52 protein-coding genes and 1 pseudogene (1 of these 53 running past the window's edge) are annotated in these 57,671 nt (G+C 41.6%); 28 read left to right on the forward strand and 25 right to left on the reverse strand.

All coding sequences use genetic code 11. The features are described 5' to 3' along the window. From AC5JL8_RS24945 to AC5JL8_RS24960, 4 genes and pseudogenes are all read left to right on the forward strand, one after another. The coding region (locus tag AC5JL8_RS24945; protein ID WP_495882365.1) for a hypothetical protein at positions 1-410 on the forward strand (410 nt) is incomplete at its 5' end. 490 nt (positions 411-900) lie between these two features. Continuing rightward, a complete protein-coding gene (locus AC5JL8_RS24950; protein ID WP_495882366.1) occupies positions 901-1,113 on the forward strand; it encodes a BrnA antitoxin family protein in 213 nt (70 codons plus the stop codon). A gap of 86 nt (positions 1,114-1,199) precedes the next feature. Then, positions 1,200-1,742 carry a Uma2 family endonuclease gene (locus tag AC5JL8_RS24955; RefSeq protein WP_495882367.1) on the forward strand — a complete coding sequence of 181 codons (543 nt, stop codon included), beginning with the start codon at positions 1,200-1,202 and terminating at the stop codon, positions 1,740-1,742. A gap of 61 nt (positions 1,743-1,803) precedes the next feature. Beyond that, a pseudogene (locus AC5JL8_RS24960) lies at positions 1,804-2,236 on the forward strand (Uma2 family endonuclease). 187 nt (positions 2,237-2,423) lie between these two features. Here the strand turns inward: AC5JL8_RS24960 and AC5JL8_RS24965 are convergent. Then, positions 2,424-3,149: an HAD family hydrolase gene (locus AC5JL8_RS24965; RefSeq protein ID WP_495882368.1), complete on the reverse strand. Its 726-nt coding sequence runs from the start codon at positions 3,147-3,149 to the stop codon at positions 2,424-2,426. Between the two features lie 258 nt (positions 3,150-3,407). On the opposite strand from AC5JL8_RS24965, the gene AC5JL8_RS24970 reads away from it, so the two are divergent. From AC5JL8_RS24970 to AC5JL8_RS24980, 3 genes are all read left to right on the forward strand, one after another. Then, positions 3,408-4,328: a ribonuclease D gene (locus AC5JL8_RS24970; RefSeq protein ID WP_495882369.1), complete on the forward strand. Its 921-nt coding sequence runs from the start codon at positions 3,408-3,410 to the stop codon at positions 4,326-4,328. Positions 4,329-4,878: 550 nt separating this feature from the next. Then, positions 4,879-5,721: a tetratricopeptide repeat protein gene (locus AC5JL8_RS24975; RefSeq protein WP_495882370.1), complete on the forward strand. Its 843-nt coding sequence runs from the start codon at positions 4,879-4,881 to the stop codon at positions 5,719-5,721. 192 nt (positions 5,722-5,913) lie between these two features. After that, positions 5,914-6,438, forward strand: a complete 525-nt coding sequence (locus AC5JL8_RS24980) for a hypothetical protein (RefSeq protein ID WP_495882371.1) — start codon at positions 5,914-5,916, stop codon at positions 6,436-6,438. Here the strand turns inward: AC5JL8_RS24980 and AC5JL8_RS24985 are convergent. Further along, a complete protein-coding gene (locus tag AC5JL8_RS24985) occupies positions 6,407-6,526 on the reverse strand; it encodes a hypothetical protein (RefSeq protein WP_495882372.1) in 120 nt (39 codons plus the stop codon). The two genes, AC5JL8_RS24980 and AC5JL8_RS24985, sit on opposite strands and share 32 nt — an antisense overlap. A gap of 211 nt (positions 6,527-6,737) precedes the next feature. Between AC5JL8_RS24985 and rbp the strand changes: the two genes are divergently transcribed. Next, a complete protein-coding gene (gene rbp, locus AC5JL8_RS24990; protein WP_495882373.1) occupies positions 6,738-7,043 on the forward strand; it encodes an RNA-binding regulator in 306 nt (101 codons plus the stop codon). 543 nt (positions 7,044-7,586) lie between these two features. Here rbp and AC5JL8_RS24995 read toward each other — a convergent pair. The 3 genes from AC5JL8_RS24995 to AC5JL8_RS25005 all read right to left on the reverse strand — a co-directional run bounded on the left by AC5JL8_RS24995 (position 7,587) and on the right by AC5JL8_RS25005 (position 11,873). Then, positions 7,587-9,815, reverse strand: coding sequence for a CHASE2 domain-containing protein (locus AC5JL8_RS24995; protein WP_495882374.1), 2,229 nt, complete (start codon positions 9,813-9,815; stop codon positions 7,587-7,589). Positions 9,816-10,082: 267 nt separating this feature from the next. Further along, positions 10,083-10,361 carry a hypothetical protein gene (locus tag AC5JL8_RS25000; protein ID WP_495882375.1) on the reverse strand — a complete coding sequence of 93 codons (279 nt, stop codon included), beginning with the start codon at positions 10,359-10,361 and terminating at the stop codon, positions 10,083-10,085. 462 nt (positions 10,362-10,823) lie between these two features. Next, positions 10,824-11,873, reverse strand: a complete 1,050-nt coding sequence (locus AC5JL8_RS25005) for a 1-acyl-sn-glycerol-3-phosphate acyltransferase (protein WP_495882376.1) — start codon at positions 11,871-11,873, stop codon at positions 10,824-10,826. Between the two features lie 727 nt (positions 11,874-12,600). Here AC5JL8_RS25005 and AC5JL8_RS25010 point away from each other — a divergent pair. From AC5JL8_RS25010 to AC5JL8_RS25020, 3 genes are read left to right on the forward strand one after another with little or no spacing between them, the layout of a single operon-like run. Further along, complete coding sequence (locus tag AC5JL8_RS25010) at positions 12,601-14,373, forward strand: ScyA-related TPP-binding enzyme (RefSeq protein ID WP_495882377.1); 1,773 nt, start codon at positions 12,601-12,603, stop codon at positions 14,371-14,373. 13 nt (positions 14,374-14,386) lie between these two features. Next, on the forward strand, positions 14,387-15,526 hold the full coding sequence (locus tag AC5JL8_RS25015) for a 3-oxoacyl-ACP synthase III family protein (RefSeq protein WP_495882378.1): 1,140 nt from the start codon (positions 14,387-14,389) through the stop codon (positions 15,524-15,526). A gap of 55 nt (positions 15,527-15,581) precedes the next feature. Continuing rightward, positions 15,582-16,553 carry an SGNH/GDSL hydrolase family protein gene (locus tag AC5JL8_RS25020; RefSeq protein ID WP_495882379.1) on the forward strand — a complete coding sequence of 324 codons (972 nt, stop codon included), beginning with the start codon at positions 15,582-15,584 and terminating at the stop codon, positions 16,551-16,553. Positions 16,554-16,592: 39 nt separating this feature from the next. On the opposite strand, the gene AC5JL8_RS25025 is transcribed toward AC5JL8_RS25020, so the two are convergent. After that, on the reverse strand, positions 16,593-20,135 hold the full coding sequence (locus AC5JL8_RS25025; RefSeq protein WP_495882380.1) for a WD40 repeat domain-containing protein: 3,543 nt from the start codon (positions 20,133-20,135) through the stop codon (positions 16,593-16,595). A 546-nt stretch (positions 20,136-20,681) separates the two neighbouring features. Here AC5JL8_RS25025 and AC5JL8_RS25030 point away from each other — a divergent pair. Then, entirely contained in the window at positions 20,682-20,861 is a 180-nt protein-coding gene (locus tag AC5JL8_RS25030) for a CopG family transcriptional regulator (protein ID WP_495882381.1), read from the forward strand. 396 nt (positions 20,862-21,257) lie between these two features. On the opposite strand, the gene AC5JL8_RS25035 is transcribed toward AC5JL8_RS25030, so the two are convergent. Together AC5JL8_RS25035 and rppA are read right to left on the reverse strand one after the other, a co-directional pair. Further along, positions 21,258-21,410, reverse strand: coding sequence for a ribbon-helix-helix domain-containing protein (locus tag AC5JL8_RS25035; RefSeq protein ID WP_495882382.1), 153 nt, complete (start codon positions 21,408-21,410; stop codon positions 21,258-21,260). Between the two features lie 234 nt (positions 21,411-21,644). Continuing rightward, positions 21,645-22,346 carry a two-component system response regulator RppA gene (gene rppA / locus AC5JL8_RS25040; protein WP_495882383.1) on the reverse strand — a complete coding sequence of 234 codons (702 nt, stop codon included), beginning with the start codon at positions 22,344-22,346 and terminating at the stop codon, positions 21,645-21,647. Between the two features lie 103 nt (positions 22,347-22,449). Here rppA and hisG point away from each other — a divergent pair, with 103 nt between their 5' ends. Beyond that, positions 22,450-23,094 (forward strand): ATP phosphoribosyltransferase, encoded by a 645-nt coding sequence (gene hisG, locus AC5JL8_RS25045; protein WP_495882384.1) that lies wholly within the window; start codon positions 22,450-22,452, stop codon positions 23,092-23,094. Positions 23,095-23,418: 324 nt separating this feature from the next. Here the strand turns inward: hisG and AC5JL8_RS25050 are convergent, their stop codons facing one another. After that, positions 23,419-23,913, reverse strand: coding sequence for a DUF6174 domain-containing protein (locus tag AC5JL8_RS25050; protein WP_495882385.1), 495 nt, complete (start codon positions 23,911-23,913; stop codon positions 23,419-23,421). Positions 23,914-24,466: 553 nt separating this feature from the next. On the opposite strand from AC5JL8_RS25050, the gene AC5JL8_RS25055 reads away from it, so the two are divergent. The 3 genes from AC5JL8_RS25055 to AC5JL8_RS25065 are packed head-to-tail and all read left to right on the forward strand — an operon-like array spanning position 24,467 to position 29,747. After that, positions 24,467-27,037 (forward strand): GAF domain-containing protein, encoded by a 2,571-nt coding sequence (locus tag AC5JL8_RS25055; RefSeq protein WP_495882386.1) that lies wholly within the window; start codon positions 24,467-24,469, stop codon positions 27,035-27,037. Continuing rightward, positions 27,034-27,480, forward strand: coding sequence for a response regulator (locus tag AC5JL8_RS25060; RefSeq protein WP_495882387.1), 447 nt, complete (start codon positions 27,034-27,036; stop codon positions 27,478-27,480). Before AC5JL8_RS25055 ends, AC5JL8_RS25060 begins: the two co-directional genes overlap by 4 nt. 5 nt (positions 27,481-27,485) lie before the next feature. Then, positions 27,486-29,747, forward strand: coding sequence for a hybrid sensor histidine kinase/response regulator (locus AC5JL8_RS25065; RefSeq protein WP_495882416.1), 2,262 nt, complete (start codon positions 27,486-27,488; stop codon positions 29,745-29,747). 127 nt (positions 29,748-29,874) lie between these two features. Here the strand turns inward: AC5JL8_RS25065 and AC5JL8_RS25070 are convergent, their stop codons facing one another. Beyond that, complete coding sequence (locus AC5JL8_RS25070) at positions 29,875-30,174, reverse strand: GNAT family N-acetyltransferase (protein ID WP_495882388.1); 300 nt, start codon at positions 30,172-30,174, stop codon at positions 29,875-29,877. 36 nt (positions 30,175-30,210) lie between these two features. Between AC5JL8_RS25070 and AC5JL8_RS25075 the strand changes: the two genes are divergently transcribed. Beyond that, complete coding sequence (locus AC5JL8_RS25075) at positions 30,211-32,091, forward strand: ABC transporter ATP-binding protein (RefSeq protein ID WP_495882389.1); 1,881 nt, start codon at positions 30,211-30,213, stop codon at positions 32,089-32,091. Positions 32,092-32,195: 104 nt separating this feature from the next. Here AC5JL8_RS25075 and AC5JL8_RS25080 read toward each other — a convergent pair whose 3' ends face one another. Then, entirely contained in the window at positions 32,196-33,173 is a 978-nt protein-coding gene (locus tag AC5JL8_RS25080) for a ferredoxin family protein (RefSeq protein WP_495882390.1), read from the reverse strand. Between the two features lie 119 nt (positions 33,174-33,292). Continuing rightward, positions 33,293-33,790 carry a hypothetical protein gene (locus tag AC5JL8_RS25085; protein WP_495882391.1) on the reverse strand — a complete coding sequence of 166 codons (498 nt, stop codon included), beginning with the start codon at positions 33,788-33,790 and terminating at the stop codon, positions 33,293-33,295. Positions 33,791-34,410: 620 nt separating this feature from the next. On the opposite strand from AC5JL8_RS25085, the gene AC5JL8_RS25090 reads away from it, so the two are divergent. Continuing rightward, positions 34,411-35,190, forward strand: a complete 780-nt coding sequence (locus AC5JL8_RS25090; protein WP_495882392.1) for a Mut7-C RNAse domain-containing protein — start codon at positions 34,411-34,413, stop codon at positions 35,188-35,190. On the opposite strand, the gene AC5JL8_RS25095 is transcribed toward AC5JL8_RS25090, so the two are convergent. Next, positions 35,165-35,404: a hypothetical protein gene (locus tag AC5JL8_RS25095; RefSeq protein ID WP_495882393.1), complete on the reverse strand. Its 240-nt coding sequence runs from the start codon at positions 35,402-35,404 to the stop codon at positions 35,165-35,167. The genes AC5JL8_RS25090 and AC5JL8_RS25095 overlap by 26 nt on opposite strands. Positions 35,405-35,514: 110 nt before the next feature. On the opposite strand from AC5JL8_RS25095, the gene AC5JL8_RS25100 reads away from it, so the two are divergent. The 4 genes from AC5JL8_RS25100 to AC5JL8_RS25115 all read left to right on the forward strand — a co-directional run bounded on the left by AC5JL8_RS25100 (position 35,515) and on the right by AC5JL8_RS25115 (position 40,407). After that, entirely contained in the window at positions 35,515-36,474 is a 960-nt protein-coding gene (locus tag AC5JL8_RS25100; RefSeq protein ID WP_495882394.1) for an ROK family protein, read from the forward strand. 151 nt (positions 36,475-36,625) lie between these two features. Then, on the forward strand, positions 36,626-37,993 hold the full coding sequence (locus AC5JL8_RS25105; protein WP_495882395.1) for a protein kinase domain-containing protein: 1,368 nt from the start codon (positions 36,626-36,628) through the stop codon (positions 37,991-37,993). 77 nt (positions 37,994-38,070) lie between these two features. Beyond that, on the forward strand, positions 38,071-39,537 hold the full coding sequence (locus AC5JL8_RS25110; protein WP_495882396.1) for an ABC transporter substrate-binding protein: 1,467 nt from the start codon (positions 38,071-38,073) through the stop codon (positions 39,535-39,537). Positions 39,538-39,657: 120 nt separating this feature from the next. Further along, a complete protein-coding gene (locus tag AC5JL8_RS25115; protein WP_495882397.1) occupies positions 39,658-40,407 on the forward strand; it encodes a Crp/Fnr family transcriptional regulator in 750 nt (249 codons plus the stop codon). A 122-nt stretch (positions 40,408-40,529) separates the two neighbouring features. Here the strand turns inward: AC5JL8_RS25115 and proB are convergent, their stop codons facing one another. From proB to AC5JL8_RS25155, 8 genes are all read right to left on the reverse strand, one after another. Beyond that, a complete protein-coding gene (proB, locus tag AC5JL8_RS25120; RefSeq protein WP_495882398.1) occupies positions 40,530-41,639 on the reverse strand; it encodes a glutamate 5-kinase in 1,110 nt (369 codons plus the stop codon). Between the two features lie 317 nt (positions 41,640-41,956). Further along, positions 41,957-42,496: a YqeG family HAD IIIA-type phosphatase gene (locus AC5JL8_RS25125; RefSeq protein WP_495882399.1), complete on the reverse strand. Its 540-nt coding sequence runs from the start codon at positions 42,494-42,496 to the stop codon at positions 41,957-41,959. 319 nt (positions 42,497-42,815) lie between these two features. After that, a complete protein-coding gene (locus tag AC5JL8_RS25130) occupies positions 42,816-42,941 on the reverse strand; it encodes a hypothetical protein (RefSeq protein WP_495882400.1) in 126 nt (41 codons plus the stop codon). A 114-nt stretch (positions 42,942-43,055) separates the two neighbouring features. Then, positions 43,056-43,628 (reverse strand): DUF3727 domain-containing protein, encoded by a 573-nt coding sequence (locus AC5JL8_RS25135; protein ID WP_495882401.1) that lies wholly within the window; start codon positions 43,626-43,628, stop codon positions 43,056-43,058. A gap of 141 nt (positions 43,629-43,769) precedes the next feature. After that, positions 43,770-44,246 (reverse strand): Holliday junction resolvase RuvX, encoded by a 477-nt coding sequence (gene ruvX, locus AC5JL8_RS25140; RefSeq protein ID WP_495882402.1) that lies wholly within the window; start codon positions 44,244-44,246, stop codon positions 43,770-43,772. Between the two features lies 1 nt (position 44,247). Beyond that, positions 44,248-45,504 (reverse strand): GNAT family N-acetyltransferase, encoded by a 1,257-nt coding sequence (locus tag AC5JL8_RS25145; RefSeq protein WP_495882403.1) that lies wholly within the window; start codon positions 45,502-45,504, stop codon positions 44,248-44,250. Positions 45,505-45,712: 208 nt separating this feature from the next. Then, entirely contained in the window at positions 45,713-45,913 is a 201-nt protein-coding gene (locus AC5JL8_RS25150; RefSeq protein ID WP_495882417.1) for a hypothetical protein, read from the reverse strand. 152 nt (positions 45,914-46,065) lie between these two features. After that, complete coding sequence (locus AC5JL8_RS25155; protein WP_495882404.1) at positions 46,066-49,911, reverse strand: WD40 domain-containing protein; 3,846 nt, start codon at positions 49,909-49,911, stop codon at positions 46,066-46,068. A gap of 429 nt (positions 49,912-50,340) precedes the next feature. Between AC5JL8_RS25155 and nuoB the strand changes: the two genes are divergently transcribed. Further along, the gene (nuoB, locus tag AC5JL8_RS25160; protein WP_495882405.1) at positions 50,341-51,045 is read left to right on the forward strand and encodes an NADH-quinone oxidoreductase subunit NuoB; all 705 of its coding nucleotides are present in this window, start codon (positions 50,341-50,343) and stop codon (positions 51,043-51,045) included. 83 nt (positions 51,046-51,128) lie between these two features. Here nuoB and AC5JL8_RS25165 read toward each other — a convergent pair whose 3' ends face one another. Further along, on the reverse strand, positions 51,129-51,398 hold the full coding sequence (locus AC5JL8_RS25165) for a hypothetical protein (RefSeq protein WP_495882406.1): 270 nt from the start codon (positions 51,396-51,398) through the stop codon (positions 51,129-51,131). 56 nt (positions 51,399-51,454) lie between these two features. Here AC5JL8_RS25165 and AC5JL8_RS25170 point away from each other — a divergent pair, with 56 nt between their 5' ends. The 4 genes from AC5JL8_RS25170 (at position 51,455) to AC5JL8_RS25185 (ending at position 55,017) form a co-directional block, all read left to right on the forward strand. Continuing rightward, positions 51,455-52,411, forward strand: coding sequence for a hypothetical protein (locus AC5JL8_RS25170; RefSeq protein ID WP_495882407.1), 957 nt, complete (start codon positions 51,455-51,457; stop codon positions 52,409-52,411). 39 nt (positions 52,412-52,450) lie between these two features. Further along, entirely contained in the window at positions 52,451-52,876 is a 426-nt protein-coding gene (locus AC5JL8_RS25175) for a VOC family protein (RefSeq protein WP_495882408.1), read from the forward strand. Between the two features lie 84 nt (positions 52,877-52,960). Further along, a complete protein-coding gene (locus tag AC5JL8_RS25180) occupies positions 52,961-53,581 on the forward strand; it encodes a Coq4 family protein (RefSeq protein ID WP_495882409.1) in 621 nt (206 codons plus the stop codon). 53 nt (positions 53,582-53,634) lie between these two features. After that, positions 53,635-55,017: a cytochrome P450 gene (locus AC5JL8_RS25185; RefSeq protein ID WP_495882410.1), complete on the forward strand. Its 1,383-nt coding sequence runs from the start codon at positions 53,635-53,637 to the stop codon at positions 55,015-55,017. 6 nt (positions 55,018-55,023) lie between these two features. Here AC5JL8_RS25185 and AC5JL8_RS25190 read toward each other — a convergent pair whose 3' ends face one another. The 3 genes from AC5JL8_RS25190 to AC5JL8_RS25200 all read right to left on the reverse strand — a co-directional run bounded on the left by AC5JL8_RS25190 (position 55,024) and on the right by AC5JL8_RS25200 (position 57,336). Then, complete coding sequence (locus AC5JL8_RS25190; RefSeq protein WP_495882411.1) at positions 55,024-55,509, reverse strand: TIGR00725 family protein; 486 nt, start codon at positions 55,507-55,509, stop codon at positions 55,024-55,026. Between the two features lie 162 nt (positions 55,510-55,671). Beyond that, positions 55,672-56,247: a hypothetical protein gene (locus tag AC5JL8_RS25195; protein WP_495882412.1), complete on the reverse strand. Its 576-nt coding sequence runs from the start codon at positions 56,245-56,247 to the stop codon at positions 55,672-55,674. 207 nt (positions 56,248-56,454) lie between these two features. Next, positions 56,455-57,336, reverse strand: coding sequence for a 4-hydroxybenzoate solanesyltransferase (locus AC5JL8_RS25200; RefSeq protein ID WP_495882413.1), 882 nt, complete (start codon positions 57,334-57,336; stop codon positions 56,455-56,457). A gap of 290 nt (positions 57,337-57,626) precedes the next feature. Here AC5JL8_RS25200 and AC5JL8_RS25205 point away from each other — a divergent pair, with 290 nt between their 5' ends. Beyond that, positions 57,627-57,671: the beginning of a Ppx/GppA phosphatase family protein gene (locus AC5JL8_RS25205; RefSeq protein WP_495882414.1), read on the forward strand. It continues 1,608 nt past the right edge of the window; only the first 45 of its 1,653 coding nucleotides appear in the window; the start codon lies at positions 57,627-57,629; the stop codon falls past the right edge of the window.

Here is a 57,671-nt window from a genome sequence, read left to right on the forward strand (position 1 = left end):
ATGGACATTGCACAGTAGACAACCTCAACTCATCCCTCTATTATGCAACGCCGTATGACTCAAATGTCCCATGCATCATTATGGAATGGCACGCATATGGAACGAGTACTCAATTCCGGCTGATTAGTGAAAACGTATTACAACTGCTTATCGATAAAAATGTTGGTAAAGTTGTCGCTGATACAACCCATCTACCAATTATTGCGGCTGACGATCAGCAATGGGTAATTGAAGACTGGTTACCCCGTACTATTGAGGCTGGCTTTCGTGCCTGCGGCATGGTTAACTCGCGGTTCTATTTCAATCGGGTAGCTGTTGAGAATGTAGTCAACAGAGTTACCTCAGATAAGTTTCGTGTGGAATACTTTGATAGCCAAGCTGCCGCCAAAGAATGGCTAAAAAGCCTGTAGTTTCAATGAGCCAAGCGATCACCCGATTTTAGTCTTTCAGCCAAAAAAACAACAAATGCGGTATGGAAATTTACTTGCTGCTTCTGCTCTAGTTCAGAATGCTTTCATTAATTCTGCTGTTTCTGTTATTGTTTTTTGGTTTGTTATTGTTTTTGCATTGACCTTGCTTATGGTTCTAAAGCGCGTTCACAAGCTTTTGTCATACGAAATAGAGCAGCAGAAAAATTCTATACTACCATAAGTTTATTTTATAAATACTAGCAATTTATCTTTGTTTTTATGATTATCTATTAGCTATGAATAATATTATGTTAAAGATCTAGGTTTTTGATTGAATGTTTAAATTGAATAAGGGTTTGGTGGGGCATCGCAGCCCAACACATCTGTCTAAGAAACATAATCAAGATTATCTCAGCACGAAGAGCAAACCGATATGAGCAACAACGACTCGAACAATACCTCACGTACTGATTAGGCTGCATTAGAGGTGATGACAGACAAGGATATTGATTACTCGGATATTCCACCTCTAAACGATGAGTTTTTTGAAAACGCTAGCTTGAGGGTTCCAGCATCACAAGCTCGTAATTTGATTCAGTTAGATCCAGAAGTAATGGCGTGGTTTCGGACACAGCAAGGGGAGTATAAAGATTTGATTAACTCAGTTTTACGTCACTATATTGAGAACCAGCAAGCAGGCTAAGTGATACCAATTCAAAATTCAAAATAAAGAGATTAGATCAGACAATATAAAATTGAATCAAGGTTGAAAATATATTTAATTTTGCAATGAAAACGCTAGCTAAATGGTCTGTGGATGACTATCATCGTATGATTCAAGCAGGAATTCTGCGCGATCGCCGTGTGGAGTTGCTAGCGGGTGAAATTGTTGAGATGAGTCCAGAAACACCAATTCATTACAGTACTGCAAAACGAGGGGCAAAATACCTAGAGGAGTTATTGCTCGGTAGAGCTGATGTCCGTTTCAACGGGCCAATCACTTTGTCTAACTCTGAACCCGAACCAGACATTGCTATTGTGCGATTACCAGAGTCTGCTTACAACAATCGTCATCCTCGGCCGGAAGATATCTTTTGGATTGTCGAAGTTGCTAAGACAAGTTTGAAAAAAGACCTAGAATTGAAAGCAGCGATTTATGCCAATGCTAATATTCAAGAATATTGGGTTTTAAATTTATCTAGCAAACAAATAATTGTATTTCGATATCCCCAAAATGGTCAGTACACTTCAGAAGAAACTATTGGGGAAGGAGCAGTTATACCATTAGCATTTTCAGATGTTCAGGTATCAGTCGAGAGACTTTTGGTGTGATTCTTGGCTGAAAGCAAACCACTGCTAAACTAAGAACAAGCAGTTTTTAGCAATAAATATCATGACTGTTGCCAAACCTTCATCAATTACACTAGAGGAGTTTCTCAAGCTACCAGAAACCAAGCCTGCTAGTGAGTATATTGACGGTGAAATTATTCAAAAGCCAATGCCTAAAACTCGCCACTCACGAACACATTGATTTTGATGAAAATGGCGAATCTGTTGATGATGTATTGGTTGCTCCAGATTGGACAATTGAAATTCTTTCTCCCGATCAGAGTTCTAACCGTGTTACTGGCAATATCTTGCATTGTCTGAAGCATAATTGTCAGTTAGGATGGCTAATTGACCCAAGCGATCGCTCGATTCTCGTGTTTCAGCCAAAACAGCAACCAGAGCTGCGGCGAGGGAAAGATGATTTACTAGTGTTAGATGAAATTGAACTGAAATTAACAGTAGAAGAAGTATTTGGTTGGCTCAAGATGCTCGGATGAAGTTAGACTGCTTTGCATAAATATCCGGCTTAATTAGTAATTTAAGCAGGTAATGTGTAACGTTGCTCGATCACTGCTTTAATTGCATCCCGACTTTCACTAGCAGATTTGCGATCGCAATTCCAACAAAGCTGACAGTAGTTCGGCAAAAAATACCGGACGATTCTGTAAAGCAACTCCTAGCGAGTTAACCACAACATTTTGATTCGGTATCAGACGCATCAGCTGCGATGATTTTGTCAATTAATTCGACAACACCATCGCCTCGATTTCCGTTGGTGACAAAATCTACCTGTTCTTTCAATATCGGTAAGGCATTAGCTACTCCTACAGACAACTCGCATATGCTGAGAAAGGCGTGGTCATTTTCGGCATCGCCAACCCCAACAACGTTGTGTGGCGATAACTTCATTTCATCCAATACTGCTAGCAGTCCTACTGCTTTGTTAATACCTGAAGGTAGCACCATCACTGCATCTTTGTTAAAGATGACTTGCAATTCTAGCCCTAAGTCGCGGATGGTTTCCAAAACTGTGGTTTCGTGGGGATGCCAAGTAGCCACAATCACTCGTCCTACAGAGAGAGGATCGACATGGCGATCGCGCAATGTTTGAATAAACTCTTGTGGTGGTTGTGAACCTAATAATTTTTCTTCACCCGAAGTTGGTGAGTACAGCAACGCACCATTTTCTGCAACCACATAATCAAATAAATCGATTCGCTCAAAAACACGCTGCAAATCATCTAACTGCCTACCTGTAACCATAATCAGCTTTCTACCAGAAGCCCGCAGGCGTTCTAGTGCTGTCAAGGTATTCTCATTTACGTGGCCATCTGTGGCTAGGGTTCCATCGTAATCGGTAGCTAATGCAAAGTAACGCATGGGGCAGTAAAATACTTGCGCTCGTTTCATTTATAGAATGACTGCGACTCGCAAATTGTTTATCCAGCTTGAGATATAAAAATTTATGCCTGCAAGAATTATCTGCGATTGCGCTCCGCGCAGTGCCGGAGGTAATCGCTCACAATGATAAAAGTCTGATAATTTTGAAGGCTGAGAGTTGAGTAAAGTAAAAAATACTCAGTACTTCGCACTCGGTAAATGCTCTGCCGATCTGAACTTCGGTGACTCAGCACTCTTTATCCTTTCTGCTGTAATCAAGATTAGCCAATGCCATACTTGACTGATGCCAATAAAATTCATGCGATTATCGCTGAATATACAAACGCTCAAACTCTGTGGATCGATACAGAAGTCGCCGATTACAAAGGTCGTAATCCTAAATTGTCACTGATTCAGGTATTGGATAATCCCAACGATATGAGTGGCGATCGCGTCTATCTTTTGGATGTGTTAGAAAAACCTGATGTAATATTAGAATTTATTGAACAGATAATGCTCAACCCTAGCATTGAAAAGGTATTTCATAATGCTAGTTACGATTTAAAATTTTTAGGTAACAAGCAAGCTAAAAATATTACTTGCACCTTAGAAATGGCAAAGAAAATTCCCTACTACCTCTTGCCATTACCTAATTATCAACTCAAGACTTTAGCTACCGCACTTTGCGCCTTCAATAATATTGATAAACAAGAACAAACTAGTGATTGGGGAAAGCGACCTTTAAGCGAAGAACAAATTGAGTACGCTTACTTAGACTGTATATATCTTGCTCAAGTACATTTAAATTTATTAGAATTACAGGCAAAAACTAGTCCCGATCCAGCAGAAGAAGATTTAGCAGCGCTCGGTGCAAGATATATCGAAGTTGAGCAGCAGTGTCAGCTATTAAATTCCGAATTAGAGCATCTGCAAGAGCGAATTAAAAAAGCTATGCAGACTCAAGATGTCTCTGAAACATCCTATTGCAAGCTGACTGGTTACGAGCGAAAAACAGTTAAAGTCGCATTTTCTGAACTAGCAAGACTAGTAGAAACCCAAAATATTCAGTTAGATTTTCCGATTACACTGACTCAGAAACTCCAAAAAGATTTAGGTGACAACTTGGAACAATTGTCTGTAGATATTGATGAAGTTAAAGCTTGGCGTTTGACTCCTAAAACCCAAGAAAGTGATATTGCTCATGAATAAATTTTTTAGATATAAGCCCTTTACCCTATGGATAGCTGCTACGCATCTAATGCAGTGCGTTTAAAAAGTTAGCTTCATAATTGACAAATAATTACTGTATATAGAAATGCCGTTAAGCATATATTAACGTTCAGCAAAAATTTAATATTGATGAAGATTTTGCTAAAAAAAATTAAAATGCTAATCTCAAAAGTTTTAAAAAGTATAATAAAAAGCGGTAACAACAGACCCTTGCTGCCTAAAAAGCCACTTTTAGAAAGCGAGAATTCAACAGATAAATCAGGAGTAAAGGAAAGTTTTATACTTTATTATCTATTGTAAAAAGCTACTTTTAGTTATGCTGAGGAAGCCTTTCGGTCTCAAAATTAACTGATGTAGATGTTATCCAGTTGTAGCAAATGTCTGTAGCATTTACGCACTTCTCACCTGAACCTATAGAAGACTGTTAATTCAACCTAGAGAAGATGAAATTAGAAATAATCACTAGTTAAGCAAACAACTAAATTTGATACTAATTTTATCTAGATGAAATAGCAGTTTAAAATAACTTATGAGAATGCAATTATTTAAACAAGATTGGAAAGAGGTGGGTAGAGCATTTAGTATAGCTTTGTTGACTACATTGATTGCAATTATCAGTTTTTCCTGTAGTAAAAACAGCGATGTATTGGTAACAGAAATTGGAGTTACTCCTCCAAGCCGCCGCCCAGCTAAAACATCCAAAGCTATGCAATTTTATATTCAGGGAAAAAATCAGCACGCCAAAGGCAACTCGCAAGCCGCGATCGCTTCTTATGGGCAAGCGATTAGCCTGAATCCCCAATATAGTGACGCCTACAAAGCTAGGGGATTAGCTTACTTTGATTTGGGAAACAAGCAAGAGGCGATCGCAGATTATGACGAAGCGCTAAGGATCAATCCTAACGATGCCGAAGCCTACAATAGCCGGGCTAATGCCCGTGCCTCCCAAAAAGATAACAAAGGCGCGATCGCAGATTACAATCAAGCCATTCGCCTTGCTCCCAACTATGCCGAAGCTTACAATAATCGGGCAAATGCTCGTGCTTCTGAGGGTAATCAAAATGGCGCACTAGATGATTACGATCAAGCAATTCGCCTTGATCCTAGATATGCCATTGCCTACAATAACCGAGGTAATGTCCGTGCCGCTAGGAGAGATTTACAAGGAGCGATCTCAGATTACAATCAAGCCATTCGCCTCAATCCTAACTTCGGCCCTGCCTACAATAACCGGGGAAATGCCCGTGCAGCCCAAGGAGATAAACCAGGAGCGCTCAAAGACTTACAGCAAGCAGCAGATATTTTTCAAAGTCAAGGCAACAAAGAATTGTATCAACAAGCAATGAACAATATCAAAGAACTTGGGCAGTAGTAAAAAATAAATCGACATTAACAGGACTTACGCGCAAAGGTTGTCTGTTGAGATTGGGTGTAAGGGTGTAAAGATTTTGAATATTTACACCCCTCATACCCCTACACCCCTGATTCAAACCCTTAATGAGTGCGTATCACTGCGTAAAGACATAGTATGCTACATTTTGGTCTTTCAAATAAGTCCAGAATCATGAGGCAAAAGTTCATACAATTACTACTTGGCGGAGTAGTTGTCAGTTTAGGGTTGTCGTCGTCATTATTGGCTCAAACACAACAGCAGGTTTCTGATGCCCAAGTTGCGGCAATGGTAGAGGCACTGCGACAGGCTGCACCGCAAACTAAATCAGCAAACGATGGACTTTATAGTGAATGGCAAGTCAAACCAGAAACCCTCAAAGGCTGGTCGAAATTCTGTCTCAAGCAAGAACTAACACCGACGCAGTTTGAAAACAGCCCTGCGACAGCACGCCAAGTTGTGTCCTGCATCACACGTCGTGAGTTAAACAAGCAGTTTAGCGCCACCAAAAATAATGAAACAGCGGCTGTGCGTGGAGTAGCTTGTTGGTGGATGACTGGCAGCTATCAAGGCTGTAACAACGGCTTCACTGCTGCCTATGTCCAAAAAGTTGTCGGCTTTTACCAGCAGCAGCGTTCAAAGCCAGCAGCCAGCCCATCCCCATCATCTACGGGGCAATCCAACGAGCTGAACAGCTAATAGTGTAGTAAAGAGTACGACTACCAACGCGATCGCGCCTTAACCATAATACTTGCCGTTCCCGATCCCAAACTACTAGTGCAAACATCCCGATACTTAGCTATGAATTGCTCATATTCCGTTTTGTAACGATATTTCCAACTTTTTACTTAATAATTGCTTACTATGTTATTTTAGAAATGAGAGTTAATTCGGCGACCGCGTTTGTTTTTAGTATTGACAGGCTTTTTCCTTTTGGTATTCGCAAACTTTTCTCCGAAAACTAAATCTCTACACATTTATGATTTCGGAGACAATCTATGTCAGTTTATGTAGGCAATCTTTCTTACGACGTTACAGAAGAGAGTTTGAATGGCGTTTTTGCAGAATATGGTTCTGTAAAGCGGGTTCAACTACCTACTGACCGTGAGACAGGCCGTATGCGTGGCTTTGGTTTTGTGGAAATGGGTACAGACGCTGAAGAAACAGCTGCCATTGAAGCTCTTGATGGTGCTGAGTGGATGGGACGTGACCTCAAAGTTAATAAAGCTAAACCCAGAGAAGACAGAGGTTCTTTTGGCGGTGGTAATCGCGGCGGAAACAACAGCTTCCGTAACCGTTACTAAACTTTAGGTGTTTAAGCTAATCGCCTAGTTTAGCAAATTCATTATATTTTGTAGAGGCTCAGGCAGGAATGCTGGAGCCTTTTTCATTGACACCCAGGATTAACGCTCTCCATCATTCTCTTTAGAGAAAAAATATTAGGACTTACGCACTGAAGTCGGAAATCCTGATCCCCCCTAACCCCCCTTAAAAAAGGGGGAACGTCTAAAGCCACGCCACTGAGGGAGTCGGGGAACCCGCAAGGGCGCAGGGCTGCCCCTTTTTAAGGGGGTTGGGGGATCTGAGTGCGTAAGTTCTGAATATAATCGTTGCTAATACCAAGTTGCGTTCTGTTGTAGTAATCTTTCGTTAGCGGAGATTGCTTCGCTCCACTTTGTTTCGCTCGCAATGACAGTTGCTACTTTTGATTGCAACTTGGTATAAACAAGGCTTTCAGGCAAAAGAAAGCTTCAAACCTAATTTCTTTATGAGATTTAAATTTTGCCTTCGATTCTTCTTTTCCCAGGTGTTCAATCCCCACTTGCTAGTCCTCAATCCCCAATCGTTCAATTAGCGATAAGTTTCAAATCTTGGAGAACGGCGTGGGCTGATTGATAGCGATCGCTAAAATGATAACGCACCATCTTATCTAAAATCGCCGCCAATTCTTCGCTGACTTGTGCTTGAGAACGCCATATTACATTACCTGTTTCTGGATCTGGCTGAAGTTCTTGTGGTGGTATTCCAGTTAGTGCTTGAATAGCAATCATTCCTAAGGCATAAATATCACTGCACAACCGGGGATGACCCGCAAATTGTTCTGGTGGTGCATAACCACGCGTCCCAATGGCTACTGTTTCTAATTCTGTTTGCTCACTATTGGCTGGCTGCATTAACTTGACTGCACCAAAATCAATCAGTACCAGTCGATTATCTTGAGAGCATCTAATAATATTAGTTGGTTTAATATCTCGGTGAATCACTCGATGCTCGTGTACAAATTCCAAGACTTCTAAAACTTTTTTGAGGATATCAAGCACAGCGAGTTCGTTCTGCATACCCTCGACAGGTGGTAATTCCTCATTCAGAGTATGCCCAGGAATGTATTCCTCAACTAAATAAAATTCATCATTCTCTTCAAAATAAGCAAGCAATTCTGGAATTTGATCGTGTTTACCCAAAACTTGTAAAATTTCAGCTTCAGTATTAAACAAACGTCTAGCAACTTGTAAAAATTTTGTGTCCCGGCGTGCTGGCATTAACTGTTTAACTACACAAATAGGATTACCCGGTCGCTGAGTATCTTTTGCTAAATAAGTGCAACCAAATCCACCGGAACCAAGAATTTTAGAAATTTGATAGCGTCCACCCAAAATAAAATCACCAGTTACTTTTTCTGGTGTCACAATTTTAGGTGCTGGGTGATGATGTCGATCAACAAATACTGTACTTTCTTTGAAGAGGATATCTAACTGCTCAATTACCTCTTTTTGTTTTTCAACTTGCAGAATAATTAACTTAGTTTGCTGCTGAGTCTGGTATGTAGTATAAGCCATGATACTAATGCCACTAATCACCAAGGTTAGGGCAGGCGGAATGAGGGGCACCCATCCGGCAAAAAGAAACAAACCAGTACAGATTCCTACCAAGCTAATTAAGGTTATGCTTCCTACTGCTAGCAATAGCAAAGGATTTCGTAGCCACCACGCTATACTACCACCCACTAATGACCACACCCATATCCATACAAATTCAACCCAGTTAGGCCAGTCCCAAATCAGGGGCCTTTGATCAAGCACAGTACTGATGATTTGACTTGCCATCTGTGCATGAATCAAGACAGCAGGCATTCTAGCTGGCTGCTGTGGCGATGCGCTGTAGGGTGTGTAGAATCCAGGATGAATACTGGGAGCTGTAGTACCGATAATTACCAAACGGTCTTTTACTTTGTCCGGGCTAACTTGATCTGTTAAAACTTGTGTCAAAGTTACTTCCGAGGCTAGGTAATTGGGATCGTGATAATTTAAAAGGATTTGGTAGCCTTGGGCATCTAAACCTTGGTAACTACCAAAATTAGTTGTGAGGATGGGGAAAAGCGTTTTACCCAGAGAGAAATGATGTTGATCGGGAAAATCTAGTTCAATACCTTCTTTTTCTAAATAACTAATAGCAACTAAAGCAGCAAATGAAAATCGCGTTGTACATTTCTTGTCTCTAGAGTGGGCAAATAACAAACTGCGTCGAACAATTTGATCGTCCTCGTTGTCAGAAATTAGATCGTTATAACCTACATTATTTATAGGGAAGTTAGGCGGTGGGGGAATTTCTGGCCTACCCATGCTGCTTAATAAGCAAGTGCCAATAATATTTTTGCGACTTGGCAGACCAGCCGCTAAATTTTTTTGTTCTGGTCGGTAAAGATTTAGCCCAATAACACGAGGTTTATATGACTCTAGTTTCTGTAAAAGCTGATTGATTGTGTTATCCGACAACGGCCACTTTTGTTTTGCTAGATCCTCTTCAGTAATTGTTACCAGCAAAATTCGATTATCACGTGCTTGTACAGGACGCGATTGCGCGGAGCGCAGCGCCAAAGGCGATCGCAACATTTGATCGTAAACTTTTAACTCCCACGACTGCAACAATTTGAGTTCACGCACTCCCCATACTAAGGCTGTGACTCCCACACTAGTTGTCAGAGTAATTTGCAACCATCTTTTGTTAGAGGAAGTGTCACGGGTAACCTGATCTTTTTTGAAAACGGCTCGGAGTCGTTGTAATAGTCCACTAATCACGGCGTTGCGGAAGTAGCCTGAATTTTCTACGTGTTACAGAGCCGAAACTTAAAATTCCGGGCTTTGGGTTAAAGGCTAATTAACCCAAGCTCTATTTAATCTAGCAATTTACCTGCTTGATTGAAGCATTTACTTCTGCCTGGAAAAAGTGCTGAGTGCTGAGTTTTGAGTTCTGAGTAATAATTTGTCCCCTTGTCCCCAGTCTCTAGTAGATATTTATGAAAATTTTCTCATTAGCAATGCTTTTTACTTATTCACAAATTAAAACTATACTTCCGATTGTTGCTCATCTTCAACAGGATTGACCATTGTCAAAGCAATCGAGCTAGGGAATTGGGTAGGCGACTCTAACTGAGGCTGTGGAGGTGATGGCTCAATAGCTGTATTACTCAAGTAAGAGCCAATAATTTTGTCGTAGTTAGAAGCAACAGCTAAAAATGCCCCACCCAAAATATAGATAGGTAATGGCAGAGTAAATTCCTGCAACCAATCAAATAGCTCTGCCAAAGCAAACAATACCAAAAAGCAAGCAAGCCAAACCCTCATTTTTTCCTCCCCTGCGTACAGGTAACTCTACTAATAGAGTAGACAGCTTGCATAATACTTGATGTCCAATTTAACGACAATCTTTATAAAAAACTCATACAGCGTTTTTCAGGTAAATGAAGTACACGGGTAGGGGCAGCCCTGCGCCCTTACGGTTTTTCCCTCAGCGGCGTTTTCCCTTTGCAGGTGAGTCAGCGTGGTCTTGGGGGTTTCCACGCCACTTGCTACAACGGGGGGAACCCCCATAACGCAGTGGCTCCCCATGAGCGACTGACGAACCCCGAAGGAGCGACTGCATTAGCGTCAGCGTAAAGCCTCCGGCGTAGCGTCTCCGTCAGGAGAAGGAGAAGTGGCGTTGCACAACGCCCGTTGTGCCCTTACGATATCTGTACCTCACTCCTCTGCAATCTGCTGTATGATTTTGGGTAACTGCGAAAGCGCATTATTATTGGCTGTTAATAATTAACGCTTAAAATTATTAAGTAGCCGATTGATTTGCGTTTGCAATTTTACTCTAAATTGTTGCGCCTCTTGATAAGCCGTTGCACGAATTTTGCTTGAATGAGCATCATAATGTGCTTGTGTATTTAACTGTTCTAAGGGCTGAATAAAGTATCGTAGACGAGTTCGCATTGCCCAAACTCCCATAGAAGGAAAGAGCATCAAGACCAGCATCAAAGGCGATAAAGGCAAAAATGGTAATTTGAATATTTTTTGTAATTTCTTAAAGTTTCTAGTCCAAGGATGTAAAAATTCATTACCGATGCAAATAACTGGGAGAATCGGAACTTGATAGTGCTGGCTCAGTTGAATAAAGCTTACATCAAACTTTTCTAATTGATAGCGTTTTTTCCAACCTTTTAAGGGCCCGCGTAAACCCTCTGGTGCATATAAGAGAGTTTTCCCCTCCTGCATGGCCGTTTCAAAATCGCCCAATTCTGCTCGCACACCACCTAAAACTTGTGACCATCCAGGTGGTAACCACCAAATCATCCAAGGATGATCGAACAAGGATACACCTGCTAGAGGTTGCACTATCCAACCTCGTTCATTACTTAACAAATAACCCAAAGTTAAAAAGTCCCAAGGAAAGCACATTCCTGCATGATTCATTGCCACAATTAATGACCCTGTTGGTGGCAAATTCTCAGTTTGTTGCAATTCTCCATGAAAATAATATTTAACAATGGGAGCGAGAATTTCTGAGCGAAAGGCTTGTTGATACTTTGGATCAAATTCATCAATTTCTTTTCGTGGCGAACGACAACCAAGACGTAACCAACGAATCAGCAGCGCTAGATAAAATCCACCAGGAATCAAAAATAATATATATTCTAACCAATTCCAACCATCTGGATCTGTATGGTAGTACTGCCAGTGGCGGTTAAACAAAATCAGCCAGCCTGGAGGATACCAGAGACATAACCAATCAAACCAGCTAAATTTGTAGCCATCAAAAAATAATTTTTCTTTTTGAAGATTGAGATTGAACTCAACACTTTGATTGCTCACAATAACTGTATATATATAAAATCACCGCATTAATTAAAATTTATATTAGCTTGGCAATGCTAAGATTGCATCTTACCGCAGACATAAAATAACTAGTTTTTAATTAATTTAATTTGAAGTAACTAGGAATGAGTAAATATAAACGAACAACATAATTACCTTTTTTGCCCTATTTTCAATAGCATAAATTAGAGCGATAAGCCTTCTTTTAACGGAGACGCTGCGCGAACGACAGAGCTTCGCTTACCGCTAGCTCATATTCATCTTCAAAAATTTGTAAAGAAAGCTCGTCGCGTTTCAGGTGCAGCTACTCATCTTCAATAAGGTTCATTTCAGTCCACCTAATCCCAAGGTTTCCTATTGATGTAATGTGGCTCTAACTGTATGCTTGTAAATACGTAAATGGCCTGGAATCATTGGAACTGTTACACCATCGGCGTTAAATATTAATGCGATCGCGGATTGCGGTTAGACAAAATCCCTCAAAAGGCTACAATCTTTATCCTGTAGCAAGTTATGGTAAAACAACTAATACCTTGATTTGCAACAAACCCTAATTAATGATAATCCTTCCCCAATCTTACGAAACACATCTGATTGCCACCTGTGTTTGAGAGTAATGCTAATGAACTTGCATGGGCATTATACAAAAATTGTATTGGTGAGTCGAGCATATGGGATAATGTTACACCACAGAAGGAATTATTCCTAAGATAGTTTGTTTGTCATGGATGCTAAATTTCAGGATACAAAAGCGAATACCACTGAACAACTCAACTCAACTCAACAGCCATCTCACGGTAAGCCATCCGAACCTCGTTTGGTGGTAGAGGCAGTGGTTAAAATCCTGGAAGATATGGGAGTGCAATATGCGTTTGGTGTTTCGGGAGGCGCGATCGCACCTATGTGGGCTGCGTTGCACCATAGCTCCATCCAAGTTTTGCACTTTCGCCATGAAGCAGGAGCAGCTTTTGCAGCTACTGAGGCGTATTTTGCAAGTGGTCGACCTGTTGTAGTTTTTACCACAACAGGCCCAGGAATAACCAACGCTCTCACAGGTTTATTAGCTGCCCGTTGGGAAGGTGCTAAAGTTATTCTCGTGTCAGCTTCAACTTCGACATTGCAGCGAGGACGTTGGGCTTGCCAGGAAACCAGCACGTACACCATGCCTAGCACAGGTATTTTTAGCTCAGGCCCCGTATTCCATTACGCAACAACGCTTGAATGCAGTGATGAACTTGCAGAGGTTTCTCGAAGGCTGGCCCTTGGCATAGCACAACCAGGAGGATTCGTTGCACATCTGAGCATTCCTACAAATATCCAGACGAGTTCAGTCAAGACATCGTTGCCACAAGTAACTCTGTCTCATGCTGTAGGAAGTGTAGATGAAGAAATAATTGCAGAATGTGTCCGCTTGTTGTGTGAGGGGACGTTTGCTATCTGGGTTGGCTTCGGGGCACGTAATGCAGCTACGGAGATTCACCAGCTTGCTAAGAGGACAGGGGCAGCGGTGATGTGTTCACCCCGTGGCAAGGGTATATTTCCCGAAGACCATCCTCAGTTCGTAGGTGTCACTGGCTTTGGTGGGCATGAGTCAGTTCTGAGGTATATGCAGGAGCAGTGCCCTTTACACACCTTAGTCTTGGGCACACGCCTTGGTGAACTAACCTCGTTTTGGAACCCAGCGATGATTCCCAGGCGGGGCTTTTTGCATGTTGACATCGACCCAGAAGTGCCAGGAGCGGCATATCCATCTGTCGAGACTTTTGCCGTCCATTCAGACGTGAGAGTTTTTGTCAAAGCTTTACTGAAGTACTTTCCTGAGCGTATTGGGAAGTCAACAGTTCAGACACAACCGTTACCTGAGTGTCCGGGGCCTAAGTACAATGTCATCAATCCTCATGCAGACATTGCAGTACGACCAGATGTACTCATGAATGAGATTCAACAGGTGATCGTTGAGAGCAGCAATGCAATCATCATGACCGAGGTGGGTAACTCGTTGGTTTGGGCTACTCACCTGCTGCGATTTACCGAACCGTATCGTTTTCGGGCCAGCACTGGCTTTGGGTCTATGGGACATTTTGTTACTGGGGTTGTGGGTGCCGCCTTGGTGCGAGATAGCAAGGTCGTTGCCATTGTTGGGGATGGCGCTATGCTCATGAACAACGAGATCAACACAGCCGTGAGATACCAAATTCCCGCCGTCTGGATTATACTCAACGACGGGCGTTACAATATGTGTGAACAAGGAATGACATATGTAGGTTTCAAGAGTGCGGATGCAGCGATTCCACAAGTAGATTTTGTCAAGATTGCCCAAGGGATGGGAGCAGATGGTATTCGGGTTGAAAGGGAGTCCGAGATCCAGGCAGCTTTAGAAAAAGCAATTACAGCGAGTGAACCTTTTGTGGTTGATGTAGTCATCGACCATACCCAGACACCAGCATCTGAAAGTCGTAATCAGAGTTTGATAACACAGGGTGCTACGAATTATTGAGAGGTGGTTAGATATGGTGCAGTACCCAGTAGGTATTCAAGCGATTGCAGTCAGCTTGCCAAGCATTAGACGCACAAACGATTACTATATAAAAAAATATCCTGAATTAATTGCTCAGGCTGAACAAAAAAGCTTGGCAAAGCTATTTTCGCTTTCTGAATCCACCCCCAGCAACGAGTTTGATCAGGAGATGATGCCTTATCTCTCAGATCCCTTTCGCGGAACTGTTGAACGCTGGGTACTTGGGCCAGACGAATCCTCACTAACCCTGGAATATCGGGCAGCAAAGGATGCCTTAGATGCAGCAAAGCTTTCTCCTGATGACGTTGATCTGATGATTGTTGCCTCAGTTTGGCCCGAACAAGTGGGATTTGGCAATGCTGCTTTCCTTGCCCGAAAATTAAATCTGCAAGGCGCTGCATGGAATCTTGATGCCACTTGTGGGAGTACCCCAGTTGCGCTACAAACTGCCTGTGCCTTGGTACGATCGGGAGAGTACCGTAATGTGTTAGTGGTTATCTCATGCACCTACTCTCGCTTTTTCGACGAGGACGATACTATGTCGTGGTTTCTGAGTGATGGTGCTGGAGCTTTTGTGGTCGGTTCACTAGAATTGAATCAAGGAATCCTTGGCACAAAAACTATTCATGCCGGTGCGTTGTGTGATGTGGTTTTTCCTACACTTACCAAGGACGCACAGGGCAATCTACAGGTTCGCATGAAGTTATGCAAGGAAGCGAACAAGGTAACTCGTGAAACATCTGTGGAGTTTCTTCGTACATGCTGCCAGGGTGCTATCACCGCTGCTGGCATTAGTCTCGAGCAAATTGACTTCTTTCTGTTCAATACATCCACTGCTTGGTTTGCGCGCTTCTGCACGCGCGTACTAAATATTGACCCTAAGCGCACGCTTAACCTTTACCCTCAGTATGCCAACATTGGGCCAGTACTGGCTGTGGCTAATCTATACCATGCTGCACAACTAGGTAATATTCGCAAAAACGACCTTGTTCTTATTTATAGTTTTGGTGCAGCTGGTGCTATCTCTGCAAGTGTGATGCGCTGGGGCGATGTGGCGCTAGGTTCTGACCCGCTTAAAAACTCTGAATCATCTGTGAAAAATTCTGAACAAAGGAGCCTCGCTCATTCTTAAAAACATCCAAAAAGTTTTAAACTAATAAAAATTAAACTAAATATAGCGATTAACTGTGCAAAGACAAATTATAATAACAGGTTTTTTGCTGCTATCTTTCCTATTCCCTTGGAAAGTCTTGGCAAAAGATTATGGCAAAATATACGTTTTTGGAGACAGTTTTTCCGATACGGGTAATGTATTTAATGCTAGCAATGGAATCATTCCTCCAAGTCCAACCTATTTTAATGGGCGCTTTTCTAATGGTTCGGTTTGGGTAGATTATCTTGCCTCTGATTTAGGATTAACATTCAATCCAAAAAATAACTTTGCCTTTGGTGGTGCTACTACAGGATTTGAGAATCTTGGTGTTCCTAGCTTACCAGGACTACAGCAACAGATAAATAGCTTTGTAGTAGGAAATCAAACTGCTGACCCTAATGCTCTATACATTATTTGGGCTGGTACTAACGACTATCTAAGCTACTTTTTCGACAGTATTCCTAACCCTACCAAGACAATTGAAAATTTATCTGCGGCAGTGACATCACTTGCTGCTGATGGAGCTAAAGATATCATGGTGGTTAATTTACCGGATTTAGGAAAGATGCCTGTTGCAAATTTTGATAGTCAAAGCTCTAACTTCTTCAACACATTAAGCAGCACACATAACTCTAGCTTGAACACCACACTTAAATTTTTGAGTCAACAATTAAGTCCTGATATCAACATCATAGAACTGAATGTTAATTCCCTATTTGATAAAATCATTGCCGATCCAGAGGAATTTGGTTTTACCAACGCGATCAACTCTTGCCTTGGTAGGGACTTATCAGTAGTACCTATAGATGTTCCAACACTACCAGTTTTATGTAACCCTGACAAATTTTTGTTCTGGGACGAAATCCATCCGACAACCGCTACTCACAAGCTAATTGGAGAATTAGCATTCTCAGCATTGAAGCCACAGTCAGTACCTGAAGCATCTGCTGGAATAGGGATGCTAGGGGGTATTTTAAGTGTAATTGCGCTACTAAAACGCAAATAGCTAACTAAATTAGCGCTATATCATAAATACTAAATTTTATTAATACTCAACTGCTCCCAAAGCTTTTAAAGTTTCTTTCTGAGAAGATGTCAACCCAGTTATGCCAGTGATATTCATTCCCTCATAAGGACTTTTGTTTCTCAATGTTTTTAAGCACTGACCTGTTTCTACATCCCAAATTTTAATAGTCTCATCTTCACTGCAACTAACCAAGGTTTGACTATCAGGACTCAAGGCGACTGACCAAACCCACCTAGTATGTCCGGTTAAAGTCCTTAAGCAGCTACCAGTCCCCACATCCCAAAGCTTTACTGTTTGATCCCCACTGCCACTAGCTAGTATATGACCGTTTGCACCGAAGGCAACTGAGTATACGCTATTGGTGTGCCCTTGCAAAGTTCTTAAACACTGACCAATGTTGAGATCCCAGAGTTTGATCGTTTGGTCACCACTGCCACTAGCTAGCATACAGCCATCCGCACTGAAGGCAACTGAATATATCCAGTCAGTGTGACCTTGGAGAGTCTGAAGGCATCTATCCATACTAACATTCCAAAGTTTCACTGTTCGGTCATGGCTACCACTAGCTAGTGTATTATCGTTAGGACTGAAGGTGACTGACCAAGTTCTACCAGTATGTTCCTGTAGAGTATTGAGGCATCGACCAGTATTAACATCCCACAACTTCACTGTTTGGTCATCGCTACCACTTGCAAGAAAGTGACTATCGGTGCTGAAAGTGACTGATGTAACTCGATTCCTATGTCCCTTGAAAATTTTAAGGCATTTACCAGTAATAAGATCCCAAAGCCTTACAGTTCGGTCTTCGCTGCCACTAGCAAGTAAATGAGCATCAGGACTAAACACAACTGATGTAACTCTACTAGTATGTCCGCACAAAGTTTTGAGACACTTGCCACTGTTAGCATCCCACAGTGTTACTGTTTGGTCATTACTGCCACTAGCAAGAATTTTACCATCCAGACTGACCACGACTGACCATATGCCATTGTTGTAACCCTGTAATGTCTTAATGCATTGACCAGTGTTTATATTCCATAACTTTACCGTTTGGTCATCACTACTACTAGCACAAATATTTTGATTTATACAAACTGCTAGCGACCATACCCTACTTCTATGCCCTTGTAGAGTCTTGACGCATTGACCAGTACTAAGATCCCATACTCTTACTGTTTGGTCATCACCGCCACTAACAATAGTACTGCCATCTACACTGAAGGCAACTGAATGTACTAAGTCAGTATGCCCCTGTAAAGTTTGTAAACATCGACCAGTACTGATGTCCCAAAGTTTCACTGTTTGGTCATGACTTCCGCTAGCTAGTGTATGACCATCGAGGCTGAAAGTGACTGAGTATACCCGCTGAGTGTGACCCTCCAAGGTGTAAATACATGATTCGGTGTTAATATCCCACAGCTTTACCGTATTGTCGTCATTTGCACTTGCCAATATGTAACCTTCTGGGCTAAAAGCAACTGACCATACACTACAACTATGTTCTTGTAGAGTTTTAAAGCATTCACCTGTATGAACATCCCACAAATTCACTGTTTGGTCATCACTGCTACTAGCAAGCGTATGACCATCTGAACTAAAGGCAACTGATCGAACCCCACCACTATGACTGTACAAAGTTTTGATACAATCTCCGGTGCGAGTATCCCATAGCTTTACTGTTTGGTCATTACTACCACTGGCAAGAATGTAACCATCCGGACTAAAAGTGACTGACCAGACCCAACCAGTATGACCCTTACAAGTGAGAATTTGCTGACTGTTCGCTACTTGGTACAAGCGAATTTCTCCATTGGTATCACCAGTAGCTAAAACTTTTCCATCGGGGCTAAAGGCTACCGAAAAAATCCCACCGAAAGTTTCAACAAAAACAGACTTAGCTAGATAGACATGAGTAAAATTTGCATTATGTAACTTGACATTTTGCAGATCTGCTTGCCAAATAGTCAGATAAGAAAAATCATAACTACTGAGGTCAATGTCTAAATTACAAAGCAGGTTGAAGATATTTCCTGCTGTATAACTTTGTTCTAGAGGTGATGTTTCTCGTAGTTTTGATAAAATTTGAACCAAATGATTTTCTAATTTATTTTTACTTCTAAAGCTAGCTAGCAACCCATCTATAACTGGTTTGAGGATAAGGCGAATTTGAGCATCCCTCACATATTCTTTTGCCGTTGCCTTCATTAGAGCATGGCATTTGAACAAATCAATATTTTGAGTGATAATTTCTTCACAGAATTTTTCGATCAATCTACTAGTTACATACTCCATGACCACAGGCTGGAGCGTGAATAGTGATCCACTTTTTTTGTTCAGCGTAGGTGTAGCCTTTTCGATTAGCGATCGCCTTCCTAGAGATTCTAGCGCCTCCAGCAATTTTGCTTGTGCTACTAGTGATACAATATCTTCTCGCAATTCTGAAAGTGTAATCGGCTCTCGATTAATTGCTAGCCAGTACATTATTTCTTTTTCTAATTCTGACAAGCGCTCAAATTGCTGTTCTAAAATATCGCGGATATCTCCAAAAACAGCTGTGTCTTGTTGCAAAAATTCAGTTATATTACTATTAAAGATATCTTGAATAGTTGTGGCAACTATTTTCAAAGCTAATGGATTACCTGCATAGCGTTCAATCATTACTTTACATTCATCCTCTGCGGCAGATAAACCCTTGAGTTTCAAGATTTCCTGCCCTTCTGTCACCTTTAGACCGCTCAGTGGTAATGAACGAACAGGTAGTGATTCTCCTTCCAGTAATGCCACTTCTTTAGGTTTTTCGCGGCTAGTCAGCACTAAGCAGCTTTGGTGAGTTGCTTCTCCTATCCGTCTTAAAAGCTCACCATGTCCTTCATATCCTTCTCGATAAAGTCCTGCTCGGCTACCACTACGGAGAATTGACTCTGCATTATCAAGTATCAGTAAACAGCGATAATTTTGTAAATAATAGAGTAGTCTTGATACCCGATCGCTCAAGCTTTCTGGTAAGTTACCTTCTGTTTCCTGCTCGTCAGAAAGAATTTGGATTAAGTTAGCAATAATAGTTTTATCGGGCGGTGCTTCTCGTAGCGATCGCCAAATAACATACTCAAAGTTATCCTGAATTTGTTGAGCCAGCTTTACAGACAGCGCCGTTTTACCAATACCTCCTATTCCCAATAATGCCACTAATCGGCAGTGTTCACTGAGAATCCATTGCTCTAATGTGCTCAGTTCTTCTATACGCCCATAAAAAACTGATGTAAAGATAGCTTCTCCCCAATCTAGATGAGTAGTTGAGCTTGAATAGTCACTTTTATCTATTTTTAAGTTAAAAGCTGAAAAAAGCTTTTCAATAGTTTGTTTATCTACCCCTCCTTCACGATTTAATACTTTCGAGATTGTGCCAGAATATAACCCAGAACGGGCACTCATTTCTTCAAGAGTATACCTATTGCCAAAATTCTCCTTGGCTTCTGACTTTAGCTTCGCTTCGTTAAATTTTTGCAACCCCTTAGTAGTAAGTGCAACACCACGCTTGCGTCTCCAATTCTGTAAAGTCATGTATTAACTCACCGTTCGCGTAATTGCCTTTGACTAAAAGGAATTATCTACCTGGTTGCTGTAGATATGAACTGATAACTATATAACAAAAAAATAATCTCATGTTGCACAGGATTTAAAAAAGGTTTATGGTCAAAATATTCACTAATAAATAAAAACTACGTTAGGTAATACCATTTCACTAAATGAGAGATACAAATATTTTCTCCTCTACTCTTCTACTCTTCTACTCCTCTGCTGGCTACTTGTATCAACCTTAAAGTGAAACGGTATAATCCACTCGTCTTGCTAAGTCAATACCGCTTGTTCAATAGACAATCTGTAGGGTATTGCTGTCATCAGCTTTCCAGTCAAAAGCATATTGCGTTTGAGTAATGGCAGATTCATTATGTGTGACGCTAGTTACTTAATACTTAGACATTTCAGCAATATATTTGGAACGCAAAGCTTAAGTTCAATCTCAAAATCCCGATTTTCACTGGTAAATAAGGTTCTGAATTGGCAATCTTGATCAGGAAAGTGTGTAAAGATTTAGTGTAGCAATCAATGAATAAGACCGTCGCCCATAAATTTCTCAGTTTGGCAACCTATAGTAAAAAAAAGACCCTCAAGCGCATCACTATAAACCTGACATTAGATGAAGCCGATACCCTTGAACAGTATTGTGAACAGACAGGCAGACCAGCAATAGATGTGATTAGAGAACTCATTCGAGCGTTGCCGTGACCTGATTTTTCACACCAAGTTTGAAAATGTTGCAGATTTGGACAAAAGTTTTCAATTTAATCTGACAAAAGTAATTAAAGAGCAATAATCAACAGATTAGAAAATCACAACTGGATATTTACTGTTCAATACTATTGTTGCGAAAACCCTTAAAAACAAGGCTTAGAGATTATTCTCTGACGAAGTGACGACAGAACAAGCATAGTCGCCGGATCTGAGAAATCGTCTCTTGGTTATTATGTCCTCTTGTTTTCGGCGTGCTGCACTCGTCTATGCCGGGCGCAGCACATCATTGCTCAATTGTTCGTCCTTCTCATATTCACCAAAAATTGCCAAGGCTCGTTAATTTAATACCTCCAATCAAACCAAGTTCTAATATTTAAATGATTCGCAAATCTACTTTCCCTTCGTCACTGGCAATGCTCGAATGAGTTCTCGAATCACATCCGTTGCTGGTCTGCCCGTTTGTTCACAGTACTTTTCAAGGTTCTTGGCTTCATTTGCGGCCAAGTTTATAGTGATTCGCTTGACTGCCCATTTTTTGTTCATGCTGAAACAGGTAAATCGTGTAATCTTAGCTTCAAATCCTGATTTTACCCTCCTGACCGGGAAATAGCCCAAATTAGGTGTTTGTTGACATATCTAATGCGATTAGTTCTTAAGAAACTCATTAATATGAAAGAATTCCAAGCTTCGGTAGAGTGGGCTGTTACTAGGGACAGACACCACAACCAAGTAATGCTATTTTGGATTTTAAATTAACGTTAGCGAAATCGTTCAATATTATTGCACTGAATCTACTGAAGAAGCACCAAAACGGTAACCCTTTCCATAAACTGTGTGAATTAGTGGGGTTTCTTTACCGACTTCAATTTTGCGCCGCAGTAGGCGAATTAATGCCGCGATGACATTGCTACTAGGTTGCTCATCATCTTGCCATAGATGTTGCATAATCTGGACGTGAGTAAGTAGTTGTCCAGTGTGTTCCATAAAGTATTGCAGCAGCTGGCTTTCTTTTTGAGATAGCTCAATTACTCGTTCTTGACGATAAGCTACTTGGTTTTCGCTGTCGAGTTCTAAATCAGCTACTACTAAACGTCCGGTTGTAATACTATATACTTCTGCACCCGATCGCCGTAATAAAGCGCGGACTCGTGCTAGTAACTCCCGCAGTTCAAAGGGTTTGACTAAATAGTCATCTGCACCAGCATCTAAACCCTCAACTCGGTCATCTAGAGTATCCTTGGCAGTGAGAAATAGCACGGGAGTGGTTTTACCTTGGCGACGCAATTCCTGACAAATCTCCAACCCCGTTTTTCCTGGCAGCATCCAATCTAAAATTAATAGGTCATAACTACCCGCTTGCGCTAAACGACTACCACTTATACCTTCATAAACCGCATCCACGTTGTAACCTTCACGAGTTAACACGCGACTTAAGGGACCAGTTAATTCAACTTCGTCATCGACTAATAAAATTCTCATGCTGCTTATGGTAAGCATATAGAGATATTCTCAATATAATGAACTGCCAAGAAAAGAACACTTGTTTGCCAAGTGTTTGTAGCCAAGGATACTAAGGACAATAATGTTAACTGTTGCGTTACCTAAAGGGGAACTACTTAAAAATAGCATCCACCTACTGCAATCTGTAGGATTGGATTTTAGCGCTTTTTTAGAACCAGGAAACCGCCAACTTCAAATTTTTGATGCTAGTGGACAAGCGAAAGGACTGCTGGTGCGGGGGCAGGATGTGCCTGTTTATGTGGAATATGGGCAGGCACAACTAGGTATTATTGGTTACGATGTGCTGCGGGAGAAAAAGCCGCAAGTTGCACACTTGGTTGATTTGCAGTTTGGGCATTGTCGGATGTCTGTAGCAGTAAAAGCATCTAGTCCTTATCAATCGCCATTAGATTTACCAGCTCATGGTCGGGTTGCTTCTAAGTATGTCAATTGCGCTCGTGAATATTTCCAAAGTTTGGATTTACCAGTGGAAATCGTGCCATTATATGGTTCCGTGGAACTAGGCCCGATTACAGGAATGTCTGAAGCGATTGTAGATTTGGTTTCTACTGGGCGGACGTTGCGAGAGAATGGTTTGATTGAGATTACCACTTTGTATGAAAGCACAGCAAGATTAATTGCCCATCCGCTGAGTTATCGTCTCAATATGGGTAATTTGCATAAGTTGGTGGAGGAGGTGCGATCGCATATTCTATCTACAATGTGACATACTCCTACACTCAGTCCAAACAACGAGTGTAGGGTTCCAAGACAATCCCGCTACTGCGCGCGGAGCGCAGTGCTGTAGGCAATCGCATTTCAAGCAATAAGGTTTCTTATTAACGCTACCTCGTTCATAGAGAACCTTAATGCATTTGTGACCAACGAGTTAAGGTTTCTTATTAACGCTACCTCATTCATAGAGGAATACGGTTCAGCTGAGGCTAAAGGTTGTTGTGAGACTAAGTTATGAGCAGACAGATTCGGATTTCCCCTCCGCTTCCTCTGCTGCCCTGATTTACTATCTTTGAATACAACTGAGCATCAGTAGCTATCGAATTTCCTCAAAATTTTCAATACTAAGATATACTTCTTCATCAGCTAGCTGAGTGTTGTAATCGATGTCAATTTGGGTTGGATAGCCGAATCGAGGATCATACCTCACATTCAAGCTGGATGCTCTACGGTTAATAGCGTCCTGAATCACATTAAACAGCTTAGGAATTGTATTGTATTGTTGAAATAATTGTGGATCAACTGGTTGACTCGTAGCGATAAGAGTAATGGAAGTTGTTTGACCATTACGTACTTCGATGACTACGGGGCCTCTAGCTTCGGGTATACAAAAGCAACTGTTACTAAGTGTATAGCGATAGTTAGAAATATTTTTTTTATTCCACAAATACCGATTGAATTTTAATCGTCTGAAATTCAAGTTATTACTTACTTGCGATTGTACTACCTCTATGGGAGATTGGGACATTACAGGTAGGTTAAGGTTTACAGATAGTAACAATCCCGCACTAATAATGATTGGTAGACGCATATAAATCCATGACTAATTTAATTCGAGTTTTAATATAGCTCGATTTAAAATACAAAATATACATATTTTTTTTTGATTTATTAGTTTAAATTTTAGTTAGTCATTAATTAAGAAGACTTAAAAAAATATTTTTTCTAGTTTATTAACTAAAAGCACTATCAGAAGTAAATTGTAATTTTTGGAGCTTCGCTTTTATCACCCATCGACCTTTAAATTATTGCTCTGACCGCCTTGAATTTGTTATCTAAGGGTGTACATGATGAAAAGAAAACTCTTATACCCACCCAAAGCAAAGCCGAAGAAGGCGTTTATACACCCCAATAACAGGACTTACGCAACTGGCACAGTGCGATCGCTCCACCCAATATCAAACGAACGATTGCCTTAGATGATAAAAGCATTCGTTGCATATATTCTAATAAATATATAAAAAGCATCCTCCTAAAGTAAGATATAGAGGTAAGTTCTAGTAAGTTTATAAGTACTTATAGCTGTAATGTATAAATACCAATACATTAAAAAATCTATAATTTATATAATTTAATAAAAATTTATGCACCCTGTACTTTCTAATAGCGAAGCAGCGAGGCTTGAGGCCCTCCGCCAATATCAGATTCTTGACACTGAACCAGAAGAAGCTTACGACAATTTGGCCAAGTTAGCCGCCTTTATTTGTGGCGCTCCCATAGCCTTGGTAAATTTTATCGATGAAAACCGCCAGTGGTTTAAGGCAAGGCTAGGCTTAGATGTACCGGAAATGCCCCGTAATTGTGGGTTATCTTACCTTTGCCAAGAGCGAAAAGATGTTGTAGTAATTTCTGATACGCTAGCTGTCGAAGATTTAGTAACTAATCCAGTAGTAATTTCCTATCCTTTTGTCAGGTTTTATGCAGGTGTACCCTTAATTGCTCCGAACGGAGAAATGTTGGGAACCTTGTGTGTACTTGACCAAGTTCCACGAGAACTGAACCAACAACAAGTAGAGGCACTTATAGCTCTCAGCCGTCAAGTTATCAGCCAACTGGAGCTAAGGCGTAATTTAGTGGAGGTTTCCCGATTTGCTGAGGAACTCAAGCGTACAGAAAAAAGACTGACCGATAGTGAAAATCTGCTACGCACAATTATTGATTCGGAACCTGAGTGCGTGAAATTGCTTGCTAAAGATGGCACATTGCTAGAAATGAATCCAGCTGGGTTAGCAATGATTGAAGCTGATTCTCTTAATCAGGTAAGGGGACAATGTATACATCCTATAATCGCTGCTGAGTATCGCCAAGCTTTTATAGATCTGAGCGAAAGAGTTTTTCAAGGTGAATCAGGAATACTGGAATTTGAAATCATTGGTCTCAAAGGTACTCCTCGCTGGATGGAAACCCACGCTGTTCCGCTTCGTGATTCTAAGCAAAACATCATTGCTCTGCTGGGAGTCACGCGTGATATTACCGAAAACAAGTATATTGAAGCATCCCTGCGCGAGAGTGAAAAACACCTGAACTTGGCATTGCAGGCGGCTAAACTCGGTTCCTGGCAGATTGATTGGAAAACCAGCGAGTTAACTCTATCTAACCAATGCAAGGTTAACTTTGGCCTACCAGTAGAAACTGAGTTTACCTACAATACGCTTTTGGAATGCATTCATCCTGACGATCGCACTTATATGCAAGAGTCTGTAAAACAAGCTCTGGCAAATCACAGCGATTATGAGGCAGAGTACCGCAATATTTGGCCTGATGGTAGTGTTCACTGGATATTATCTAGAGGTGTTGGCATCTATGAGCCTGATGGAAATCCGACTCGGATGATTGGTGTTACCCTCGATTTGACTGAACGCAAACGGGCAGAAGAAGAATTAAAGCGGCAGTATTTGCGATCGCAGCTGTTCTCGGAAATCACCTTGAAAATTCGTGAATCTTTACAATTAGAAGAAATTCTTCAAACCACGGTGACTGAGGTACAAAAACTGCTACAAGCTGACCGAGTTGTGATTTTTCGGCTGTGGCCAGATGGTTCGGGAACGGTGGTGCAAGAAGCAGTGTTACCTGGCTGGCCTGTAATTTTAGGGCAAAATATTCTTGACCCGTGCTTTCAGCAAGGGTATGTGGAGAGATATCGCCAGGGAAGAGTGAGCGCAATCACAGATGTTGAAAAGGCCGACATCCGAGACTGCCATCGAAAATTTCTCCAGCAGCATTGTGTTAAAGCTAACCTAGTAGTACCAATTCTCATCAGGGAGGGTATTTGGGGCTTGTTGATTGCTCATCAGTGTACTGCTCCCCGACAGTGGCACGGTTCTGAATTAGAGTTGTTGCAACAGCTAGCGAACCAAATTGGCATTGCTTTATCCCAGGCCCAACTTCTAGAACAACAGACTCTTCAAAGCCAGGAACTCACTCGCTCTAATGCCGAATTAGAACAGTTTGCCTATATTGCTTCCCATGATTTGCAAGAGCCATTGCGGATGGTGACTAGTTATTTACAGTTACTAGAGCGAAAATACAAAAATAAGCTAGATGCCAATGCGGATGAGTTTATTGCCTACGCTGTAGATGGGGCATTGCGGATGCAGACCTTAATTAACGATCTGTTGAACTATTCCCGTGTCAGTACCCGTGGAGAGCCATTTGCACTAGTCAATTGTACTACTGTCTTAGCACGGGCGATCGCTAATCTCCGAGTTGCAATTGAGGAGAGTCGCGCAGTGATCACCCACGGCTTTCTCCCAGAAGTGATGGCTGATAGTATTCAATTAACACAGGTGTTCCAAAACCTGATCGGTAACGCAATCAAGTTCCGTAGAGAGGAGCCACCTCAAATTCATATCACAGCAATTAGAAAAACAGCGAACCCAGACGGAGAAAATTCAAATCTCAGCCCATCAGAGAATGAATGGTTGTTCTCAGTGCGTGATAATGGAATTGGTTTGGAAACCCAGTATGCTGAACGAATTTTTGTAATTTTTCAGCGTTTGCACAGCCGAAGTAAGTATCCAGGTACTGGAATTGGTCTGGCAATTTGTAAGAAGATTATAGAACGCCACGGCGGTCGTATCTGGATGGAGTCGGAACCTGGTCAAGGCTCGATTTTCTACTTTACAATTCCAGATCAAGCAGGTAAGCAATCGTGATAATTCTATCGGAGGTTAAGCCTATTGAGGTTTTGTTAGTAGAAGACAACCCTGGCGATGCTCTACTTACGCGCATCGCCTTGGAAGACAGCAAAATCTCGGTTAATCTGAATGTCGTCGAAGATGGGGTAGAGGCAATGGCATTTTTACGCAAACAAAATAAATATGCTCAAGTACCTCATCCAGATATTGTGCTACTTGATTTAAACCTACCTAAAAAAGATGGAAGAGAGGTATTAGCAGAAATTAAAAGTGACGTAAATCTTAAGAGGATTCCTGTAGTTGTCCTGACGACTTCTCAAGCTGAAGAAGATATTCTTAAAGCTTATAACCTGGCTGCCAATTGTTACATAACTAAGCCAGTCGACTTCGATCAATTTGTCAGAATTGTACGATCTATAGAAAACTTTTGGTTTGCGATCGTCAAACTGCCGCCGGAGTGATGGAAATGGCAGGTGAAATTATTAAAGTCTTGTTAGTTGAAGATAATCCCGGTGATGTCCTGCTATTACAAGAATTGTTAAAGGATGTCACCGCAGTAGTAGTCGATTTGATACCTGTTGAGCAGCTGAATGAGGCACTCAACTATCTATCTAATAACAGCTTTGATGTGATGCTATTAGACCTCTCTTTGCCAGACAGCCAAGGGTTGGAAACTTTTATTAAAGCTCACAATCAGGCAAAATCAACTCCGATCATCGTACTTACTGGTATAAACGATGAAACTTTAGCATTGAGGGCGATGCAGCAAGGCGCGCAGGATTATTTGGTTAAAGGGCAAGTAACTGGCGACCTGCTGGTACGCTGTATGCGTTATGCGATTGAGCGTCAAAGGATAGAGGATGCACTGCGGCAAAGTGAGGAACGATTTCGCGTTGCTTTGAAAAACTCTCCAATCTTTGTTTTCAACCAGGATGAAGAATTACGCTATACCTGGGTTTATAATCCCGCTTTTGGATTTAAGGCGGAAGAAATGTTGGGTAAACGTGACTCGGAATTAATTCCTTTAGAAAATGCCCACCATTTAACTGCGATTAAACTTAGTGTACTTGTTACTGGAGTTGGCACTAGAGATGAAGTAGCCATTACTACCGCCCAAGGAACTCGATATTACGATTTGACTGTAGAACCATTGCGAAATGAATCACAACAAGTCATAGGAATTACTTGTGCTTGTATTGATATTAGCGATCGCAAACTGGCTGATGACACAATCCGTGAACAAGCAGCATTGCTAGACATCGCTACAGATGCAATTCTCGTGCGAGATTTAGAAAATAAAATTCTTTACTGGAACAAAGCAGCAGAAAACCTTTACGGCTGGCAAGCGGCAGAGGCTAGGGGGAAAAATACCAGCGAACTATTGTACGACGATGAACATCCACCGGAAATCGAAGCAGCTTTTTTGAACGTCATACGTAAAGGTAAGTGGCAAGGTGAGTTAACTAAAGTTACCAAAACTGGTAAGGAAATCTTAGTTTCTAGCCGTTGGAATTTGGTGTGCGACGGACAAGGTAAGCCTAAATCAATTCTCACCGTTGACACGGATATCACCGAAAAAAAACGTTTAGAATCACAATTGTTTCGTGCCCAACGCCTGGAAAGCATTGGTACTCTAGCTAGTGGTATCGCGCATGACCTCAACAATATCCTGACGCCAATTCTGGCAGGAGCGCAACTGCTCCCACTAAAATTTCCTGATGCGGATGAACGAACTCTTCATCTGTTGGAAATTCTGGAAATCAACGCTAAACGCGGAGCCGATTTAGTCAAGCAAGTGCTGTCGTTTGCGCGGGGTGTGGAAGGGAAGCATATCAACTTGCAACTCAGACATCTAATTATGGAAGTTGCCAAGGTTCTTAAAGAGACATTCCCAAAATCTATCCAAGTCTCTATTGATGTACCACAAGATTTATGGATGATTTCTGGAGATGGTACTCAAATCCATCAAGTGTTAATGAACCTCTGCGTTAATGCACGTGATGCTATGCCCAATGGTGGTACTTTATCTATCTCTGCAAACAATTTGTATATTGATGAAAACTATGCTCGCATGAACCTAGAAGCTCAAGTTGGGCCATACGCAGTAATTACAGTTGCTGATACTGGAGTTGGCATTCCCAGAGAAATCCTGGATAGAATTTTTGAGCCATTCTTTACTACAAAAGAGGTAGGACAAGGCACAGGCTTGGGGCTTTCTACGGTCATTGGTATTATTAAAAGCCACGGCGGTTTTGTGAACGTGCATAGTGAGGTAGGCGTTGGCACCGAGTTTCAGGTATATTTGCCAGCAGTCGAGGGGATGGAAACACCCAGCCCAGAAGAGCCAAAAGCGATCGCCGCCAGCGGAGAAACAATTTTAGTTGTAGACGATGAACCCGCTATTCAGGATATTATTCGAACATCGCTAGAAACTCATAACTACAAAACCATCATTGCTGGTGATGGCATTGAGGCGATCGCTTTATATGCTAAACATATGGATCAAATCAGCATTGTCCTGATGGATTTAATGCTACCCACCTTAGATGGTTTAACCGCCATCCGTACCTTAAGAAAAATCAACCCAAAAGTCAAAATCGTTGCCACCAGCGGATTAATGTCTAGCAATAAGCTAGAAGCATTAGCTGAGAGTGGTGTAACTACATTTTTGCCCAAGCCTTACACAATCAATGAATTATTGCTGACTATACAAAAACTGAACTCTTAAAATTTAGTAAGCTAATGCACATTTAACTTGCATATTTTTAATTTGGGAGAAAAAGCGTCAACCCTTCTCCCCTGCTCCTCTGCTGTCTCAATGTGCAAATTAGATGTGTAATATAATGCAATACAGTTCAGTTAAGACTATAACTGTTTGTTGAACTCAATTTTTTTAACGAACCGCAAAGGGCGCAAAGAGCACAAAGAGAAAAAAAATGCTTAACTGAACCGTATTGGTGTATAACTGCCCACATTCCGAAGTTGTGATTTTCCCAGTGTTGAATATGTTTGCATAAGCTTGCCTTGGTCTGTGATTGCGTTCTTGGCGACAAATACCTCATAACTTCTACATCAGTGTAAAGGCGAAACAAGGTATCGAAATCATCTAGGGTGAAGTGCCTTAGCCGCAGTCGTATAGTTTCTATCTCAGGCATGGTGTTCAGTGCAAAAATTAATATAATGCTCTTACTATGAGCACCTACCAATCCTTGAAAAAATCTTACAAAAAATACCGTAGCCGTGAAAATGACTGGCGGTTATTTTTGCGCTTAGTACCTTATGCCCGTCGTAGTTTACGACTACTAGCGCTATCAATGTGTCTACTCGTACCGATCGCCTTAGCTAATGCCGTACAACCATTGTTGATTGGACAGGCTATATCACTGATCCGTAATGAACCCAGCGTTTATGAGTTTCTCAGGAATCGTCCTTTATTACAAGGGCTAAATATCCTGGAAGGGCTGTTGCTGGTTGCTATTATTGTCAGATTAGCATTTACAGGTTTTCAGGGTTTTTTAGTACAGAAGCTAGGGCAACAAATCACCGCAGAAATTCGTGATGATTTATTTCATCATGTGACATCTTTATCTGTACGTTTTTTTGACCAGACGCCTGTTGGTAAATTAATTACCAGACTCACCAGCGACGTGGAAGCGTTGGGAGATGTCTTCTCTACCGGCGCAGTTGGTATTGTGTCCGATGTGTTTTCCATGTTGGTGATTCTCGGGTTGATGTTTTCTATCCAGTGGCAAATTGCGTGCTTGCTGCTGGTATTACTGTTACCTATTAGCTTGGTGATTGTTTACTTTCAGCAACAGTACCGCCAAGCAAATTACAAAGTCCGGGAAGAACTCTCTATCCTTAACTCTCAGCTACAAGAAAATATCGTTGGTATTAACGTAGTGCAGTTGTTTCGGCGAGAGAAATTCAATGCTGAATTGTTTCGCACTACAAACAAACGTTATAAGCAACAAATAGATAAAACCATCTTTTACGATTCAGCAGTATCAGCCATCCTGGAGTGGATTAGCTTAGTAGCGATCGCAGGTGTTCTCTGGATAGGTAGTTGGTTGTTACTAGAAAAAAGCCTCACTTTTGGGATTTTATCAACATTTGTTTTATATGCCCAGCAATTATTTGACCCTTTGCGGAATTTCGCTGAAAAATTCACGGTTATTCAAGCGGGCTTCACTGCTATTGAACGGGTGACTAACATTTTAGATGAACCGATAGAAATACGCGATCGCTTTAATTCGCGTGTCTCAGTTTATGATGCAAAATTTGGTTACATAGACGAGTTAGTTGCTAATCTAGAATCTGAAAATACCGACTCTTCAGCCGAATTGGGAGAAATTCGCTTTGAACACGTCTGGTTTGCCTACAAAGGCAATGATTATGTAATTAAAGATTTAGATTTCACCATTCATCCTGGTGAAAAAATAGCATTAGTTGGCCCCACCGGCGCTGGGAAAAGTTCGATCATTCGTCTTTTATGCCGTCTTTATGAACCTACGCAAGGACGAATACTTGTAGACGGTATAGATATTCGTGACTTACCACAAGCAGAATTGCGGCGCTATCTGGCAGTAATTTTACAAGAAGGCTTTTTGTTTGCTGGTGATGTCAAAAGCAACATCACTTTAGGAGATAACTACACTTTTGAAGAAGTTCAACAAGCAGCAGAACAAACTAATATTGCTCAGTTTATTGAACTATTACCCAAAGGTTATAATACTCAACTTAGAGAACGGGGTACTAATATCTCTAGCGGACAAAAGCAACTTCTAGCCTTTGCTCGTGCAGCGATTCGCAATCCCCAAGTTTTGGTACTAGATGAGGCCACAGCTAGTTTGGATGTCGGTACAGAAGCTTTAATTCAGCAAGCATTAAATCAGCTTTTGGTGGGGCGTACCGCTATTATTATCGCTCACCGACTGTCTACAATTCGCAATGTCAACCGAATTTTTGTTCTCAAGCGAGGGGAACTCATAGAACAGGGAAGCCATGATGAATTGCTGCAACAAGGAGGAATGTATGCCACGTTACATAATTTACAAATGTTAGGAAAGTAGTCGATTTAGCACTTCTTTGTTTTCCTAACTTCTAACTCTTGAACGAAATCAACACATTCAAATATATTGAGGATTGGTGGTAGATGTAGACTCCTTTGTTACTTTCATACACTACAAGTTACAACTTTATTAGAAGCTAGCATCACACTAGCTATAGTATATTGAACCATTACTGATGGTTTGTGAGCATTACAAGAACTCTTTAGTTGTAACGTTTTGGTTTCATCCTTGATCACTTTCGCTTGGTAAGTGTACAGTGAACCTGTGCTTTTTTCAAAAGTTAGTTCTGCTAGCACTGTATTATTGTCCATGCTTTGCTCAAGGATTTTTCCTACTACTTTGTAATTAAACCAATCCCATCCATGACGGAGAATTAATTCCTTTTCCAAAATTTGAATTGGAGTTGGCAGAATTCCCCAACCTCGATAAATTTTATTTAAGCACTGAATATCTCCAGTTCGAGTCAAAATCGATTTAAATGAGTCTTGGTCAAGAATACCGTAGTATCTTCCTTCTGGTAAGTCTATGATTGTTGGTGCAAATCGATGTCCACCAAAATGGCTAGATTTCCAAATGCGAACATTATCCAAACCCAAATCTGAAATTGTATTTTGAGCATGAAAGTAGAAGGGATTACCATGTCTGGCGCAGCACTTATCATGGCTGCCGTGGGTACATACTAAAATCTCTCTAGTTATACTTGTTTCTTTTTCATAATCAGGCGTGCTACCCCATAAAAATTTTTTCACGATCGCCGCTACTTGATCAATAGTTGCTAGCTTAAACTCGTGCTTGCGATATCCTTGACTCAATCCGCTTTGTTTTTGATAAATTAACAGAGTTGTTTGGTCTACTTTGTGTGATAAATCATTAGCAATTAATAAAAATTTTATTGGCAGTTTAGTGCGGGTTACTTCCTCTACCAACAGCTTTAAATTATGAGGAACCCATTTAGAATCAAAAGCTGGCGATTTCCAAGGTGGAGGACACTCAACTAAAACATAAGTTTCGTAATTGGTGGCGCTACCAATAACATCTTCTCCTGTTTGTCTTGAATAATCTGAACAAAAAAAGGTATTCATCTAGCTTTCTCAAATGTTATTTTTATGAACAAGTTTATGACAAAGTAAAATTGTGATGTCAGCTACAATAGCTTCTAATAAACGCAATAACCAGAAACAAATGAATTTCCTGGCTCAAACTAGGTAGCCACTTTATAACATTCATTCCTAATAAACGTCTTTCCGGTTAATAAATTCTCCACAAGAGTTAAAGATAAGCTTGCTAAAGCTTCTTGCGTAGCGACAAAGTTAATTTTGTATCGCTTATCGTTAAGAAGTCGAGAACGTTTTAATTGCTGAAGCCAACCTTGTCTATACTTGGCTAGAGAGCCATAGTAGAATATATTGACTCCTGCACAAGAGCATAAAAAGTATCGTGCAGCCAGTTTACTTAAATTAACAAAGTAGCTGATATTACAGTCACATATTTGACGAAAATTTAGGTTATTTAATTTTTTAATTAAATAACCTATATAACTATTTACAGCCCTTATGTGTTCACCTATGGGCACATTTTTAGGCCACTTTTGTAAGGGATGTAGTTGTATAACTAACAATTTTTGAAAGTCAATACCATTTTGGCAATCTACTTCCAAAAAGTCATTTAGCAATTCTTGTTTAAAAGTGTGTGCTTTCATTGGCGTTACGTGCTTTTAATTTATCTCTCTTCCAGTATATATTGCGAATTTTTCTCAATTAGTTTAGAAAAAAATAAATTTTAGCTAAATCTGATTAAGTAGTTTAATACTTAAAGAGCTAAAGGTACAAGTTAACAATAAACACCAGTTACTGTTAGTAAATAATTATCTAAAACTTACTTGTATAAATCTGTTTTTCGACAGAGATTACAATTTTTTCTGATATATTTTGACTTTAAATTTAATATTCACCGTTTTCCCTCGCCTAAGCTCTTAAAGAATACACCAGGTTTTGCTTATAGCTACTTGCCTTGACTGTAGCTGAAGTAAATAACAAATGCAAGTATTGGTTAATCTATATAAATTTTACTAAATTTTTTGACATTTTGCACTCTGATTAAACTAGGGTTAACAACTAATTAATGACTGTAAATGCTGGCAGCAGCCAGAATTGGCAGTTTCTATCCAAAAGATAATTTTTCTCAATAGTTACAAAATGTTGCATCACCGAATTTTAAAGCAATCCCTTTAATTACGGTGGAGAAGCAGGTAATGAGACAATAGTGCCTAGCGATCGCCTATTAACCATTAACTAATGAATCATTCAACGTTATGTAGTTATGGCTGTAGCATCTTTTTATTTTTATGCAGAATTAAATGATTTTTTACCACGGTATAAAAGGCAGGTGAGGATATGCCATTCTTTTGGGGAGAGAGCCTCAATTAAGGACATGATTGAAAGTCTAGGTGTCCCTCATCCAGAAGTTGATTGTATAAAAGTAAACGATAAATGTGTGGATTTTTCTTATATCGTGCAGGATGGTGATACTATCAATGTCTATCCCATTTCGGCAACTGCTATCACTACACCAGCAATATCTGTTCGCCCAAAACCGCTCAGTATCATTCGCTTCGTTATAGATATTCATTTAGGCAAGCTAGCAACATCTTTAAGATTGCTAGGCTTTGATACGTTATACCGCAATGACTATGAGGATGAAGAATTAGCTGCTATCTCCCATAAACAGCTGCGGATTCTTTTGACTCGTGACAAGGGTTTATTAATGCGTAGTTTAGTAACCTATGGCTATTACGTCAGAAGTACTAACCCTCAGCAGCAAATCATCGAAGTGTTACGGCGCTTCGACTTGTTTAAGTTAGTATCACCTTTTCAACGATGTTTGCGTTGCAATGGATTACTAGAAACTGTAGCGAAGGAAAGCATAATTGATCAACTGCCAGAAAGTGTGCAATTGCAAAATCATGAATTTCATCGCTGCCAAGACTGCGCTCAAATTTATTGGCAAGGGACGCATTATGAACGTTTGCAACAGTTTATTCATGGAGTGCTTGACTCAGGAAAAGGTGAGGAATTTAGTCATGAGCGTCATTTAAATTAGTAGGTGCTCCAGGAATATTAGCAACAATCATTTGGCGCTCACCAACAGTTTCTGGTTGGCGATTGAAATCATCAGGCAAGGGATCTTGTTTGATTTGACCGCTAACTTCTTCTGGTTCAATAGGAGGAGCCTCTTGTTGATCGAGATTAAGAGAGCGAGGTGGTTCTTTGGCGTTAGAAAAATCAATGAGTGGTTGTGATTGATCAGCAGTCATGAGTTGCTAAATTATGTAGTTTTCTCTAGTGTTGAATTTATCTTGAACACAAACATCTTTCTCAAGAAAGAAACTACCTATCGTGATGTGCAGCAGGAGTATAAAAAACTGTGACCTTGATATTAGCTCTCGACTTTGGCGGTACTAAGCTAGCAGCAGCGACGGTAAATGTTGGTTCCAGACAATGGCTGCGTTATGAACGACGCTTTTCTCCAGTGAATGCAAATGCTAACACTGATTTAGAAATTATGCGATCGCTCATTCACTCTTTGCTGCAAGGTACAAAACCCACTGCAATTGGTGTCAGCTTTGGAGGGCCAGTAGACGCCACCACTGGAACAGTGCGACTCTCTCATCATGTTGCTGGTTGGGAAAATATTCCCCTCAAAAACTTGCTAGAAGCAGAATTTGGTGTTCCTGCTTATGTAGATAATGATGCCAATGTTGCGGCTTTGGGTGAACATCGCTTTGGTGCAGGTCAAGGATACGATAGCCTGTTTTACATCACTGTCAGCACTGGCGTGGGTGGTGGTTGGATACTCAATGGTAAGCCTTGGCGGGGCGCAGGTGGTATGGCTGGCGAAATTGGACACATAGTTGTAGATCCTGCTGGGCCAGTATGTTTGTGTGGTAAACGCGGATGTGTGGAACGTTTAGCTTCGGGGCCATATATTGCCCAAAATGCACGGGAAGTATTAGCAGAACTGCCAAGACGTACACCAGGAAAGATATTGAGGGGTTTGGTACAGGATAATTTAGAGTTACTAACAGGGCAGTTGGTAAGTGAAGCTGCGGCGGCTGGAGATGATTTGGCTCAGGAGATTTTGCAAAAATCTGCTTGGGCGCTGGGTGTGGGTATTGGCAATGTGGCAAATTTGGTGAACCCGCAATTGTTTATCTTAGGTGGGAGCGTAACCAAGGCAGGAACTCGATGGTGGGAAGTTTTATGCCAGGTGGCGCGGGAGACAGCGCTACTTGAAGTTGATTTTGAAATTATTCCTGCGGCGTTAGGTGATGATGCGCCATTATGGGGTGCTGTTGCTTTAGCTGAATTCGCAATAGCTAAATAGAAAAGTTCGGCAGCAACAATAACCTAACTATTTTTATCTGTACAGATAGAAGTAAAACTATAAGAATTATTAGTAAAAAATAAGTCAACCCCAGGCAGCAAGTGAATTTAAGGTATATTTTAATTGTTAATAAAATGACAGCGATAATTATATGATCTGCTGCCTAAATCCTGATTGTCCTAATCCCCAAAATCCTGATGGTTCAAACTTTTGTCTCAGTTGTGGAACAGGATTGGTATCGCGGCTAAGAAATCGTTACCGCATTATCCAACCATTAGGTAGAGGGGGTTTTGCACGTACTTATCTGGCAGAAGATATAGACAAGCTGAATGAACAATGTGTTGTTAAACAGCTAATTCGTGGTCAATTTTATGGTGGTGGCGGTAGTGAAGCCCAAAAAAAAGCAACTGAGTTGTTTGAGCGAGAAGCAAAACGTCTGCAAGAACTGGGGAAACATGACCAAATTCCAACACTGTTTGGCTATTTTAAAGAAGATGACTATTTATATTTAGTACAGGAATTAATAGAAGGGCAAAATTTGTTGCAGGAGTTAAAACAGCAGGGAGTATTTAATGAAATCAAAATTCGACAACTATTGAGTGATTTATTACCTGTGCTGGAACTAATACATCAGCAACAGGTGATTCACCGAGATATTAAGCCTGAAAATATTATTCGCCGTCAACATGATCGTAAGTTGGTGCTGATTGATTTTGGTGTATCTAAACAAAAGACGGAAACCATAAACACTACACCAGGGACAATTATTGGTTCTTTGGGGTATGCACCAATTGAACAAATTCAGTTTGGGGAAGCTTACCCTGCTAGCGATCTCTACAGTTTGGGAATAGCTTGTTTTTATCTGCTGACTAATGTTCCTCCATCCCAGCTATGGATGAGACAAGGCTTTAGCTGGACTAATAAGTGGCGAAGCCAAATGACGCAACCAATCAGTGAAGCATTAGGGCAAATTCTTGATAAGTTACTGCTAGAAAATCATGAACAGCGTTATCAGTCAGCAAAGGAAGTTTTACAAGACTTGAATTCTCAGACAGATGCACATTGGAGTGTGCTTCAGACAATAATTTCACCACAGCGAATATCACCGCCACAGACACCAGTTCAACAACATACTTCATATCTCCCCCAATTCTCAATGAAGAAATTATTGCCTGGGGTTGTGATTGCAAGTACAGGTAGTTCGTTTTTGGCTATTGTCCTACTGAGTTTTTTAGGAACTACTTTGATTAGTTCTGGATTATGGTTCCTAATTTTAGGGGCTGTAGTCTTTACTCAATCTCGATCTTTGTTTGAAAAGATTTATTTGTTTATTATTGCAGTAATTACAAATTTATTCATTGTCTTTGTAGCCCATAATTGGCAAATAAATAATCCTTTGCAATCTGGAACAAATGGATTGATAATTGTAGTCTTATTAGTGACACTTGCTGGTTTATTGGCATTTATTCTGATGGGCACATCCCAACTCGTAGACAAATTAATTACTAAGTTTTTTTGATTTATAATTTATTTTACTTTTTTACAACTGTTTTTAGAGAAATTTTACCTAAGCCTAATGAATCGAGGTAGTTATTTATGCCACATAAGGATGAGAATATTCGGTTGCTTATCTCTCTAGGGCTTGCTGGAGTTATGGTAGCAGTTATTTTATGGTTGGTAAGTAAAGTTGCTTCTAAACCAGTAACAACACCTTCAACACCTTCGATGGTGTCACCTGTATTGCCGATCGCATCCTCTCTCGAATGGATGAGTATGGGTGAAAAAATTTTGGTAACGGCAGATAAAACAGATGAGAAAGAAGCTGGGGTAAACGCTTTTAAAGCTGAAGATTTTGGTACAGCTATCATTAAATTTCAAGCATCTCTGCAAAGCAAGCGTAATGATCCAGAGACTTTGATTTATTTGAATAACGCCAAAGTAGGTAAATCGAAAGCCTTGAAAGTAGCTGTAATTGCACCAATTGGTAGTAGCCTGAATGAAGCGAAAGAGACTTTACGTGGAGTAGCGCAAGCTCAAGAAGAAGTTAATAGCAGTGGAGGTATTAATGGGATGCCATTGCAACTTGAGATTGCCAGCTTGAATAACTTTGGAGAGCTAGAAAAGATAGATAGTGAATTGGCTAAAGACTCCAATCTTCTTGCAGTAGTAGGTTTTGGTCGCAACGAAAATATTTATAAACAGAGTAGCTTGGTTAAAGTTTCCCCAGGTAGTGGAAGAAATCAACCTGGACAAAATCAGGCACAGTTGTTTGGGGATACCAGATATGTCTTTAATATCAGCCCCAATCGTAATATTTTTAATCAAGCTCTGGCTGAATATATTGTTAAAAAAGAACGCCGCACTAATATAGCTATTTGCCGAGATTCATCATTTAGAACCAGTCAGGAAACATCTAGTCAGGAAAGACCAAATCAAGAAATTGTCCAAGAATATAGTGATTTAATCAATAAAGCAGGGGGAAAAGTTATTGGTACAGATTGCGATTTAGGAGCCGCAAATTTTAGAGCTAGTAATTTTATTGCTAAGGCCATCAGTGATGGAGCGGAAGCCATCCTTCTCATTCCCAGAATCACTAATATCAATCCAGCTCTTGATGTGGCGAAAGAGAATAGAGGTAGACTTGCACTTTTTGGTTCTCAACAGCTCTACGGTGAAAAGATTTTAAAGTTTGGGCAAGGAGATATCAAAGGGATGGTAGTCTCTGTACCTTGGCATCGTGATGCTAACCGTAATATGAGTAAAGGTAATTCTTTTGCTGAGAAAGCTGCTAAACTTTGGGGTGGAGAGGTAAGCCCGCGAACTGCCACAGCTTATGATGCAATGCAAGTAATTATCGCTGGTTTAAAAGAAGATAGCACTCGCCAAGGGTTGCAAAAGGTGCTATCTAATCCTAATTTTTCGGCTATGGGAGCGACGGGTAAAATTCAGTTTTCTTCATCAGGCGATCGCCAGGGTGGAGTATTTTTAGTCAAAATTGAGCCTTGTGACGCAAATAAGCCTTGCTCTTCTAGCACTGGCTACGATTTTGTATTATTACAGTAAAAATACTTATAATTTAATCCCTAGCCCCTCCAAAATCAAAGTTTCTAACAGACTTAGTAAATGGTGCAATGGGGCGGACTTCAACGCTTATCCATTCCCCGGAAATCAAGGAGGTTCATTATGCCGCAGGATACTGATACTGCTCCTAGCAACCTTTTGCTGGCTGCTCTGCCTCGTGACGTGTACGAACGGCTCGAAAAAAATATGCAGCAGGTATCGCTTTCATATGGCAACATACTGCACCACCCTGGCGAAGTGATCCGGGATGTCTACTTTCCCATAGACTGTCTGATCTCGATTACCATCACAATGAGCGACGGCAGTACGGCCGAATCTGGAGCGATCGGCAGCCGCGAGATGGTAGGAATCAACGCCTTCATGGGTGGGAACGAGACGACGCAGACCGAGTATATCATCCAAGTCTCAGGTAGCGCTATGAGACTCAGTGCCGAGGTACTACTGTACGAGTTCGACCGCAACAAGACGATGCGAGACGTATTGCTGAGATACACCCAGGCCTACATCGCGCAGGTTTCGCAGAACGTCGCCTGCAACCGCCTGCACACTATAGAAAAACGCTGTGCCCGTTGGCTGCTTGAGGTCAGAGACCGTATGCACTCGGATAAATTCTCCCTGACGCAAGAGTTCATATCCCATATGTTGGGCGTGCGCCGCTCTGGTGTCACTGAGACCTTGGGCAAGTTGCAAAATACAGGTGTCATCCAAGTCAGCCGAAAAAAAATCCAAATTCTCGACAATCACAAACTCGAAGAAATCTCCTGTGAGTGTCATGGGGTACTCCAAAATGAATACGATCGCCTGCTAGGTTTTAAGCAGAAATTCTCCCCTTCGGACAAACGTACTACTTAAGCTTGTAAGTTTGATTGAGCAAGGAATATAGGCTTTCAGAGCCAAATGTAATTTAACCAGTCTACTCGTCTCTCCTCCTCTCCCCGATACCCAATCGCCAGCCCCTTTTAATCTCGCAGATGCTAAGTTAAAACTAAATTATCCCGGTGAACTACAGTTTCTGCCCCGGCATAGCCCAAAATTGTAGAGATTTCCCGCGAATGATACCCACGAATCTTTTGCAGTTCATTGCTGCTGTAGTTAACGAGTCCTCTAGCAATTTCGTTACCGTTGCTATCACATAGTTGCACGGCTTCTTGAGTGTCAAACTCTCCTTCTACTACCTTAATACCAGCAGCCAACAACGATTTACCTGCTTGGGAGATTGCAGCGATCGCACCTGCATCTAAATATAATTTTCCAGCAGGCACAAGGCCGTAAGCTATCCAACGTTTGCGTGCAGAAGTTGGTTCTGGTTGCGGTTCAAAGTGAGTACCTAGCTTTTCACCTTGTATGATTTTTTCGATATTGTGAGGAAATCGCCCTTGTGTAATCACAGTGCGAACGCCAGCCGCGATCGCAATTCTCGCAGCCGAAATTTTGGTTACCATACCGCCAGTACCCCATTGTGAGCCTTGAGAGCCTGTTTGCACCTGTAATTGTGCTAATTCTTTAATGCTGCTTACCAAAGCAATCGGCTGGGCATCGGGTACAGAACGCGGATCGGCTGAGTACAATCTATCAACATCGGTGAGCAAAAATAGCCAATCTGCTTCTACTAAACTGGCAACTAATGCGGAAAGGGTGTCATTATCGCCAAATTTCAGTTCGTCTACTGCTACCGTATCGTTTTCATTCACTACGGGAATTACTCCTAGTCCCAATAGTTCCTGAAAGGTGTTGTAGACATTGAGATAACGGCTACGCTGTACCAAGTCGCTACGAGTTAACAAAACCTGAGCGATCGGCTGTTGCAGGGTGGTAAATAAATCGTCGTAAACCCGCATTAATCGTCCTTGTCCCACTGCTGCTACTGCTTGTTTGAGAGCGATCGCTTTGGGACGTTCAGTTAAGCCCAACCGCGCACAACCAACCCCCACAGCACCAGAGGAAACCAAAATCACTCGATGACCTTGGCGTCTCAAATAAGAAAGTGTTTCCGCCAAAGTTGCAATGGTAGAAAGTGCTAATTGTCCGGTTTCTGGTTTTGTCAGGCTAGAAGTGCCGATTTTGACGACAATCGTTAGAGGCATTGACGATAGTGCTAAATATTGAGCCTGAGTACGAAGTCAAAGGTGAGGATTCACAATTGAGATGTTGAAGAAAGTTGTACATTTACAACTTATAGTCAAAACTCAAAATTACCACTCAGCAATCAGTACTCATCTAAAATTGTAAAGCGCCACACCCTCTATAAGTGAAGGCTGACGCTTTACGGTTTTATATGTATTTGCTATGGGCTAAGGTCTTTTTTAGCTGACCCCATGTTATTAATACTTATGATCCCCGATTTTTGCCATTGATAATGATTCCTTAATCATTTCTTTAGATTTACTTATTTAGACAAATATCAACCTTTATGTATTTTTGTATGTTTTGGGCTGATAGAGGCTCCCAAGGCTTCAGATACCCAGACTTCAAAATTTCGGATGGGATGAGAGCGCAGAGCTACATCTGGATGGATAATCGGTTCAACCAAAATGGTAAACATTCCCAAACGGTTACCAGCTAAGACATCGGTAAACAAGCGATCGCCCACCATCCCCACTTGATGAACTGGTAAATTCATTGCTTTGAGTGCTGCCCTGATTTTGCGGCGTGAGGGTTTGGCTGCACCCAAGTAATAAGGTAAGTTGAGAGAACGGGCAATACCACCGATCCTGACTTCACTCAAGTTATTGCTCACCAAACACAGTAAAGTACATTTGCGGATTTGCTCCACCCACTGTTGCAGTTCTGGTGAAGCTGACCCTATTCTCATAGGTACTAAGGTTTCATCCACATCCAACACTAATCCCTTCAATCCATACTGCTGGATAATATCTGGTGTTAGGTTTAAAATTGAGCCTTCCAAAATCAAGTCAGGCTGTAAGAAGTTGTTCCAAGTCATATTCAAGAGTCAACAGTATAGGCGATTCGAGACTGGGAACTGGGTAATTGGTTACTGGAGGAGCATTCCAAAATACGTCCGGGGTTAAAGTCCCTGCCATAATTTTTCCGCTTCTTCGCCAATCCCTAATCTGGAATCCTTTTTACGAGTGTTTTCAAAATTGTCGAGCATCAACAGTCATTGGTCGGCAGCTTGCTGATGACCAATAACTATTATTGTCTATTCTTGGTTTGTGAACTTGCCCATCCAGAACCCTTAATTAGCGTAGATATTGAGAGTATCCATATATAAATTGAAGCGTAAGTCAATGGATAAGCCGCTATGCGACTAATATCTTGGCGGCGGCGATTGCCGAAGGCAACATCCTTTGGGCGATCGCAGAAAAAACGCTAGCCTGATATATAAAAGCAAAGCAGCTGATCGTGACATAGTGTTTATCAGCCACAACTGCTTATTGTTCCTTGGCAATAAATGGATCTGGATTGAGATGATAATCAAAAACTCCGAATTAAAAATTTAAAAATATTTCATTTTAAATTTTAATTTTGAATATTTAATGCTACTCGACTTCATTAAAAAGATGCTCTTCTAACAACGGTTGTACCTTGCGAAACTCTTCTGGAGACAGTAATACAGGTTGACCCGTTTTCGATATTCTGGCAAAAAATAGCAGTGGGTCAAGAGGTGTATAAATTGCATACTCTTGATCTTCATCGTAGAAGCTAGCAAGTAGCTGCAATTGCTCAGGCTCTAATTCTGCCTCGTCATCTTCGATTTCTAAGGTGAAGAGTTCTGAGTCTTCTACAGGAGGTAAATCACCTGCAACTGTTAGAGCATAAGCGGTGTTCTTGAGCAGCAAATTTTGCTCAGATAGCACAGCTTGGGCTGTACCAAAAATTTGTTCAATAATAGAATCATCTTCTACTAGAACAGCTTCTTCTTCCTCGTCTTCACCTTGCCAAGCAAAAATTTCTACAGGTGAGTCAACAGGCAGAAGTAAAACATATTCTTGCCCATCTACCGCTAAGGAATGCTCAATATAACATTCCAGGGTTCGCCCTTTGTCGTCTGTCAAAGTGATGGAACCCGCGTGAGCGTGATCATTTTCTTCGGGAAATTGAGAGGAAAACATAGCCGAGGTGTGGAACTTTATAAATACCAGCAACTGTGGAAAGCATTTAACTATTTATTGACATGATTGTGTCTACTAAATAGCTTTAAACGCATATACAACTGCCGGGTAATAGTTTTCAGAATATCATGTTAAAAGGTATCAATACTCAACAGCTATTGCCGATATATTGGATTTAGCTCGTCGAGCATCTAACCATTGTTGCAAAATTAAAGACGCTGCTTTGCGATCAATCAAAGCTTTATGGCGTGATGGAGAGCGGTTTTCATCTCTTAGGAGTTGCTCTGCTTGAAATGAAGTTAATCGCTCATCCACATACTCAATAGGCAGTTTAAGAGCTTTAGCCAGCCTTGTAGCCAACTTTTGCACATGACGTGCCTGGAACCCCAAAGAGCCATCCATTGAATAAGGTAAGCCAATAACCAGTACTTGTACCTGGCGTTGATCAACTAGCTGTCGTAGTTGCTCAACATCCCGCTCAAAAGATGTGCGTTCAATTGTAGTGATCCCGGTAGCGATCAACCCTGTGCGATCGCACCCTGCGACACCAATACGCTTGCTACCTAAATCTAACCCCAACGCTGAAATCAATGGCTTTGGTTGCTCCTTGGGTGTCACACTACTTCTCCTGCTGTGAGTCTACTGACTCAGGTTGGCAAGATGGTTCGATACCAGGGTTATTACATCCAAAATTCACAGGTTCTGACTTAGTTGGCACTGCTCGATCTGGGGATGACTGTTGCACTTGTTGTGCCCATGACATACCACCTGGTATTGGTTTACGAGCCGGTTGCAGACCTTGCAACACTTCTGGCCACTGAATTCCTTCTAAGGAGACAAATTTAGACTCCCGTAGCTTGTGCCAAACTGAGCGAGACATGATTAAGGTGTGTTCTGTGCGTTTTGCTCCAATTCGCTCCAAATACTCTTCTCGCTCTGGTTGATAATCTGAGGAAGCTAGTTGCAATCCTTGCTCAGGAAAATCTTGTACAATACGAGCCAATTGGGAAAGCAACTCTGGATATAGCCAAGTATAGGCGGGGTGAACCGTCAGCGTTGCTACATGGGGAGCAAGCCCTTTGCGATCAATTTGCACTTGAAAATGTCCAATGGCTGCTTTGCGCTGGGGTTCAAACACATAGCCACTGACTACTTCTGTTTTAGTTACCCATTGTTTGACAGCATCAGTTAAAGCACCGAACAAACTAGTTTTGAAATCGCGGGTGTTACGGTCAAATACCTGACGCACCAAAGGAGGCATTGATGCTGTGTCTAGTTGATAGAGCAACTGAGCATCAGCATTACTGATCGGCAAGAGGTTAGGTAAGTCTGGCTCTGCTTGTGCCAATTCAGTTAACAATGTCGGTTCAATTTCCCAGTATGTCATTTCAGCCAGACGCTGAAATCCATTGCGTCGGTACAGTGCTAACGCTTCTAAATCATTGACATTTACTTCCAGAATCCAAGTACGTGCCTCTAGAACCGATTCAAAGCAATGGCGCAATAATTGCGAGCCAGTTCCTTGCTTATCAGTACTACGATCCAGCATCACCTGGTCGACCCGCCAAGTACTGCGTGTACGGTTAAATGGTGACACTTGAATCATTCCTAGAAGCATACGCCCCTGCTCTGCTACATAGGAACAGAAGAGATACTGTAACGGGTTAGGAAACCAACTCAAAAATTTCAGAAACCCATACCAGCTTCGCAGCCACTGCATCTGGCGTGTGGCAGAACTAGCTCCCTTGGGAGTGAGGGCCGCGAATGACTCTTGAGTTAGGCGCTCGATTCCGTCCAGATCCCGGTATTGGACTGGTCGGATGATTACGCTGAGATTTCGAGGAAGTAATGAAGTCATTTTGATTGGAGCCGCCATCTAGCCCTAAACTAACTGCTCTTGCTGAGTAACTGCTGCAATATAATATTAACGGCTTTCCGCTCTTTGCCAGTGCATCGAAAGAGTGATTTTCGTCACTGAATACTTAAAGAAACAGAAAAAGCAGATTTGATGAGAACACCATTGGCATTAACTCAACAATACTCTGCCTTTATTTTATGTGAATTTTAATTAAAATCTTTGTACTTTATAGCCCTTGCCGAGAAATTAGCTTTTCAAAGTTAGCTTGAGTTTGATGAAGTAATTTCTCCCGACTATCTTCTAGGGTTTGCTTCAGGGGTGGAACCAGATTGCGAGCTTGTAAAGTCATGTGTAGTTGCAGGTGGGCAACGTATTCGCTGAAATCTTCATTTACTACACTTGTGCCCGTTAAGAAATTTGATTCCATTGCCACTGTATTCTCCTTTCTTTAGACTTGTGTGATTTCTTCACATAACCAAAAGTTATCACGTTATTTTGCTTATCTTTTTATTTTGCAATGAAGTTTAACGGTTCTTTGAAAGAGTTGTGAGTGCTGAGTCAGAAAGTCTCCTCTGCTTTCTAATCCCCAGTCCCCCTTCGGGTTCGCAGTCGCTCATGGGGGAAACCCCCAAGACCGCGCTGTCTCACCAGTCCCCAGCCCTTATTCCTTGCTTCAATTGCGCCCAGACTCAACAAGCTCGACTTTTGCGCCTCTGTTAACCCTGTAACTCCATAAATATTCATCTGCTCATAAATTTGCTCGGCTTTGATGGTGTTAATGCAGTTTTTAGTGTGGATATCCCAGAGTTTAATGGCAGCATAGGCGTCTCCAGCAATCAGGATATTACCTTTTGGATTGAAGGCAACACACATCACCCAGGTATTATGCCCTTCCAAGGTGTGAATGCGATCGCCACTTGCTACATCCCAGAGTTTGATTGTGCCATCGCTGCTACTACTGGCGAGAATACTACCATCTGGACTAAAGGCGATCGCCCACAGTAAATCTTGATGTGCTGGGATAATCTGAAAACATTCGCCTGTTTCTACGTCCCATAGTCTCACAATACCCTCGAAGCTGCTGCCAGTGGCGAGAGTCCGATTATCTGGGCTAAAAGCAACGCACCACACCCAATTGCGGTTGCCGATTAGTGTTTGATAACACTGGTGCTTTGCTATATCCCAAATTCTGACTGTATCGTCAAAACCTCCAAACGCCAGCTTTGTACCATTAGGACTAAAGGCAACTGACATACCCAAATGAACTGGGAAAGTATCTATAATTTGTCCTGTGAACCAATCCCATAGTTTAACTGTGCTGTCATAGCTGCTACTTGCCAACAGCCGACCATCAGGACTAAAGGCAACTCCGGTCACTGTACCTGTATGTGCCTGTAAGACTTTGGTGCAATCACCTGTTGCCACATCCCACAGCCTGATTGTTTGGTCAGCGCTACCACTGGCTACGATGCGACCATCAGGAGTAAAGTTCACCGAAAAGATTAAATCTGTGTGACCGTATAAAGTGCGGCACTGACCGTCTGTTTTCCATAATCTTACGGTTCGGTCGGCGCTACCAGTGGCAATGATTCCCTTAAATTCATTCGGTTCAGGTGAATTGGGGTCAATGGGACTACAAGCAACAGATTGAATCCAGTTATTTCTTCCCTGGAAAGTTCTGATACATTCGCCACTGAAAACATCCCACAGCCTAAGCGAGAAGTCATCACCACCACTGGCCAGCATAGTTCCTTGGGGGTTAGCAGCGATCGCATCAATAGAATTGATATGTCCTTGTAAGGTTTTTAAACATTGTTGGGCAGTGATATCCCAGAGACGAATTGTGCAATCTATGCTACAACTTGCCAGAATTTCTTCTGTGACAAAGGCGATCGCTAGTATCCCATTTAAATGTCCTTCTAAAACACCAACACAGATACCCCGCTTTACATCCCAAAGTCTAATTGTTTTATCTAAGCTGCCACTAGCCAGCACCCCTGATGAACTAAAGGCAACTGATTTCAGCCAATCAGTATGTCCTTGTAAAGTGTTAATGCAGGAGCCTGTAGCTAAATCCCAGAGCTTAATAGTATTATCCTCACTACCACTGGCGAGCATTCCTGCTTGAATTGGACTCAACGCCACAGACCAAACTTTGCGGCTGTGTCCTTGCAAAACTTTTGTGCATTCCCCAAGGTTGATATCCCATAGCCTGATACTAAAATCAGCACTGCTGCTAACTAATGTATTTCCATCCTGGGCAAATCTTACGCAAAGCACACCACCTTGATGACCTTGCAAAGTTTTGAGATATTGTCCAGTTAACGCGTCCCACAGCTTAATAGTTTCATCTTGCCCCCCAGTAGCCAAGGTGCTGCCATCTGAACTAAAAGTAATACACCAAACAAAACCAATATGTGCCTCACAGTTAATTAACTGCTGACCACTAATGACATCCCATAGCCGAAAATAACCGTCGAAATGACCAGTTGCTAAAGTTTTACCATCGGGACTAAATGCGATGGATACGGGAGTAGAAAAGGTTTTGGCAAATATCGACTTGGAAAGATCCGCGTGGGCAAAGTTAACTTTATGCAGCGGAGTATCTTGAAGATAAGCTTGCCAAATCGTCAGGGAAGAGAAATCATAGCCAGTTAAATCAGTTTGTAAATGACAAAGTAAATTGAGAATGTTGCCACCTGCATATCCTGGTTCGAGTTCAGCATGGGGAAGAAACTTCTCCACGCGAGATTGCTGTTGTAGTTCGCACAGAATTTCTGAAAGCCGAGTTTCAATTGCTTGTTTGGTTCGCAGCTTGTGCAGCAAATTTTCAATGATTGGCTGAAGAATGAGCTTAGTTTGAGCAACTCTGATGTAATCTTTGGCAGTAGCTTTAATTAAGGCATGGCTGTGGAACATGAGAGAATTTCTTGTTATTTCTCCCAGTATTTCTGCACATACCTGCTGAATCAACTGGTCTGTTACGTATTCCATCACCACAGGTTGGAGAGTGAAGTGGACAGTGGTGTGGGGAGTTGATTTTTTTTCAATTAAACTTCGCCTACTGAGAGAATCTAACGCCTCTAACAGCTTCATTGATGATACTGGTAAAACCAAATCGGCACGCAACTCTGGTAAAGTGATTGCTTCTCGATTGATTGCCAACCAGAACATTAAATCTTTTTCCAGTGCTGAAAGGCGATGAAATTGTTGATTTAATAAATCGTAAATACTACCAAAAACTGTAGAACCCTGAGCAAAGAATTCAGCAATATTGCCATCAAATAACTCTTGAATTGTCGTGGCAATAATTTTGAGAGCAAGGGGATTCCCTGTGTAGTGTTGAATTAAGCTTTGCCAATCTGCATCGGAACCGCAAAAGAAACTTTTGGTTCTGACTAATTCTAGAGCTGCGATCGCACTCAAGCCTGTGAGTTGCCATGAGCGCACAGGTAAAGTCTCACCTTCTAAAGCTGCAATTTCCTGGGGTTTTTCTCTGCTTGTGAGTACCACACAGCTTTGATGAGGTGTTTCTCCTAGTTGTTTGAGGAGTTGTCCATAGTTTTCATATCCAGGTTGGTAACGTCCCGATTGATCGCCACTTACGAAAATTGATTCTGCATTATCCAACACTATAAGGCAACGGTGCGATCGCAATTGCATCATGAATTGCGAGACAAGTTCTGCAACATTCTCTGAAAATTTCACTGCTTGTCCGCAAGCGAAAAATTGCAGCAGATTTGCTAACAGTTCTCCTAAAGGTGGACTGTTGCGAAGACTACGCCACACCACAAACTCAAATTGTTCTTGGATTTGCTGCGCCAGTTTCACCGCTAGAGAAGTCTTACCAATTCCACCCATTCCCAGCAGTGTCACAAGACGACATCGTTCACTAACAATCCAATACTCCAACTTGCTCAATTCATCTGCACGTCCAAAAAAAATTGAGACATCAACCGCTTCACCCCAGTCAGTGCTGAGTCCTGAGTCCTGAGTGCTGAGTAATAATTTCTCCCCTTGTCCCCTTGTCCCCAGTCCCCAGTCCCCAGTCCCTTTATCCCCTGCCCTAATATAATCACTGGGTGTTAACTCTAACCCAAAAGCTCTAAAAAAGTATTCCAGGGTTTGCTTATCTACGCCTTCTTCTCGTGCAAGAACTTTAGCAATGGTAAAAGGAGCTAACTGCGTGCGGTAGCTGAGTTCTTCTAGGGTGAATCTGGCTCCATCATTTTCTCTAATCTCTACCTGATGCTTAACTTCTTGCAGCTTTTGAAATCCTGGGAGGCTGAGGACAACACCGCGCCTGCGTCTTTGCTTGTGCAATTCCATCGGATTACAAGGCTCATGCCAAGTCGAGATTAACTTTACAGTTTTCCTAAATTTTATACAAGTTAGCGATCGCCTTTGGCGCTGCGCTTCGCGCAATCGCTTATTTCCGCAAAGTCTAAATTCCAAAACATCGAATAACGCTTGAGGTTACTCGCATAAAAGCCGAATATCTAGAATATTTTAACGCAGGGCTTAAGTTAGCACCTTAACACCTTTATCTTTACTGGTGCAGTTTGGAGAGTCGTTAGACACTGGAATTGTCACTAAGACAGTTTCTAAAAATTACAGGACTTACGCAAAATTATCAAGAAACGAACCGCAAAGGGCACAAAGAACACGAAGTCTAAGTACACCATTTCATTAATTCGTAGCGAGTTGACATCTGAAAATACTCAGCGTTACTCCACGCTTACTTCGCGTCCCTCTGCGTTTAAAAAATCTACAAACTTATGCAAAGCGGTACTAACAATGTTAGACAGTTCTTGCGTAAGTCCTCAATGATCGCAATTATGGAGGACTCAACTTATGACCAGTTCAATTGTTAATCCTATTGAGCGTCCCGAAATAACGCAACAACTTACAGAAAATATCATTCTGACAACGGTAGATGATCTGTACAACTGGGTAAAAATGTCCAGTTTGTATCCTTTGATGTTTGGTACAGCCTGCTGCTTTATGGAGTTTATGGCTGCTTATGCGTCCCGCTTCGACTTAGAGCGATACGGTATGATTCCCCGCGCGACTCCGCGACAAGCAGACCTAATAATTACCGCTGGGACAATCACAATGAAGTATGCTCCTAATTTAGTGCGACTTTATGAGCAAATGCCAGAACCTAAATATGTAATTGCTATGGGAGCTTGCACAATTACAGGAGGAATGTTCAGCGTAGATTCTCCCAGCGCAGTGCGCGGCGTAGATAAATTAATCCCAGTTGATGTTTATATACCAGGATGCCCACCCAGACCAGAAGCAGTAATCGATGCAATTATTAAATTGCGGAAGAAAATTGCCAATGAAAGCATCCAAGAACGGCAGCAAACCCAACAAACTCACCGTTATTACAGTATCACTCACCGGATGAAGCCTGTGCCTCCCGTCAACAATGGCCAATATCTGAGAAGTTCAACACGTGAGGTTCCACCCCCAGAACTTGCTACAGCTCCGGGATTAGAATTACCCTTAGCACTGCAAGAGGGACTTGCAAATCAAGAAATATCCTATCGCTGAGTGAGCAGGGGGAACTGGGGGAGCAGGGGAAGCTGGGGGAGATGGGGAGACAAGGAGAGAAGTTATTACTCAGCACTCATCACTCAGCACTCAAAAATAGCAATGTCGAGCTTTTTACTTGAAACTTCGTGTTCGCAACTCGCAACACCGAGCTTTTTACTCGGAACACCGAGCTTGAAACTCGAAATGTCAAGCTTGGAATTCAAAACGCCAAGCTTTTTACTCGGAGCGTCGAGCCTTTTACTCGGAACACCGAGTTCGGAACTCGAAACGTCAAGCTTTTTACTCGGAACATCGAGTTCGGAACTCGGAACGTCGAGCTTTTTACTCGGAACATCGAGTTCGGAACTCAACACTCAGCACTCAGAACTAGGAACGCCGAGATTGGAACTCGGAATTTGAGGCTGTTATGAATATTTTTGTCTTTTCTCCTCAAGAACTACCGCTTGTATTGGGAACCCTTACAACAGTAGCGGCTAATCCACAAGCATTGACACCGTTAGAACAGCAATTTTTACAGGTGTTAAATCAGCTATATCAAGGAAATGTTGTAGTTGATGAATTATTTCCGATTACTACAGCACAGATAGCTGAATTGATCACTAATCCACAGCAACGCAAGTTGCTTCTTCAGATGGCAATGGTAATGGCGATGGTCGATGGTGAGATTATACCCTCACAGCAGAAGGCATTGCGATCGCTAGCTGATACCCTTTGTGTGAATGAGCAAGGTTTACGAGTATTGCACAAAGCCGCCAGTGGACACAAGCTACTGGCGCGACTGGATATCATGCGGCGATTGATGGGCAAATTTATAAATGCTGCTTATCAAGAAGAGGGAATAGTTGGCATCAAAAAAATGGTAACTCCTTTCTTCAACGGTGGAGAAGATCTAGAAGTTGCTTGGAAGTATCGCCAGTTGGGTTTACTTCCAGAGGGAACTTTAGGACGTGCTTTTTGGGAACATTGCACTCAAAGACACTTTAGTTTTCCTGGTGAAGCGGGCGGAATTCCAGAACGCATGGTATTTCATGATTTTGGGCATATTCTGTCAGGTTATGACACCAACCCCCAAGGTGAGATTCAGCAGGGAGCGTTTCAGGCTGGTTTTATTCGTGAGGACGGCTTTGTATTTCTGTTGTTTGTCATCCTGCATTTTCATTGGGGAATTCAAATCACTCCAATTGCAGATGCCGATGTGGGATTGTTTGACATTTTATTAGTAATGCAGGCTCTCAAAAGAGGTGCAGCTTGCAAAGTAGACCTTTCGGATCATTGGAACTTCTGGGAAGTGGTGAATGTGCCAGTAGAAGAGTTGCGCGATCGCTACGGTATTCCCCCCTTGTGTTTATCCGCAATATCTTAATCTGAAAGATATTGTTCATTTGTGAGAAGGTAACAGCTGATGTCGGATCTTGGTTTTACTCACATCGCACTTGGGGTAAGCGACATCGATCAAAGCATCTCGTTTTATGCAAAGTATGCTGGGATGCAAGTAGTACATCGTCGCACTGATCAAACGAAGCACGTAGACGTTGCTTGGATTAGCGATTTAACTCGACCATTTGTCATTGTGTTGATTCAAGTAGCTCAAATAAAAAGCACACTTGCACCCGCATCTCATCTTGGCGTAGCTTGTAAAACTCGTGAGGAAGTGGAGCGTCTCTGCAATGAGGCGCACTCAGAAAATGTACTAATAGAAGGGCCGCATGACTGGGGTTTTCCCGTTGGTTACTGGGCTTTTATCCGCGATCCTGATGGTCACACCCTTGAGATTTCCTATGGTCAGGAGGTTAGTTTTACAGTCGCGCAAGCTATAAATCACGAGTGATTAGGTATTCAAAATTGCGATTTGACAAGCGATCGCTTTTGGTGCGGAGCGTGATCGCATCACCCAAAATATGGGATAGCCATCATGTTAAAAAAATTGCAACAATTCAAAGCAATGTTGGCTTACAAAAACTCAGGCAAACTAGGCGATTTTGCTCTGCTCAAGTCTGATTTTTTCAGCGCAAAAGTTGCTCCAGAAGTGGCGGAAAAATTGCGTTCAGTAGAAGGATATTATCCGCCCATTGATTTAGATAAATTAAGCCAATATCCTCCAGGTTCTTTTGGGCGAGAATATGCCGATCACATGAAGCGCAACAACCTCAAGCCATTAAACGTCAGCCCTGAGCTTGATGAAGTTGCTAAACGCAATGTATTTGCTTTGCGATACGTAGTTACCCACGATATTTTCCATGTCTTGCTGGGCTTCGATACCAGCTATGCAGGAGAAATCGGCGTTCTTGCTTTTGCTGCTGCTCAAAATTACAGCCATTCATTCAAAATCAGTTTGTGGTTAGCCAAATTGCTCTATCCGCTTTTAGCTCCCCAACAAGTTCAAGCAATTTTTGTTAACCTGCAAAAAGGACGTGAATTAGGTAACAAAGCTAAGTTTCTACTCGGCTATCGCTTTGAAGACCATTGGCAAGAACCAATTAACGATGTTAGAAAGCACTTAGATTTACCCCAATTTTCTCCAATTTTACATTAAGATTATGTCCAAATTTAAGCTAGAGCTTGTTAATAAATATTAGGAGACAAGTAATGATTAAACTTAAAGAAATTACTTCTCAATCGAATGTTGCTAAACTGCCAAATGCCTCCCAAAAACCTAAATGGTGGTATACAAGCAAAGTAATTTTACGACCGATACAAACTCTTGAAAGCTCACAACAGAAATATGGAGATATTTATTACACTGAATTTAATAGTTTTCCACCGCAAGTAGTTATCAGTGATCCTCAAGCTATTCAGGAAATTTTTACAGCTGACCCTAAGCAATTTGAATCAGGTGCAGGAAACCAAATTATTCAACCATTGGTAGGTGCAAACTCGTTAATCTTATTAGATGGCGATCGCCACTGGCAACAGCGTAAGCTTTTAATGCCTCCCTTTCATGGTGAACGGATGCGAGCTTACGGTCAGATCATCCGTGATATTACAGAACAAGTAACTAGCCAATGGACGATTGGAAAACCTTTTGTAGCTCGTTCTAGTATGCAAGATATTTCCTTGCAAGTGATTTTGCGGTCTGTTTTTGGGCTGAAAGAAGGAGAACGTTATCAACAAATAAAACAAATTTTAGTTGCGATGTTGAATACTTTTAATTCTCCTTTGAGCGCAACTTTACTGTTTTTCAAATCACTGCAAAAGGATTTAGGCCCTTGGAGTCCTTGGGGAAAATTTGCGCGGCGAAGACAGCTACTTAATCAACTGCTATACCAAGAAATTAATGAGCGTCGAGAGCAAGGTAAAACTGACGGTGAAGATATCCTCAGCTTATTAATGTCTGCGCGTGATGAAGCAGGTCAACCGATGAGTGATGTAGAATTACGCGATGAGTTGATGACGATGCTATTTGCGGGTCATGAAACAACCGCGATCGCACTTGCTTGGGCTTTATATTGGATTCATTATCTTCCCGAAGTCCGCGAAAAACTGCTACAGGAACTCAATTCTATTGATATCACTAATGCAGACCCAATGGCGATCGCCCAATTGCCATATTTAAATGCTGTCTGTTGCGAAACCCTGCGGATTTACCCAGTTGCATTCTTTTGTTTCCCACGAATTCTGCGGACTGATATGCAATTGATGGGCTACGATTTACCAAAAGGAATGTACTTGTCAATCTGCATTTATTTAACTCACCAGCGCCCAGATATCTATCCCGAACCCAAGCGTTTTAGACCAGAACGTTTCCTCGAACGCCAGTTTTCCCCCTATGAATTTTTGCCCTTTGGTGGTGCTAATCGTCGCTGTATTGGCGCAGCATTTGCCATGTTTGAAATGAAATTGGTACTGGCAAATATCCTATCGCACTACTCACTAGAACTATTGGATAAAGTTCCATTGCAACCTGTGCGTCGCGGGATAGTATTTGCACCGCCTGGAGGCGTACATTTCATGCCGAAGGAAAAATACTAAAAGTTGTTATAAAATTGCCTTAGCAGTGGCGATCGCATCTACTACACTCTCAACAACATAAACATTTTCTGGCGACAGCTTTTTGAAGAATACTTTGCTTTCTTCATCGTCAGTTAATAGAATTACTGGTTTATTTCCTTTCAAAGCTAAGGCAATTTCTGAAGCTGTACCTGCACCCATACCACAGGCAATCACCACATTGCTAGAGAGAACATTAATGTTATTTCGAGCATTTCCCATGTCTGTGAAAATGGCAATATCCACAGCATTCGAGATACTATCTTGATTATCGTTGGGGAGAATACCAATAGTTAAACCATTAGCAGCTTTTGCGCCCTTATTTGCCGCATCCATCACCCCTGCATTTCTCCCACCAGTAAGTAAAATCCATCCTTGCTGGGCAATGAGATGACCTAATTCATAGGCGTTCTGCAAATTATTTCTTGTCGCCTTTTCTCCCGGCCCCATGACTCCAATAATAATTTTTCTCATGATGATTCAAATTAAAAGAGTGTTGAGTGCTGAGTGCTGAGTAACAGGCAATAGGCAAGAGTCATTAATTATTCTCTTGTCCCCGTGTCCCCGTGTCCCCTTGTCCCCTTGTCCCCTTGTCCCCTTGTCCCCTTGTCCCCCAGTCCCCGCGTCCCCTGCCAACTACCACTGTTCAGCCCAATAAACAATTTCGGAAGCTGAACTATCAATTGCCACTCCGTAGCTATCACCGTGATTCCACTTAAAGCCAGGGCTACCTCTATCCTGTGCATTTAACACTAATACTTCATAGCTAGGAGGAAAGGATTCCTCAGCATCACTAGTATAAAAAAATGTTGTCGGCACTCCATTTGGTAAGTTGGCGTGGTCGTTTGTATTACCACCCTTATACTCATGTTTAGCAACAGATTTATATTGCGAAAGTAATTGTTTAATTTTCTCTGGTGATTGTTTAAGCCTGATTTGAAAGAAACTACCACCTTGCGAAAAGCCTGGAGAGTAGGCAATACGTACATCCTTCGCATCAGCCGGAATTCCTTTGGGGAAATGCTTGACTTGGTATTTATCAGATACCAACTTCTGACGAATTTCAGAGTAGCGTGATGTATCAGTTACTATCTCAGATTCAGCAGAACTACTAAAGGCTTTTCTCAGAAAAAAACTTCCTCCGACGATACCAAGACTGCCAAGGGAGAATAAAAGTATCATGGCAATTTTGACAAGGTGCGATCGCTTCATGGAGTGGGGTACGTCTCAAGTTTATAGTTATATATCCAACTACTAAACTAAATTCGTACTATTTCGGATACGCATCGGGAATATTGATAAAAACTTTGCGTGTTCAGGGTAAATACGGGCTTTTTATAAAATTATTGTAAAGCCAGTCAAAAAGCGCAAGCAATACACGGTAGGAGTACGGGCACAACATTTTTGTGCCCCCAATGCTCACAAAGAACCGGCAATCATCCCCGCAAGTAAAATAAAACCAATCCAGACATTTTGCCGGAACATCTCGCCGTATACAGGGTTAGGTAGATTTTGCTGTGTTAAGCGTAGTGACTGCCAAATCCAGCCAATTGTGGCAATTGCTAGGCTAATCCAGAAGGCAATATGAAGGTGGATGACAATACCTAACCAAGCAAGTAAAGCAATTGTGCCAGCAAAGAAAATTCCAATGGCTAAAGGAGCGTAATTACCAAAGAACAGGGCACTAGAATTTACACCAATGCGTCGATCATCTTCGCGATCGCTCATTGCATAAACAGTATCAAATCCCAATGTCCACAGTACAGTCGCGCCCCAAAGTATCCAAGTCGGTTGAGAGATAGTTTCTGTAACTGCACTCCAGCTAATTAAGACGGCAAAACCCCAAGCAATCGAAAGCACCAATTGAGGTACAGGAAAAACTCGCTTTGCGCCTGGATAAAGCAAAATTACAGGCACAGCTGCCGCAGACAACCAAAAAGTTAGGGCATTCAAATAAAATGCCAGAATCGCGGCACATGATAGCGCTACTATTCCTACACCAATCCCGACTTTAATTGAAAGTGTACGGGCAGCAAGGGGGCGATCGCGTGTTCTTTCTACTTCTGGATCAATATCTCGATCCCACAAATCATTGACAACACACCCAGCCGCACTTGTGGCAAGAGTACCCAATACAATCACACCCACTAAAGGCAAAGGTGGTTTACCTGCGGCTGCTAAAAACACAGCCCAAAGTGCAGGAATCATCAAAATTAATCGTCCTTCTGGTTTATGCCACCGCAAAAGCCGGATAATCACAAGCCATACAGGTTCCTGATTTTGTTCTGGCGTTCTCAGCATAGAAGTTAAGAAGTTAAAAACAATTTAAATATTCACTTTATTTCGATGATTTAACACATCTTTACATCTATAGAATATCTTTATTTGCTATTTGTAAAAACATCAGCTCAATTAGCTACTTTGGATACATCTAAACAGTCAGTTTAGTTGAAATTCAGGGAGTAAATATACTTGTTCAGGCACAGTCACTAGACGTTAAACCTGAGAATACATGAGTTTCACATAATACCAGTGCTGCATATCCCAACACATCAGCTTTTATTATCCTTCCTTAACAGAGAGAAATCTAGATGCTGAATTTAGTTTCAGCTGGCTGGGAGAGTGTTCCTACTCAA

It is taken from the genome of Mojavia sp. (assembly GCF_059505145.1).

What these genes read in the sequence shown, in the direction of transcription:
- AC5JL8_RS25055 (WP_495882386.1), top strand. Translation starts at nt 24,467, where the DNA reads ATGCACCCTGTACTTTCTAATAGCGAAGCAGCGAGGCTTGAGGCCCTC.
- AC5JL8_RS25030 (WP_495882381.1), top strand. Translation starts at nt 20,682, where the DNA reads ATGAATAAGACCGTCGCCCATAAATTTCTCAGTTTGGCAACCTATAGT.
- AC5JL8_RS25200 (WP_495882413.1), bottom strand. Translation starts at nt 57,336, where the DNA reads ATGCTGAGAACGCCAGAACAAAATCAGGAACCTGTATGGCTTGTGATT.
- AC5JL8_RS25185 (WP_495882410.1), top strand. Translation starts at nt 53,635, where the DNA reads ATGATTAAACTTAAAGAAATTACTTCTCAATCGAATGTTGCTAAACTG.
- AC5JL8_RS25145 (WP_495882403.1), bottom strand. Translation starts at nt 45,504, where the DNA reads ATGGCGGCTCCAATCAAAATGACTTCATTACTTCCTCGAAATCTCAGC.
- rbp (WP_495882373.1), top strand. Translation starts at nt 6,738, where the DNA reads ATGTCAGTTTATGTAGGCAATCTTTCTTACGACGTTACAGAAGAGAGT.
- AC5JL8_RS25195 (WP_495882412.1), bottom strand. Translation starts at nt 56,247, where the DNA reads ATGAAGCGATCGCACCTTGTCAAAATTGCCATGATACTTTTATTCTCC.
- AC5JL8_RS25010 (WP_495882377.1), top strand. Translation starts at nt 12,601, where the DNA reads ATGGATGCTAAATTTCAGGATACAAAAGCGAATACCACTGAACAACTC.
- AC5JL8_RS25150 (WP_495882417.1), bottom strand. Translation starts at nt 45,913, where the DNA reads ATGGAATCAAATTTCTTAACGGGCACAAGTGTAGTAAATGAAGATTTC.
- AC5JL8_RS25070 (WP_495882388.1), bottom strand. Translation starts at nt 30,174, where the DNA reads ATGCCTGAGATAGAAACTATACGACTGCGGCTAAGGCACTTCACCCTA.
- AC5JL8_RS24975 (WP_495882370.1), top strand. Translation starts at nt 4,879, where the DNA reads ATGAGAATGCAATTATTTAAACAAGATTGGAAAGAGGTGGGTAGAGCA.
- hisG (WP_495882384.1), top strand. Translation starts at nt 22,450, where the DNA reads ATGTTAACTGTTGCGTTACCTAAAGGGGAACTACTTAAAAATAGCATC.
- AC5JL8_RS24965 (WP_495882368.1), bottom strand. Translation starts at nt 3,149, where the DNA reads ATGAAACGAGCGCAAGTATTTTACTGCCCCATGCGTTACTTTGCATTA.
- AC5JL8_RS25085 (WP_495882391.1), bottom strand. Translation starts at nt 33,790, where the DNA reads ATGAAAGCACACACTTTTAAACAAGAATTGCTAAATGACTTTTTGGAA.
- AC5JL8_RS25105 (WP_495882395.1), top strand. Translation starts at nt 36,626, where the DNA reads ATGATCTGCTGCCTAAATCCTGATTGTCCTAATCCCCAAAATCCTGAT.
- AC5JL8_RS25115 (WP_495882397.1), top strand. Translation starts at nt 39,658, where the DNA reads ATGCCGCAGGATACTGATACTGCTCCTAGCAACCTTTTGCTGGCTGCT.
- AC5JL8_RS25095 (WP_495882393.1), bottom strand. Translation starts at nt 35,404, where the DNA reads ATGACTGCTGATCAATCACAACCACTCATTGATTTTTCTAACGCCAAA.
- AC5JL8_RS24985 (WP_495882372.1), bottom strand. Translation starts at nt 6,526, where the DNA reads ATGTTTGCACTAGTAGTTTGGGATCGGGAACGGCAAGTATTATGGTTA.
- proB (WP_495882398.1), bottom strand. Translation starts at nt 41,639, where the DNA reads ATGCCTCTAACGATTGTCGTCAAAATCGGCACTTCTAGCCTGACAAAA.
- AC5JL8_RS25170 (WP_495882407.1), top strand. Translation starts at nt 51,455, where the DNA reads ATGAATATTTTTGTCTTTTCTCCTCAAGAACTACCGCTTGTATTGGGA.
- AC5JL8_RS24950 (WP_495882366.1), top strand. Translation starts at nt 901, where the DNA reads ATGACAGACAAGGATATTGATTACTCGGATATTCCACCTCTAAACGAT.
- AC5JL8_RS24955 (WP_495882367.1), top strand. Translation starts at nt 1,200, where the DNA reads ATGAAAACGCTAGCTAAATGGTCTGTGGATGACTATCATCGTATGATT.
- AC5JL8_RS24980 (WP_495882371.1), top strand. Translation starts at nt 5,914, where the DNA reads ATGAGGCAAAAGTTCATACAATTACTACTTGGCGGAGTAGTTGTCAGT.
- AC5JL8_RS25000 (WP_495882375.1), bottom strand. Translation starts at nt 10,361, where the DNA reads ATGAGGGTTTGGCTTGCTTGCTTTTTGGTATTGTTTGCTTTGGCAGAG.
- AC5JL8_RS25180 (WP_495882409.1), top strand. Translation starts at nt 52,961, where the DNA reads ATGTTAAAAAAATTGCAACAATTCAAAGCAATGTTGGCTTACAAAAAC.
- AC5JL8_RS25075 (WP_495882389.1), top strand. Translation starts at nt 30,211, where the DNA reads ATGAGCACCTACCAATCCTTGAAAAAATCTTACAAAAAATACCGTAGC.
- AC5JL8_RS25035 (WP_495882382.1), bottom strand. Translation starts at nt 21,410, where the DNA reads ATGAACAAAAAATGGGCAGTCAAGCGAATCACTATAAACTTGGCCGCA.
- AC5JL8_RS25175 (WP_495882408.1), top strand. Translation starts at nt 52,451, where the DNA reads ATGTCGGATCTTGGTTTTACTCACATCGCACTTGGGGTAAGCGACATC.
- AC5JL8_RS25125 (WP_495882399.1), bottom strand. Translation starts at nt 42,496, where the DNA reads ATGACTTGGAACAACTTCTTACAGCCTGACTTGATTTTGGAAGGCTCA.
- AC5JL8_RS25025 (WP_495882380.1), bottom strand. Translation starts at nt 20,135, where the DNA reads ATGACTTTACAGAATTGGAGACGCAAGCGTGGTGTTGCACTTACTACT.
- rppA (WP_495882383.1), bottom strand. Translation starts at nt 22,346, where the DNA reads ATGAGAATTTTATTAGTCGATGACGAAGTTGAATTAACTGGTCCCTTA.
- AC5JL8_RS25050 (WP_495882385.1), bottom strand. Translation starts at nt 23,913, where the DNA reads ATGCGTCTACCAATCATTATTAGTGCGGGATTGTTACTATCTGTAAAC.
- AC5JL8_RS25190 (WP_495882411.1), bottom strand. Translation starts at nt 55,509, where the DNA reads ATGAGAAAAATTATTATTGGAGTCATGGGGCCGGGAGAAAAGGCGACA.
- AC5JL8_RS24970 (WP_495882369.1), top strand. Translation starts at nt 3,408, where the DNA reads ATGCCATACTTGACTGATGCCAATAAAATTCATGCGATTATCGCTGAA.
- AC5JL8_RS25080 (WP_495882390.1), bottom strand. Translation starts at nt 33,173, where the DNA reads ATGAATACCTTTTTTTGTTCAGATTATTCAAGACAAACAGGAGAAGAT.
- AC5JL8_RS25090 (WP_495882392.1), top strand. Translation starts at nt 34,411, where the DNA reads ATGGCTGTAGCATCTTTTTATTTTTATGCAGAATTAAATGATTTTTTA.
- AC5JL8_RS25110 (WP_495882396.1), top strand. Translation starts at nt 38,071, where the DNA reads ATGCCACATAAGGATGAGAATATTCGGTTGCTTATCTCTCTAGGGCTT.
- AC5JL8_RS25015 (WP_495882378.1), top strand. Translation starts at nt 14,387, where the DNA reads ATGGTGCAGTACCCAGTAGGTATTCAAGCGATTGCAGTCAGCTTGCCA.
- AC5JL8_RS25135 (WP_495882401.1), bottom strand. Translation starts at nt 43,628, where the DNA reads ATGTTTTCCTCTCAATTTCCCGAAGAAAATGATCACGCTCACGCGGGT.
- nuoB (WP_495882405.1), top strand. Translation starts at nt 50,341, where the DNA reads ATGACCAGTTCAATTGTTAATCCTATTGAGCGTCCCGAAATAACGCAA.
- AC5JL8_RS25065 (WP_495882416.1), top strand. Translation starts at nt 27,486, where the DNA reads ATGGCAGGTGAAATTATTAAAGTCTTGTTAGTTGAAGATAATCCCGGT.